Raw genomic sequence first — 56,432 nt, 5'->3', positions numbered from 1 at the left:
CGGCACGCACGGCGTGCACGGTCAGGTTCTGCGTGGTGACCCGGTCGTTGCCCATCCGGCCCGCCATACGCAGGCCCTTGAAGACGCGGCCGGGGGTGGCACAGCCACCGATGGAACCCGGCTTGCGGTGCACGGCCTGGGCACCGTGGCTCGCGCCCTGGCCCTTGAAGCCGTGGCGCTTCATGACGCCCGCGTAGCCCTTGCCCTTGCTGGTACCGGTCACGTCGACCTCGACGCCGGCGGCGAACACCTCGGCGGTGATCTCCTGGCCGACCTCGTAGGTCTCGGCGTCGGTGGTGCGCAGCTCGGCGAGGAACCGGCGCGGCGTCACGCCCGCCTTGTCGAAGTGGCCGGTGCGCGGCTTGTTCACCTTGCGCGGGTCGACCGCGCCGAACGCCAGCTGCACGGCCGTGTAGCCGTCCTTGTCCTGGGTCCGAACCTGGGTGACCACGTTCGGACCGGCCTTGACGACAGTGACCGGGACAATCCGGTTCTGCTCGTCGAAGACCTGGGTCATGCCGAGCTTGGTGCCCAGGATGCCCTTCATCTGCCTGTCAGACATGAGTCTCTTATCTCCGCCGCTCGCCCAACGCTTACTGGATGTTGACGTCGACGCTCGCCGGCAGGTCGATGCGCATGAGCGCGTCTACCGTCTTCGGCGTCGGGTCGAGGATGTCGATCAGACGCTTGTGCGTGCGCATCTCGAAGTGCTCGCGCGAGTCCTTGTACTTGTGCGGCGAGCGGATGACGCAGTAAACGTTCTTCTCGGTGGGCAGCGGCACCGGCCCGACAACCCGGGCACCGGTGCGCGTGACCGTTTCCACGATCTTGCGCGCCGAGGTGTCGATCGCCTCGTGGTCGTAGGCCTTGAGCCGGATGCGGATCTTCTGTCCCGCCATGGTGGCTGCTCGTTCCTTGTCGTCTCGTGCCGCTTCTCACAAACCCGGCTCGGTGTTGCCACCTCGGCCTGGGTTTCCGCAGTTCAACGGCCCTGTCCCCGGTCCACGCGGTCGGGCGTGTCGCGCCCGACGCACAGACGGATCCCGCGGGATCGTCGTCTTGCCTGGTCTTCCTCAACGTGAGGAGGCCATGAGCCGGCGCCGCTTTTGCAAGCACTGCCGTCTCACTGCCTTTGCCCGCTCGCCTCACCCGAAGGAGAGATGCTCCGCGGACCGTGGCCACTCGCACGGGGGCGGCCGGAACCTCGGTCGGATAGAACCCGATGAGGATCGGCCGCCCCAGGACGAGCAACCTGAATAGTGTCGCACACGTGATTTGACGCCCCTGACCCGGGGGTGTATCACCCCCGAGCGGGGCGTCGAATCACTTGTTGATCTTGGTAACCTGGCCCGCGCCGACGGTCCGGCCACCCTCGCGGATGGCGAAACGCAGACCCTCATCCATGGCGATCGGCTGGATCAGCACGACGCTGATGTCCGTGTTGTCGCCCGGCATGACCATCTCGGTGCCCTCGGGGAGGGTCACGACGCCGGTCACGTCCGTGGTACGGAAGTAGAACTGCGGGCGGTAGTTGTTGAAGAACGGCGTGTGACGACCACCCTCGTCCTTGGACAGGATGTAGACCCGGCCCTCGAACTCGGTGTGCGGGGTGGTGGTGCCCGGCTTCACGACGACCTGGCCGCGCTCGACGTCCTCGCGCTTGATACCGCGGACGAGGAGGCCGACGTTGTCGCCCGCCTGGCCCTGGTCCAGCAGCTTGCGGAACATCTCGACACCGGTGACGGTGGTCTTGGTCGACTTCTCGCGGATACCCACGATCTCGACCTCTTCGTTCACGTTGACCACGCCACGCTCGACGCGGCCGGTGACGACGGTGCCGCGACCGGTGATCGTGAAGACGTCCTCGATCGGCATGAGGAACGGCTTGTCGAGCTCACGCACCGGGTCCGGCACGTTGTCGTCGACCGCGGTCATCAGCTCGAGGACGGCCTCGCCCCACTTCTCGTCGCCCTCGAGCGCCTTGAGGCCCGAAACGCGCACGACCGGGGCGTCGTCGCCCGGGAACTCCTGCGAGGACAGCAGCTCGCGGACCTCCAGCTCGACGAGCTCGAGGATCTCCTCGTCGTCGACCATGTCGGCCTTGTTCAGCGCGACCACGATGTAGGGCACGCCGACCTGGCGGGCGAGCAGCACGTGCTCACGGGTCTGCGGCATCGGGCCGTCGGTCGCGGCGACCACCAGGATCGCGCCGTCCATCTGGGCGGCACCGGTGATCATGTTCTTGATGTAGTCCGCGTGACCGGGGGCGTCGACGTGCGCGTAGTGACGCTTCTCGGTCTGGTACTCGACGTGCGAGATGTTGATCGTGATGCCGCGCTGCTTCTCTTCGGGCGCGTTGTCGATCTGGTCGAACGCACGCGACTCGTTGAGATCCGGGTACTTGTCGTGCAGAACCTTGGTGATCGCCGCGGTCAGCGTGGTCTTGCCGTGGTCGACGTGACCGATGGTCCCGATGTTGACGTGCGGCTTGCTCCGCTCGAACTTCGCCTTCGCCACTGGAATGTCCTCCTGGACTGATTTCGCTTTGTGCTCGGGGGCCGGCGTGGCTGCCAGCCCTCGAATGTTCCTTCGTCGGTGCTGCGGACGTTCAGGAGAGTCCCTTAATGCCCGCGCGCGGTGGGGGAGTTACTCCCCCGTCGCCTTCGCGATGATTTCCTTCGCGACGTTCGCGGGAACCTCGGCGTAGGAGTCGAACACCATGGAGTAGTTCGCCCGGCCCTGGGTGCGGGACCGCAGGTCGCCGACGTAGCCGAACATCTCCGACAGCGGGACCAGTGCCTTCACGACACGGGTACCGGACCGCTCCTCCATGGCCTGGATCTGACCACGGCGGGAGTTGAGGTCACCGATGACATCGCCCATGTAGTCCTCGGGCGTGGTCACCTCGACCGCCATCATCGGCTCCAGGATCACCGGGCCGGCCTTCTTCGCGGCTTCCTTCATCGCCATGGAACCGGCGATCTTGAACGCCATCTCCGAAGAGTCGACCTCGTGGTACGCACCATCCAACAGGGTGAACTTCAACCCGACGAGCGGGTAGCCGGCCAGGACGCCGTACTGCATCGCGTCCTGCGCGCCCGCGTCGACCGACGGGATGTACTCCCGCGGCACGCGACCACCGGTCACCTTGTTGTCGAACTCGTAGAGCGCGCCGTCGGTGCGCTCGAGCGGCTCCAGCTTCACGATGACCTTCGCGAACTGGCCGGAACCACCGGTCTGCTTCTTGTGGACGTAGTCGAGCTTCTCGACCGTCTTCTTGATCGTCTCGCGGTAGGCGACCTGCGGCTTACCGATGTTCGCCTCGACCTTGTAGTCGGACTTCATCCGGTTCACCAGCACCTCGAGGTGCAGCTCGCCCATGCCCGCGATGATCGTCTGGCCGGTGTCCTCGTCCAGCTTGACCTGGAACGTCGGGTCCTCTTCGGCCAGCTTCTGGATCGCCAGGGACAGCTTCTCCTGGTCGGCCTTCGTCTTCGGCTCGATCGCGACCCGGATGACCGGCTCGGGGAACGTCATCGACTCCAGCACAATCGGGTTCTGCGGGTCCGCCAGGGTGTCACCCGTGGTGGTGTCCTTCAGCCCGATGACCGCGTAGATGTGGCCGACCTGGGCGTCGTCGACCGGGTTCTCCTTGTTGGAGTGCATCTGGAAGATCTTCCCGATGCGCTCCTTGCGCTCCTTGGTCGCGTTGATGACCTGCGCGCCGGCGGCGACCTTGCCCGAGTACACCCGGATGTAGGTCAGCTTGCCGAAGAACGGGTGCGCGGCGATCTTGAACGCGAGCGCGGCGAACGGCTCGTCCACCGAGGCCTTGCGGGACACGACGGTCTCGCCGTCGGACAGCAGGCCCTCGACGGCCGGGACGTCCAGCGGGGTCGGCAGGTAGTCGACGACCGCGTCGAGCATGGGCTGCACGCCCTTGTTCTTGAACGCGGAACCGGCCAGCACCGGGAAGGCCTCGCGGGTGATGGTGAGCTTGCGGATGCCGGACTTGATCTCGGCTTCCGTCAGCTCCTCACCCTCGAGGAACTTCTCCATCAGGGCGTCGTCGGTCTCGGCGACGGCCTCGACCAGCTTCTCCCGGTACTCGGCCGCCTTGTCGGCGAGCTCGGCCGGGATCTCCTCGACGGAGTAGTCCTCGCCCTTCTGGACCTCGCCACGCCAGGTCAGCGCCTTCATGCGGACCAGGTCGACGACGCCTTCGAAGTCGTTCTCGGCACCGATCGGCAGCTGGATGACCAGCGGCCGGACGCCGAGACGATCGCTGATCGTCTTGACCGTGTAGTAGAAGTCCGCGCCGAGCTTGTCCATCTTGTTGACGAAGCAGATGCGCGGGACGTCGTACTTGTCCGCCTGCCGCCAGACCTGCTCGGACTGCGGCTCGACGCCTTCCTTGCCGTCGAACACCGCGACCGCGCCGTCGAGCACCCGGAGGTTGCGCTCCACCTCGACGGTGAAGTCGACGTGGCCCGGGGTGTCGATGATGTTGATCTGGTGGTCGTCCCAGAAGGTGGTGGTCGCAGCCGAGGTGATGGTGATACCCCGCTTCTGCTCCTCCTCCATCCAGTCCATGGTGGCGGCGCCGTCGTGGACTTCACCGATCTTGTAGTTGACCCCGGTGTAGAACAGGATCCGCTCGGTGGTCGTCGTCTTGCCGGCGTCGATGTGGGCCATGATGCCGATGTTGCGGACCTTGTTCAGGTCGGTCAGCACGTCACGTGCCACGAGAGTGTTCCCCTGTTCTCAAGCTTGGGGCCCGGCATGGCTTGGTCGACAGCCGGGCGGTCATCACCAGCGGTAGTGCGCGAAGGCCCGGTTGGACTCGGCCATCTTGTGCGTGTCCTCGCGGCGCTTCACGCTGGCCCCGAGGCCGTTGGACGCGTCGAGGAGCTCGTTCTGCAGGCGCTCGATCATCGTCTTCTCGCGGCGGGCCTGCGAGAAGGAGACCAGCCAGCGCAGCGCCAGGGTGGTGGAGCGACCCGGCTTGACCTCGATCGGCACCTGGTAGGTGGCACCACCAACGCGGCGGCTCTTCACCTCGATGGTGGGCTTCACGTTGTCGAGGGCGCGCTTCAGCGTGACGACCGGGTCGGTGCCCGTCTTCTCGCGAGCGCCTTCGAGGGCGCCGTACACGATGCGCTCGGCCAGGGACCGTTTGCCGTCCTTCAGCACCTTGTTCACCAGCTGGGTGACCAGCGGGGAGGCGTAGACGGGGTCGGAGATCAGCGGCCGCTTCGGGGCCGGACCCTTGCGGGGCATTAGCTCTTCTCCTTCTTCGCGCCGTACCGGCTGCGCGCCTGCTTACGGTTCTTCACACCCTGGGTGTCGAGAGAACCGCGGATGATCTTGTAACGGACACCCGGAAGGTCCTTCACACGACCACCACGCACGAGCACCATCGAGTGCTCCTGCAGGTTGTGGCCCTCACCGGGGATGTAGGCGGTGACCTCGATGCCGCTGGTCAGCTTCACACGCGCGACCTTGCGCAGCGCCGAGTTCGGCTTCTTGGGGGTCGTGGTGTACACGCGAGTGCACACGCCACGCCGCTGCGGGCTCCCCTTGAGGGCCGCGGTCTTCTGCTTGGCAGCCTTGTCCTGGCGGCCCTTGCGGACCAGCTGCTGGATCGTGGGCAATGGACCAGCTTCCTGTCGTGATCTGCTTCTTCGTGTCTTCACCGGCCCCCGCGGTCGGGCGTGTCGGCCCGCGTCACGGTCTGACGACCGGTAACTTCCCGGAGGGATTTCCGTCGGAACTCCGACCTGCCGAAGCCGGTGACCAGGTGCCTGAGCACCCCGTCCATGCGCACGGCACGCGGAGCGGCCCGACGCATGCCGGGCACGGTCTCCAAAGATACCCGCCCGGATCCGGACGGAGCGCGGCGGGGGGTCTGTAGGTCGGCGAACCTGCAGCTTACCTCTCAACAGCGACGGAACGCCGGATGTTCCGGCCCGTGGGCCGGTTACCCCGGCCCACGGCCGTCCACACCTTGAAGGCACGGCGTGAACGACTCTTTCCCGGGTCCGGGCGAGGTGAGCGACTCGTTCACGAAGCTGCCGGCAGAGCCGCGCCCGGCCGGCACGGCTCCGTCAGGTCACGCCGGTGAACTCAGTCTTCGTCCGGCTTCGCGTGGTCCGGTTTTCCGGGGTTGGGGTCCCGGGACAGGTCGATGAGCGGGTGCACGCCAGCTCCCTCGGGGGCCGCGTGGCTCCCCGTCGACTTCGGTTCTTCGTCGGGCCGTCCGGCCCCTTCGGTGCTGGTCATCACACACTCCTAGCGCGTCGTCCCTAGCTTCCCCTGCGCCGAAACCTACCCATTACCCGGTCGGATGACGCGCAGCGGGACCGGAGCGACCGTTCCGTGTGTCACACTCTCGCCCATTGCTCACGCAGGGTGACGGGCTCAGCGGCGACGTGTCGCGAGGTGGGTCAAGGCCGCCGACAGCGCGAACACGAGGCCGAGGCCGACGACGTATGGCCCGGCGATGAGGGCGAGCCCGGCGCCGATGTTGGCGTCGGGCCGGTCGGACGTCGCCTGGTAGCCGAGCGAGCCCGCCGACAGCAGGACCGCGCCCGCCGTGATCAGCACGACGGCCACCACCGTGAGGCGCTTCGTGACGGGTGTCATGTCCCCATGGTGCCGGGCGCCGCCGGAACCCGCCGGACGACGTCCCCGGTCCGGGAGCGTGGAGTGGGGCGCCGACGCACCACGTCGCCGGGGCCCTCACCCGGCCGGAAGGCCACACCGAGAGACTCCGGGTCCCTCGGCGTGGCCTTCCCCGCACCTCCCCTACGACTGGTTGCGCAGCTTCGCGGCCAGCGCGTCGATCTCGGCATCCAAACCGGACTCCCGCTCGGCGCGGGCGGACCGGTCGGCCTCCTCGATGCTGCCGATCCGGGTCCGCAGGTTGTACTCGGTGCGCTGCAGCCAGACGTCGTTGTCCGCGCTGTCCTGCCGTTCCCGCAGCGTGACGTGCCGGTCGTGCAGCCGGCGCGCGACCTCGACCTGCCGGGAGACGAGCACGTCGTAGGCCGTCGACGAGCTCATCAGCTTGGTCAGCGCCGGGAGGCAGTCGATCGCGATCAGCAGCAGCCGCACCAGCCACTGCGCCGCGGAGACGAACCCGCTGCGCTCGGCGAGCCGCCCGAGCGCCTCGTCCTCGTCGAGGATGCCGATCGAGCCCTGGTTCTCGCGCTTCTCGGCGACCTTCGCGGTGATGGCCTCGCTGATCTGCCGTCCGGCGGTCTGCTTGGCGCCACCCAGCGCCCTGGTCAGCTCGTCGATCCGCGTGTTGGCCGCGGTCAGGTCGGCCTGCCGCCGTTCGAGCCGGTTGTCGTCGCGGAAGCGGTCGGCCACCTGCCGGTTCCGGTCGCATTCGGGACCGTCGCCCGCCACGCCCGTGAGCCCTTCACCCCGGGCGCCGCTGCACTCCGCGCGGGCCAGCTTCTCCAGCCCGTCCCACTGGGCGTAGAGGGCGTCGTACTCGGACTTCGCCGCGTCGCGGTTCTTGACGGCCTTGTCGAGTTCCTGCTGCGCTGCCTCCGGCGAGTCCTTGATGACCAGCTGGAAGTCCGCGCAATCGGGCGTCTTCAGCGCCGGTGCCCCTTCGGGGTTGCAATGCCGGTACTGGCTTTCGTAGCCCGACAGCTCGTTCTGCCTGCCGTCCAGGACCTCCTTGTGGATGGCGGGCTGGAAGACCCACAGCACCAGCGGCTCCGCGATCACCGCACCCATCAGCAGCGAGATCACCAGCCGGGGGACGATCACCTTCGCCTTGCCCGCGCCGAGCATGCCGTGCGTGCTGGCGATGAGCCAGCCGTCGAAGCTGATGATGACGTACGCCCAGAGCACGCCGGCCGGCAGCAGGAGCACCCAGGGCACCGTCGTCAGGGTGGTCAGCGCGACCAGCAGCGACACCCCGGCGAGCAGGCCGGTGTTGAAGATGATGGCACCGAGCCGCGTGTACCTCGGCCGTTCCTCCGGGACCCAGTCCAGGATCTCCTCGCGGACCCCGGCCAGGCCCCGCAGCCACCGGCCCGGCCCGCGGTGCGGGTCGACCGGCCGGTACGTGCCCAGGGGGACGTCCGGCGGCAGGGCGCCCCGGGTGGGCGCCTCGGTGTCAACTGACATCCTCTTCCCTCACCCCGGTGTCGTCGTCGGCTTCGGCCTGCGCCGCGGCCAGCTCCGGCTTGGCCCCTTGCTCGATCTCTTCCGGCGGCTCGGCCCCGGTGAGCTCGGCGATCAGCTGGTTCGCGTTCAGGTTCGTCATGTCGAGGTGGCCACGCTTGGCGAGCTCCCGGACCACTTCGAGCCTGATCTCCTTCGCGCGCCAGGTGTCGGCCCGCGCGCGACCGTGGTCCTCCCGCTCCCAGCGACGCTGTTCGTTGCCCCGCTCGGTTTCGAGGAGCCACTCTTCGTGCTCGCGGTCGAACTCGGCCTGCCGCTCCATGCGCTCGATCTCGGCGCGGTGGCGGTTTTCGGTCAGCAGCCGCTCGGCCAGTTCGGTCGCGTCGAGTGAACCCGTCACATAGGCGTTGGCCAGCGCGCTGTCCGGGTTGTCACGAATGATCGAGGCGAGCGCCGTGATCTCCTCGCGATCGTGCCCGCGCTGCTCCCGCTCGAAGTCGTTCCGCTCGCCCCGCAGCTTGAGCTCGTACCGCTGCCGTTCGGCCTCGACGACGCCGGTGTGGTGGGTGCGCTCCCGGTCCAGCCGCTGCTCGTGGATCAGTCGTTCGGTGCCGAGCAGCTGGTCGTTGTGCTGGCGGTCCTTCGTCAGCGAGTGGTCCAGGCGCTGCTGCGTCGTGTTCAGCTCGTGCTGGTATTCGATGCTGCGGCGGTTCCCCATGAGCTGCCGGACCTCGTCCGGCGTGAGCACTTCGACGCTGCGCAGTTCGACGGCGATCCCCGAGATCACCGGAGGCTTGAGGGTGGTGAAGGCCTTCACCTGGGCGTTGACGTCCCGGCGAACCTCGTTGACTTCGTCGAGCCGGTACTTCAGCCCGAGCTCGAAGATCCGGTGGTGGCTCTTGAGATAGGCCCGCAGGAGCGTCTGGGCGTCACCGCGGCCTTCGCGCACGACGCTGACGGCGTCGGTCACCGTGCAGACGAACGTGACGCGCATGGTGAAGTCTTCGGCTTCGACGCACGGGATGGCCAGCTCCACGAGCACTTCGGCGTCGCGGGTCAGGTCGACCAGGCTGACGTGCGTGGCGTTGACGACCTGCTCTTCGTCCAGCCGCCGCTGGGCGCTGTCGAGGACGTACTCACCGTCGACGCGGTAGACGAACACCTGGTGCGCGTTCGGCCGGGGCAGCTCGTCGTGCCGGCGGTATTCCTTGCGCCAGAAGAACTTCCCCCTGACCTGGGCGGGGTCCAGGGATCGCTGCTCGACGATCGGGTAGGGCTCGGTCATGGCAGTGCGGCAGCCTCTCGGTGCAGGTGGGCGATCGCGGCGAGCAGGTGCTCGACCAGCGGGGAACTGTCCTCGTGGGTGCGGGCTTCGAGCGCGGCGAAGTCCGCGCGGAGATGGTCGGCTTCCCCCGGCGACAACGCCGTCGAGATGGCCTCGCCCAGCGAGGTCGCGACGGCGACCGGGTCGTCGCAGAGGTGCTTGAGGTCGTCGAGGGCCGCCCGCAGCACGGTGAGAGCGCGTTTGCGGGTGGGCCGGTTGCGCAGCACCGCGGCCCACAGCCGGCCTTCGACCGGTGCGGCCCGCTCGCGCGCGTCGCAGAGGTAGGTGATCGCGGCGTGGCGGCCGGTGATCCGGTCACGCGCGGCGAGAACGCTGAGGATCGCGCGCGTCGTGACACGCGCGAGTTCCGGCGTCGCGCCGGGCTTGGCCAGCCGCCGAAGCTTCCCGTCCAGCAGCGTCAGCACGATCCCGGCGCCCTCGGTCCGCCGGGTGAGCGTGACGAACAGGCCGGCGAGCGCGACGTGCGCGTCGCCGGTCACCGTGTGGCTCTGGTGGATCAGCTGCCACAGGCGGTTGGCCGCCTCGTGCGGGTAGCGCGCGCCGAGTTCGCCGCTCAGCGCGACCGCCCCGGTCCACCGTTCGGCGGGGGTGCCGCGGCCCGCCCAGTTCGCGGCCAGCCGCAGGGCCTCCGGTGCCAGCGCTTCGTCGTAGCTCAGCAGCCACAGCACGTGCGTCGCGGTGGTCTGGCCGGGCCAGCCCTGCTGCCCGTCGGCCCACGGCGCCAGGATGTCGTCGACCTCGTCGAAGGCGTACCGCGCGAGCTCGGCAAGGCCGGCGGCGACCCGCAGACCTTCCTGCGGCATCACTTCGTCCAGCCACGCCGAGACGCCGTCCCAGAACGGCGCTTCCTCGCGGGCCCACAGCTCCGCGAGGACGAACCCGCGGTACCTCGGCTCCCTGAAGAGCGGGCAGTGCCGCGCGACGCCGTCCGAACCGACGCGCTCGATCTTGATCAGGCTGTCGTGAGCGTAGAGCTTGAGCCGGTGCTTGCGCAGCAGCTCGGGCTGCTGCCGTTCGACTGCTTCCGGCTCCCTCGTCACGACCGTCTCGGCGAGCTTGGTTTCCAGCCGGCCCAACGCGGACTCGAAGGTGCGCTGCCGCGCGCCGTCGAGGAAGGCCAGCGCGGTGACGGCCAGGTAGTCACGCTCGTCGCGCTCCTCGTCGAACCACGCCCGGACGCGGTCCTGCAGGGACGCGTCCAGCTTCGGCAGCGCCTCGTCCAGTGTCTTCCCCTCGTTGAGCGCGGCCGCCACCGCGACCAGGTCGCCGAGCCGCCCGCCGCCGGGACAGGCCTCGAAGAGCTGCTCGCTGATCCGTTCGGCGTCCTCGAGACCGGCGAGCCGGGCCAGCAGCACCTTCCGCAGGTCGGGCGGGACCCAGCTCACCTGGGCGACGGCGTCCACATCGGCCGGCTCGGCGGGAGTGGTCGTCGTGACGACGAGGTAGGCCCCCTGGTCGCGGACGCGGTCGCGGACCGTCCGCCACGTGAAGTCGACGTCCGCGGCTTTTCGCTCGGCGATGTGGTCGGCGATGACGTAGCCGTTCCCGGCCGCGTACTCGCGTTCGGCGAGGCTCTCGAGCCGGTTCATCGGGGACAGCACGTACAACGGGCCCTGGGTGACTTCGCGCAGCAGCGCGATCGCCCCGGTCCGCTTGCCGCTCCCCTGGCTCCCGTGCAGGCCGACGACGTGGTCCTTGCGCAGGGCGGCCAACGCCGTGTCGTAGCAGGCGGGCGTGACGTAGTGGCGCAGCTCGGCCACGACGTCGACGTCGTCGAGCTTCCCGACCGCCGCCTTGACCCGCTCCGGCCGCCGCGGGCCGATGCCGAACTGGGCGCCCTCGGCGTAGATCGGGCCGTTGAACTGGTTGACCGCGCCGGTGAGCTGTTCGGTGTAGTCGTCGCCGGGGGCCGGTTCCGGCACCTCGGCCGGCTTCTCCGCCGGTTCCTCCTCGCTCATCGGCCGTGCTGGATTCCGAAGACGGAGTTCGGCGCGTCGACGGTCCCGTTGATCACGGTCATCGCCTCGGCGCGGTAGTGGTGCCCGGCCGTGACAGCGGGCGGCCGGTCCGGGGGATCCGCGGCCGGCGGGGCGCCGTGGACGTCGTACCCCGGTACCCGCAGCCACGCCACGTCGGTGAATTCCTTCTGCCGCACCACGACTTCCCGGAATTCGGCGGGCTTCAGCGAGGTGTGCCGCTGGGCGACGACGTCGGTGTAGATCTGCCGCGACACGAGCACGGCCAGGTCGGCGTCCGGAAACGTGTGGAGGGCGCCGCGCAGTGGCGCGCTGTCGACGAGGCGGCTCACACCCACGACACCCTGCCCCGTCCAGCCATTCGCGCCGGGCATCGCGACCCCGTGGTGGATCGCGATCCGGACGCGCATCCGGGCGTCGGCCGCGAGGTCGTGGTTGTGGTCCGCGAGCGCCGCGACGAGCTCGCGGACGTAGTCGTCGGTGACGGCCGGTTCCGGAACCCCCGCCGGGAGGATCGCCAGTTCACCGTCGCCGGCGCCCTGCCGGTGCCAGGTCGTCCGGTCCAGGCCGCTGCGGGCGGCGGCCGTGTCGGCCACCGCGAGCAGGCCGGACTGGATGGAAGCGTGCTGCCGGTCGTCTCGGCCGCCATAGCCTTGTACATCCATGGAAACGAGCAGGTGGCGGGAAAAATCGCTGCCGCGAGCCAAGGTCATCGTCCTTTTCGGAGCCGGTAAGAGATGAGCGCCGAGTCTGCCTGCACTCCGTGACCGAGACTCCGGAAAATTCCGTGATCTGCACCGGTTTGTTAGCCAGGATCAGCGAACGTCGCTAGCCCGTTCGGGTCAAGAATGGTTACTGTCCGGTATCGGCACGCGATATAGTTCCTGTCCTTCAATTGACGGACTGCCAATTGAATCGCGTCCCGGCCCGCGCCGATGAGTTTGCCGAATTCCGGTTGGGAGAGCTGGATCCCCAGCCGCACCCCGGCCTCGCCGGGCGTGCCGTGGTCCACGGCGAGTTCGAGCAGGACCCGGGCGAGCCGCACCGCCGTGTCGTACCCGGCGAAGTCGAGACGGCGGCGGTTCGCCCAGTCGAGCCGGTCGGCGATCATGTGGCAGACCACCCGCCAGGCTTCTTCCCTGCGCTGCAGGAAGAGCCGGAAGTGCTCCAGCGCGATCCAGTGCACCGTCATCGCCCGGCACGTCGTGACCGTGGCCGAGCGCGGACCCTCGCGCAGCACGCCCATTTCGCCGACGAGGTCGCCGCTGATCCTGATGCCCAGCAGGCTCTCGGTGCCGTTCCGGGCCGCCGCGGTGACCTTGACGCACGCCAGCTGGGGCTGTTTTCCGTGTCCCAGGAGGAAAACGTGCTTGCTGGGCTCGCCTTGGTGCAGCAGAACGGTCCCAGCCGGACACGCTTTCGGGGTCCCCAGCCGCAGCAGCTCACCGGCCAGCGCAGCCGGCAACCGCGACATCACCGTGCCACCGGGCCATCCCGGGTCGTCCCCGCCCGTACCGTCGGCAGCCACGCCGCGCCCTCCTCCACGAGTTCCGGAACGGCCTCCCGATCCGGTTCCGAGCCCGCGAGCCCCCCTCGCGCACCCTAGACAAATACCCGTGATGACGGCGGTTTGTCGATGTCGGAAAAAGGGCGCGGCAAGCCATCGCAGGACGTACTCGCAGAGCTGACGGAATTCGTGGAAATCAGTGCGGAAACGCCGGTTTCCGAAGCAGTGCGACTCAGAGCTTCGCGCCGCAGTCCGAGCAGAACATCGCGCCCGGCTTGTTGCTTTCGCTCCCGCAGCCGCCGCAGCCGACCTTCAGCGCCAGCGACGTGCCACACGACGAGCAGAACTTGCCGCCGTCGGCCTTGAGGCCGCACCCCGGGCAAGTGACCTTGGCGCGGGTGTCGATGTCCAGGCCGGAAGTCCAGTCCTTCTCGCGGGCCTTGTCCCAGATCTGGTCGCGCTGGGCGGACGCCTGCGCGCGCGAGATCTCCTCCGCGACACTCGGCGAACACCGCAGGCACTGGCCGATCTCCTCGTTCCAGCACTGGTCCTGGCACATCCAGTCGCCGCAGCCGCGGCACTGGCGGAAGCTCGGGGTGATCGCCTCGACCGCCGCGGCCAGCGCGCGGTCCTTGGCCGGCGAGTTCGTCGCGCGGTCGTAGCGCCACTGGTCGGCCGAGTTGCTGAGATCTCGCAACGTCCCGCCGAAGAACGAGCCGACAGCGCGAAGCACGCTTCGCCCCGTCTCGACGTTGTCACGCTGGAAGGGGGACCGGTAGCCGTTGCCGCAGCGTTCGCACCGGAACTCGAACTGGTACCCCTGCGTGTTCGAGAGGTCCGAGAAGTTGTCCGTGAAAGGCACCGAGTCAGCCACGGCCCATCTTCACCAGCCTCCGGTGACGTCGGCGAGGAGAGATTTGCCGACAACGACCCCACTACTTTCCGTCGACCGGGAAAGATCACCGGCTGTCACGACTTGCGGGGAGCGAGCAACGCCAGCGGGAGCATGGCCAGTATCCCGCCGACGACCGCGACGAGCGCGTACCCGCCGCCGGCGAACAGCTGCCCCGAACCCAGCGCCGCCAGCGCGGAGGCCGACCAGACGACCGCGTCGGCGAAACCCTGCGCCCGGCGACGCGTCTCGGGCGCGAGGTCGCGGCTCAGCTGCGCGCTGCCGCCGACGAACACCAGGTTCCAGCCGTACCCGAGCAGGAACAACGCCACCGGCAGCCCGGAAGTGTGTGCCGTCGGCGCCGCGATCGCGGTCGCCGTCGCCAGCGCCAGCACGCCGAGGCCGGCGTTGACCGTCACGCGCGGGCCCCACCGGTCGGCGATCCGCCCGCTGAGCGGCGCCAGCGCGAACATGCCGATCATGTGCGCGCTCAGCACCCAGCCGACGACTTCGAGGCCGTGGCCGTGGCTCTGTAGCTGCAACGGCGTCATGGTCATCACCGCGACCATCGTGAGCTGCGCGGCGACCATCGCGACCAGCGGGCGCGCGACGGCGGCCGAGCGCACCGGCCCGCGCGCGACGACCACCGGTTCTGGTGGCGGCGGGACATCGCGCGGCAGGAGCGCCGCCGCCAGCGCCGCACCCGCCGTGGCCAGCACCGCCACCGCGACCGGCCCCGACAGCGACGGCCAGCCGAAGCCGGTCACGACGTGCGCCGCGGGCGCCATGAGCGCCGGACCGGCGAGCGCGCCGACCGTCCCGGCCCAGACGACCGTCGCCAGCGCGCGGCCCCGGCGTTCCGCCGGGTACAGGTCGGCGGCGAGGTAGCGGGACAGCTGCGCGCCGCCGTTGCCCACGCCGACCAGCAGGATGCCCAGCAGCAACGGCAGCACCGACGTCGCCAGCGCGGCGGCGAACGCGGTCAGCGCGCCGAGCACCGCGACGCCGTAGCCGGACACCAGGACACGGCGGCGGCCGAGCCCCGGCAGCAGCAGCCCGGCGCCGAGCGCGCCGGCCGCGGTGCCGAGCACGCTCGCGACGCTCGGCAGCCCGCTCCAGCCCGGCCCGCTGCCCGCCGCGACGATCAGCGTCGCCGCCGTGCTCAGGCCGACCGTGGCCGTGTTGAGCAACGCGACGCCGGCGAACAGCGCCCCCATCGACCGGGTCCGCCCGGTGGTCGTCAAAGTCCCCATGACCAGGAACTTTAGGGATTTCCGGCCGCGCGCCGAAGGGACGATCAACGGGATTTCGGTCGCTCGGGGCGCGGTTCGGAAGGAAGATGGGGGCCATGACCTTTCGTTCGGAAAAGCCGCTGGACGACGTCGACTGGCGGCTGCTCGACCTGCTGCAGACCGACGGGAGGCTGTCGTTCAAGGAGCTCGGCAGGCGGATCAACCTGTCGGCGCCGGCGGTGGCCGAGCGGGTGCGGCGGCTCGAGGAGGCCGGGGTGATCACCGGCTACCGCGCCCAGGTCGACGCGCGGCGCGCGGGCCAGCCGCTGCAGGCGTTCGTCGAGATGCGGTGCGCGCTGAGCAACTGCCTGCTGAAGACGTCGAAGTCCGAGGACTACCCGGAGGTCGTCGAGATCCACCGGCTCAGCGGCGACCACTGCACGATGCTGAAGATCCGCGCAGCGTCACTCGAGCACTTCGAGGGCCTGCTGGAGCGCCTGGGCAAGCACGGCGAGCTGCGGTCGTCGGTGGTGCTGTCGACACAGTTCGAAGGGCGGCCGGTGCAGCCGCCGGCGGACGACTTCCTCCGGGCATCGACTCCGGAAGGCTGGTCGTGACCCGAAGAGCGGCTGAGTTCCGGGCGCTCAGCTGCTAGACGAGAGGGATGCCGATCTTCACTCGGAGGGTGCGCGCGCTCGCCGTCACCCTCACCGCCATGGCCACCCTCGCCGTCCCCACCCCGGCGCAGGCCACCACGCCTGTCGCACCCACCGGGTTCGTCGCGCTCTCCGACGTGGCGCCGTCGATCCTGCAGGACATGCGCTACGCCACGCGGCACAACTTCGTCGGGCGGCGCGTCGACGGGTACCTGGCGCCCCTCTGCATCCTGACCCGGCAGGCCGCCGAAGGCCTGCGAAAAGCCGAGGAACAGCTGAAGAAGCAGGGCTACACCCTCAAGGTGTACGACTGCTACCGCCCGCAGCGCGCCGTCGACCACTTCGTGCGGTGGGCGAAGGACCTGGCCGACGAGAAGATGAAGGCCGAGTTCTACCCGAACGTCGCCAAGGACCGGCTCTTCGCCGAGGGGTACATCGCCGAGAAGTCCGGGCACAGCCGCGGCAGCACCATGGACCTCACCCTCGTCAAGCTCCCGCCGCGGCCCCAGCGGCCCTACCGGCCAGGGGAGCCGCTCAAGCCCTGCTTCGCGCCGCAGGACCAGCGATTCCCCGACAACACGGCCGACATGGGCACCGGCTACGACTGCTTCGACCCGCTCGCCCACACCGACAACCCGGCGATCACCGGCCTCCCGCACGAGAACCGCCTGCTGCTCAAGAACACCATGGCCGCCGCGGGCTTCCGCAACCTGCCCGAGGAGTGGTGGCACTTCACGCTGAACGGCGAGCCGTTCCCGGACACCTACTTCGACTTCCCGGTGTCCCGCGGAAGCCTGCACTGACGCGAAAAGCGCCCCCGGTCCGCTGTGGACCGGGGGCGCTTCGCTTTCCAGCGTCAGATCGTGCGCCGGCGACGACGGGCGCCGAACACCAGGCCGCCGCCAAGGGCGAGGGCGAGCAACGCGAGCGCGCCGAGCCCAACCGCGTCGACGCCGGTGCTGGCCAGCCCGGAGCCGCCGCTCTGGCCACCGCCGGTCCCGCCCGGTGCGCCGGTCGTCGAGGTCGGGGCACCGGCGGTGCAGTCCGCCGGGTTGGCCGGCACCGCGGGCAGCGGCGCATCACCCTGCTCCGCTTCGACCTGGAGCTTGACCGGGCGGTCCGCCGGGCCGCGGACGAAGATCGACCAGGGGTTCTCGTCCTTGATCTTCCACCCCGCCGGCGGCAGGAAGAACAGCCGGTACTCAGGCCCGGGCACCACGCCGTGGAACTCGAAGTGGCCCTTCGCATCGGTCGTCTGTTCGGCCGTGACCGGGCAGTGCCGGTCGGACACCAGCACGACCTTGACGCCGGCGACCGGCTGCTTGATCTCGCCACGGTCGTCGTAGACGGCCACGTCGCCGACCACGGTCGCCTTGACCCCGGGCACCGCCGCCTGGGCGCTCGCGTTCGGGTGCTCCTCGATGCCGACCTCGCGGTAGCCGAAGTCGCAGTCCGCCGTGACGACGCCGCTGTTCCGAGCCGCGTCCGGCACCCGCTCGGTGACGTCGAAGGTCCGCGTCTGTCCGGGAGCGATCGTCACGCCGTCGGCAAAGGTGTCGAGATCTCCCCACCCGGGGCCGCCCTTCAGCGCGAAGTCGGAGCCGAAGCGGTCGCACGAGGCCACGATGCCGGTGAGCGGGATCGAGCCGGAGTTGGACAGCGTCACGGTGAGGTGCGCGAGGTCGCCGGGCTGGTAGCTCTCCTGGGTGAACACCATCGACGCCTTCAGCGCGCCGTGCAGCGGCGGCACGGCCCGGATGAGCAGGTCCTTCGAGCCCGTTCCGACGTGGACGTTCTGGAACGGGATCAGCCAGTCGCCGGCCGGCACGCCACCGAGGTTGTACGTGGCCGACGGGACCTTGCCGAAGTCGATCTTCCCCTCGGGGCCGCTCGTGGCCGCGTACTGGTTCGAGCCGTACGGGTACCGCAGCGTGACCGGGATGCCGGTCAGCTGCTCGCCGTCGTCGAAGACGCCGTTGCCGTTCCGGTCGCCGTACACCGTGCCCCGGGCGGGCAGCAGCGTCTGCTCGACCTTCGCCGTGGCGCCGAAGTAGGCGACCCGGCCGCCGTCGCTGTCGAAGACCTGCCCCTCGAGGACCACCTCCGTCTGGGTGATGTCCCGGATCTTCCCCGTCTTCTTCAGCTCGAAGCTCTCCCCCGGTTGGAGGTCCACACCCGACTGCTGCACGAGCTTGCCCCAGCCGTTGTCGTCGAAGAAGACGAGCAGGTCGGTCGGCTTGCTCATGCTCTGGGCGATGTGGATGCCCTTGGCAGGGACCGTTCCGGTGTTGGTCAGCGTGAAGGTGAAGGGGATGTCCTCGTCGGACTGGTACACCGTTTTGCCGAGGGCAGCCGTGGCAGTGACCTGCGCTTGGTCGTCCGGCGCGGCCTGCGGCTGCGCCGCCGCGGGCTTGTTCTCCGGCTCGGTGGAGCTCGGTGCGGAACTCGGCTCCGGAACCGGGGCCTTCGAAGTGGACGGCGCTTCGGATGTGGCCGGTGCGGTGGCGGTCGGTGTCGGCTCGTCCGCGGCCGCCGGGCCGGCGAACACGCTGGTCAGCACGGCCGCGGCCGTGAGCGTGGCGAAACCGCGCGCGAGCGATCTCGCACTCTTGGATATGTTCACGAACAGTCACCCCTGATTACCCGTTGAACGCGCAAAGCCCCCGAGCCGCGTGAACCGGCTCACTCTAGCGGGATCGAAGTGGGGTGAATACCCGTTTGGGTGACAGTTGCGAAACCCGAAAGGCCCCCGCCGGAAACCGGCGAGGGCCTTTCGTCGAATCAGCTTCAGCGGAAGTCGCGGCCGAAGTCGTAGTCGTCCAGCGGAACCGCGGCACCGGTGCCCGTACCGAACACGTCCGGGGTGTAGTAGCCGTCGTCGTAGGACGGGATCGCGTACGCCGCGACCCGGGCCTCCTCGGTCGGCTGCACCTGGATGTTGCGGTACTTGTTGATGCCGGTACCGGCCGGGATCAGCTTACCGATGATCACGTTCTCCTTGAGGCCGACGAGCCGGTCCGAGCGGCCGTTGATGGCCGCGTCGGTCAGGACTCGCGTGGTCTCCTGGAACGAGGCCGCCGACAGCCACGAGTCCGTGGTGAGCGACGCCTTCGTGATCCCCATCAGCACCGGACGACCCGAAGCCGGCTCGCCGCCTTCGGAGACCGTCGAACGGTTCTTCGCCTCGAACTTGGTCCGCTCGGGCAGTTCGCCCGGCAGGAAGTCCGTGCCACCGGAGTCGATGACCGTCACCCGGCGCAGCATCTGCCGGACGATGACCTCGATGTGCTTGTCGTGGATCGACACACCCTGCGCGCGGTACACCTTCTGGACCTCGTCGGTGAGGTGCATCTGCGCCTCACGCGGGCCCATGACCCGCAGGACCTCGTGCGGATCCGGCGTGCCCTCGAGCAGCTGCTGACCGACGTGGACGTGGTCACCGTCGCCCAGCGGGCCGTTCGGGGTGTTCGCGAGCCGCTGACGCTTGGACAGCTTGTCGAAGACGATCTCTTCGCCGCCGTCGTCCGGGATCAGCGTGATCTTCCAGAACCGCTCGCTCTCCTCGATGCGCACCCGGCCATCGACGTCGGCGATCGGCGCCTTGCCCTTCGGGACCCGGGCCTCGAACAGCTCCTGGACACGGGGCAGACCGGTCGTGATGTCGTCACCGGCGACACCACCCTGGTGGAACGTACGCATCGTCAGCTGCGTACCTGGCTCACCGATCGACTGGGCCGCGACGATACCCACGGCCTCGCCGACGTCGACGAGCTGACCGGTCGCCATCGAGCGGCCGTAGCAGGTCGCGCAGATGCCGACGGCCGACTCGCAGGTCAGCACCGAGCGGACCTTGACCTTCGAGATGCCGCTGGAGATCAGCTTGTCGAGGGCCGGGTCGCCGATGTCGTCGCCGGCGTTCAGCACGACGTTGCCCTTGGCGTCCACCGCGTCCGTCGCGAGGTTCCGCGCGTACACGCTGGTCTCGACGTGCTGGTCGCGCAGCACCTTGCCGTCGCCGATGTCCTCGCCGATCGGCATCATGATGCCGCGGGTGGTGCCGCAGTCGACCTCGCGGACGATGACGTCCTGCGAGACGTCCACCAGACGCCGGGTCAGGTAACCCGAGTCGGCGGTCCGCAGCGCCGTGTCCGCCAGGCCCTTCCGGGCACCGTGCGTCGCGATGAAGTACTCCGCCACCGACAGGCCCTCACGGAAGTTGGCCTTGATCGGACGCGGGATGTACTCACCCTTCGGGTTCGACACCAGGCCACGCATACCGGCCAGCGACCGGACCTGCGTCATGTTGCCCGCCGCGCCCGACTTCACGATCATCGCGATCGGGTTGTCGTCCGGCAGCGCCGTCTCCATGATCTTGTGGACCTCTTCGGTGGCCTGCGTCCACACCTTGACGAGCTCGTTGTTGCGCTCGGTGTGCGACAGCTGACCACGCTGGTAGCGCTTCTCCACCTGGGAGGCCTTGCCCTCGTACTCGTCGAGGATGGCCTTCTTGCCCACCGGGGTGAGCACGTCCGAGATGGCGACGGTGACGCCCGACCGGGTCGCCCAGTAGAAACCGGCGTCCTTCAGCCGGTCCAGGGTCTGCGCGACCTGGGTCATCGAGTATCGCTCGGCGAGGTCGTTCACGATCGCGGCCTGACGCTTCTTCGGCATCGGCTCGTTGATGAACGGGTAGTCCGCCGGCAGCAGCTCGTTGAACAGCACGCGGCCCAGGGTCGTCTCGGCCAGCCACGCCTTGCCGGGCTCCCAGCCCTTCTCCGCGAGCCTCGCCTCGTCGGCCTTGGCCGGCTGACGGTCGGTGATGCGGATCTTGACCGGCGCGTGCAGGCTCAGCGCCTTGCGGTCGTACGCCATGATGGCCTCGGCCGGCGACGAGTACGCGTTGCCCGCGCCCTCGGCCGTCTCGGTGAGGCGGGTCAGGTGGAACAGACCCGTCACCATGTCCAGTCGCGGCATGGCGAGCGGACGGCCCGACGCCGGCGACAGGATGTTGTTCGCCGACAGCATCAGGATCCGGGCCTCGGCCTGCGCCTCGGCCGACAGCGGCAGGTGCACCGCCATCTGGTCACCGTCGAAGTCCGCGTTGAACGCTTCGCAGACCAGCGGGTGCAGCTGGATGGCCTTGCCCTCGACCAGCTGCGGCTCGAAGGCCTGGATGCCGAGGCGGTGCAGGGTCGGCGCGCGGTTCAGCATCACCGGGTGGCCGGTGATGACCTCTTCCAGCACGTCCCACACCTGCGGCCGCGAGCGCTCCACCATCCGCTTGGCGGACTTGATGTTCTGCGCGTGGTTCAGGTCGACCAGCCGCTTCATGACGAACGGCTTGAACAGCTCGAGCGCCATGTCCTTCGGCAGACCGCACTGGTGCAGCTTCAGCTGCGGGCCGACGATGATGACCGAACGGCCCGAGTAGTCGACGCGCTTGCCGAGCAGGTTCTGGCGGAACCGGCCCTGCTTGCCCTTGAGCAGGTCGGACAGCGACTTCAGCGGCCGGTTGCCCGGGCCGGTGACCGGACGCCCGCGGCGGCCGTTGTCGAACAGCGCGTCGACGGCCTCCTGCAGCATCCGCTTCTCGTTGTTGACGATGATCTCGGGCGCGCCGAGGTCGATCAGCCGCTTGAGGCGGTTGTTCCGGTTGATCACGCGGCGGTAGAGGTCGTTCAGGTCCGACGTCGCGAACCGGCCACCGTCGAGCTGCACCATCGGGCGCAGGTCCGGCGGGATGACCGGGACGGCGTCGAGCACCATGCCGCGCGGGTCGTTGCCGGTGGCCTGGAACGCCGCGACGACCTTGAGCCGCTTCAGCGCGCGGAGCTTCTTCTGCCCCTTGCCGTTGCGGATCGTGTCGCGCAGGTTGTCGGCCTCGGCGCTGACGTCGAACTCGGTGGCCAGCTTCTGGATGGCCTCCGCGCCCATGCCGCCGGTGAAGTACTCGCCGTAGCGGTCGACGAGCTCGCGGTAGAGCAGCTCGTCGGCGATCAGCTGGCGGGTGTCGAGCTTCGTGAAGGTCGTCCAGACCTCCTCGAGCCGGTCCAGCTCGCGACCGGCGCGGTCACGCAGCTGACGCATCTCGCGCTCGCCGCCCTCCTTGACCTTGCGGCGGACGTCGGACTTCGCGCCCTCCGCCTCCAGCTCGGCCAGGTCGGCTTCCAGCTTCTGCGCGCGGGCCTCGATGTCGGCGTCACGCTTCGTCTCGAGGTTCTTGCGCTCGACGCCGATCTCGTTCTCGAGGGTCGGCAGGTCGTTGTGGCGCAGCTCCGTGTTCACGCCGGTGATGACGTAAGCAGCGAAGTAGATGATCTTCTCGAGGTCCTTCGGCGCCAGGTCGAGCAGGTAGCCCAGGCGGGACGGAACACCCTTGAAGTACCAGATGTGGGTGACCGGCGCGGCCAGCTCGATGTGGCCCATCCGCTCACGGCGCACCTTGGCGCGAGTGACCTCGACGCCGCAGCGCTCACAGATGATGCCCTTGAACCGGACCCGCTTGTACTTGCCGCAGTAGCACTCCCAGTCCCGGGTCGGGCCGAAGATCTTCTCGCAGAAGAGGCCGTCCTTCTCGGGCTTGAGCGTGCGGTAGTTGATGGTCTCCGGCTTCTTCACTTCACCGAAGGACCACTGACGGATGTCGTCAGCGGTGGCAAGGCCGATCCGGAGCTCATCGAAGAAATTGACGTCCAGCACGTCTTTGCATCCCCTTGGGGTTGATTCGACTAGAGGGGTTGGCGGGCGAGCCGGGACCCGCGGGAGGTAGGTCCCGGCTCAGCTCGCGATCAGTGCACGACGTCGTCCACCGAGGGCGACTCGTTGCGGGACAGGTTGATGCCGAGGTTGGCCGCGGCGCGCTCGAGGTCCTCGTCGTCGGAGTCGCGCATCTCGATCGCCGCACCGTCGCTGGAGAGCACCTCGACGTTCAGGCACAGCGACTGGAGCTCCTTGAGGAGCACCTTGAACGACTCCGGGATGCCCGGCTCGGGGATGTTCTCCCCCTTGACGATGGCCTCGTACACCTTGACGCGGCCGACCACATCGTCCGACTTGATCGTCAGCAGCTCCTGCAGCGTGTAGGCAGCGCCGTACGCCTGCATCGCCCAGCACTCCATCTCACCGAAGCGCTGGCCACCGAACTGCGCCTTACCACCCAGCGGCTGCTGCGTGATCATCGAGTACGGACCGGTGGAGCGGGCGTGGATCTTGTCGTCGACCAGGTGGTGCAGCTTCAGGATGTACATGTAGCCGACCGCGACCGGGTATGGGTACGGCTCGCCGGAACGGCCGTCCAGCAGGGTCGCCTTGCCGTTCTCCTTGACCATGCGCTCACCGTCACGGTTCGGCTTGGTCGCGCTGAGCAGCCCGGTGAGCTCCTCTTCCTTCGCGCCGTCGAACACCGGGGTCGCGGTGTTCGTGCCGGGCGCGACGTCGTAGAGCTCCTCGTTGAGGTTCTTCGCCCAGTCGGGGTTGCCCTCGATCGTCCAGCCCTGCGAAGCCAGCCAGCCCAGGTGCAGCTCGAGGATCTGGCCGATGTTCATCCGTCGCGGGACACCGTGGGTGTTCAGGATGATGTCGACGGGCGTGCCGTCCTCCATGAACGGCATGTCCTCGACCGGAAGGATCTTGCCGATGACACCCTTGTTCCCGTGCCGGCCGGCGAGCTTGTCGCCCGGCTGGATCTTGCGCTTCTGGGCCACGTAGACGCGGACCAGCTCGTTGACGCCCGGGGGCAGCTCGTCGTCGTCCTCGCGGGAGAACACCCGGATGCCGATGACCTTGCCGGTCTCGCCGTGCGGCACCTTCAGCGAGGTGTCGCGGACCTCGCGGGCCTTCTCGCCGAAGATCGCGCGGAGCAGACGCTCTTCCGGGGTCAGCTCGGTCTCGCCCTTCGGCGTGACCTTGCCGACCAGGATGTCGCCGTCGCGGACCTCGGCGCCGATGCGGATGATGCCGCGCTCGTCGAGGTCGGCGAGCACCTCCTCGGAGACGTTCGGGATGTCCCGGGTGATCTCCTCGGCGCCCAGCTTGGTGTCGCGGGCGTCGATCTCGTGCTCCTCGATGTGGATCGACGTCAGCACGTCGTCCTGCACCAGGCGCTCGGAGAGGATGATCGCGTCCTCGTAGTTGTGGCCCTCCCACGGCATGACCGCGACGAGCAGGTTCTTGCCGAGCGCGACCTCACCGTTCTCGGTGGACGGGCCGTCGGCGATGACCTGGCCGGCCTCGACCCGGTCGCCCTCGTTGACGATCGGGCGGTGGTTGAAGCAGGTGCCGTGGTTCGAGCGGCGGAACTTGTAGAGGCTGTAGCTCTTCCGCGTCCCGTCGTCGTGCATGACCGTGATCAGGTCGGCGGAGAGCTCCTCCACCACACCCGACTGCTCGGCGACCAGCATGTCACCGGAGTCGATCGCGGCCCGCAGCTCCACGCCGGTGCCGACGTACGGCGCCGTGCTGCGCAGCAGCGGCACCGCCTGGCGCTGCATGTTGGCGCCCATCAGCGCGCGGTTCGCGTCGTCGTGCTCGAGGAACGGGATCATCGCCGTGGCGATCGAAACCATCTGCCGCGGCGAGACGTCCATGTAGTCGATGTCGAGCGGGTCGATCAGCTCGACCTCGCCGCCCTTGCGCCGCGCCATGACCCGGTCTTCGACGAAGGTGCCGTCGTCGGAGATCGGGGCGTTCGCCTGCGCCTTGACGAACCGGTCCTCTTCGTCCGCCGTCAGGTAGTCGACCTGGTCGGTGACCCGGCCTTCGACGACCTTGCGGTACGGCGTCTCGATGAAGCCGAACGGGTTGACCCGCGCGTACGAGCACAGCGAGCCGATCAGGCCGATGTTCGGGCCTTCCGGCGTCTCGATCGGGCACATCCGGCCGTAGTGCGACGGGTGGACGTCGCGGACCTCCATGCCGGCGCGCTCACGGGACAGACCACCCGGGCCGAGCGCGTTCAGGCGGCGCTTGTGGGTCAGGCCGTCGATCGGGTTGGTCTGCTGCATGAACTGCGAGAGCTGCGAGGTGCCGAAGAACTCCTTGATCGCCGCGCCGATCGGGCGGATGTTGATCAGGGTCTGCGGCGTGATCGCCTCGACGTCCTGCGTCGTCATGCGCTCGCGGACGACGCGCTCGGTGCGGGACAGGCCGACCCGGATCTGGTTCTGGATCAGCTCGCCGACGGTACGGATCCGACGGTTGCCGAAGTGGTCGATGTCGTCGGTCTCGACCGGGATCTCGGTGTTGTTCGCCGCGGTCATCTTGTCCTCGCCGGCGTGCAGCCGGACCAGGTACTCGATGATGGTGACGATGTCCTCTTCGGTCAGCGTCCCGTTTTCGATCGGCGTCGACAGACCGAGCTTCTTGTTGACCTTGTACCGGCCGACCTTGGCCAGGTCGTAGCGCTTCGCCTTGAAGAACAGGTTCTCCAGCAGGGTCTGCGCGCTCTCCTTCGTGGGCGGTTCGCCCGGGCGGAGCTTGCGGTAGATGTCGAGCAGCGCCTCGTCGGTGCCCGCGGTGTGGTCCTTCTCGAGGGTGGCGAGCAGCGTCTCCGAGAAGGAGAAGCGCTCGCGGATCGCCTCGGTGGTCCAGCCAAGCGCCTTCAGCAGCACGGTGACCGGCTGGCGGCGCTTGCGGTCGATGCGGACGCCGACGGTGTCGCGCTTGTCGACGTCGAACTCCAGCCAGGCACCCCGGCTCGGGATGACCCGGACGCTGAAGACGTCCTTGTCGCTCGTCTTGTCGATTTCCTTGGAGTAGTAGACGCCCGGCGAGCGGACCAGCTGCGACACCACGACACGCTCGGTGCCGTTGATGACGAAGGTGCCCTTGTCGGTCATCACGGGGAAGTCGCCGAGGAAGACCGTCTGGCTCTTGATCTCACCCGTGTTGTTGTTGACGAACTCCGCCGTGACGAACAGCGGGGCCGCGTACGTCATGTCCTTGTCCTTGCACTCCTCGATCGAGGCCTTGACCTCGTCGAAGCGCGGGGCGGAGAAGGACAGGGACATCGAACCGGAGAAGTCTTCGATCGGGGAGATCTCGTTGAGAACCTCTTCGAGGCCGCCGACCGGGTTCTCTTCACCTTCCTCGACACGACGCTGGAACCACGCTTCGTCACCGGTGAACCACTGGAACGACTGGATCTGGACATCGAGCAGGTTGGGGGTCTTGAGGGGCTCGCGAATCTTTGCGAAGGAGACCCGCTTGGGCGCGCCGGGGATTCCCGTGGCCTCCGAGCGAGATACAGCCGAGGTGGTCGCAGCAGTGGCCTGGTTCGCGGGAGAGACTGCCAAGATGCGTCCTTCCGGGGACAATGAGCGGTGACAGCCGCCATACCAACAGTGATCGGTGACTGTCAAGGGTGCCGTGTGCCCACTATCCTAACTACCTGCGCAGGGCAGCCTGAAAGAGGGCAGCGCAAAGAGACAGTCTAGCCCGAACGCTGCGGCTTGTCCAGGGGGCGCTCCCGACGGGGCCCAGCCTGCATCGCAACGTCTTCAGGTATGCCTCCAAGCGACCCGGTCATCCCTCCCGCAAGGGCTTCCGGTTTCGCCGTTGGGAGTAAGCGTGACCCCACCGACGCCTCCAGTCAAGATGCCACACGGGGGTCCCGCCGGTTGGCGCAGCGTGGAAGAGGTGCAGCGGAGCGTGAGCGGCCGAATATCATTCCAGTTACCCGCCGGTAGCGCCACCTCGTATGCTCTCACCTGGGGTTTCCTCGCTCTCGGGCAGTATGTCGAAGCCCACCGGCCGGAAGCGGTACCGGAGGAATGATCTATCGCCGGACCCCTGGATCCGGCCGGAGGAGAGGACGGAGAGGGGTTGACGGGAGTCGCGCCGGAGTCCGTCGTGGACTGTCGCGGCGACCGGGCACCGACGAGCCGCTCGCATCGTCGCTGCCGGTCTCTTGCGCGCCCCTCCTGCCGCGCCTGGCCGCCGCCGCACCGCGGTCGGCCGCCGGGGGATACCGCGCCGAAGAACCCTCAGCCCTCCGGCGTCAGATCGACGGGCTGACCGGTGCGCGCCGACTCGTAAGCGGCCTGGATGATCCGGCTCGCCCGCAACTCGGCCTGACCGTCCGGGCCGGCCCCTTCACCCGTCTCCACCGAGCCGAGAAAGTCCTTGAGCATCAACGAAAACAGGTCGGCCCCGCCGGTTTCCGACGCTCACCGCCGATGGCGGCGTCGATCCGCCGAGCAGCCGCGGAGAGGCGTCGTCCTCCACGCTCGCTTTGTCGCCCAACGAGGCGACCGTCCCGCTCGGGCACCGCACGGTGACGACGGCCGCGCTCTCGAGATCGGACTGTCCACCGAGGACATCGTTCGTCTGCGCGTACACCTGCCGCACGGGCTCTCCGTGGAGCACAGGAGCTGAGCCTTCAGCCCAGCTCCTGCTTCAGCTCCTCCAGTTTGGCGAGCAGTGCGTCGTCGGAGCCGCCGATGGTGATCACGAACCGGCCATCCTCGGAGAGATGGCTGAGCCAGCGCCCCTGGTCGGTGTCGACGAAGGTGATCGGTTCGCTCCGGCGATGGCCTCGGTGGTCCCGGACGCCGGCGAAGACCTGCCCTCCGGCGTACCGGGGTTGCGCGAAGATCGCCGCGACGCGGGCGGCCTGACCGTGGGGTTCTTCGCGGGTCAGGTCCGCGACCGGCACCGAGTACGAGACGGACCGGGCGGGCGGATGCTCGGGCAGCTCGCGGACGACCATCCTGGCCAGGGCCTCGAGGCGGGCGGGCCGCAGCAGGATCCGGCCGTCCCTGGGCAGATAGCACGCGAACGCCCCCGCCCGCCGCCCGGCGGCGGCGTGCAGCCGGTAGGTCAGCTCTTCGGTTTGCGCGTAAGCCGACACCTCGGCCGGAGCGCGGCAGAGGAGCCGCAAGCTGTGTTCGAGGTCCTCGCCGGGCTCGTCACGGTCGAGGAAACCCTCCGCGGCCAGCTCTTCGCGCGCGGCTTCGGCCCGGGCGGATTCCGCGTCCGGACTGCGCCACACCGGCTCGGGAGCGAGCACGGGCGGGAGCGTGAGCCCCAGCCGTTCCGCCGCCCAATGCACGCTCGCCGCGTTCAGGACGGTTTCGTGCCGGACGGCCATCAGGCGCCGATGGTCGGCGGAACCGGCTTCATGCCGTCCGGGAACCCGCCGAACAGCTCGTCGGAATCGGGTTCCTGGAGGATGTCGAGCCGCTTGTGCTCCTTGTCCTCCTCTTTCTGGCCGCCGCGGCCCATGGGGCCCCCGATGCCGCCGGCGCCGGGTTTCCCGGAGGCGCCGACCGCGCCCGGCCGCGCGACCCCGGGTTCGCCGAACCGCCCGGTGCCGCTCCGGCCGCCAGGCCCGCTTCCGGTCCCCCCGCGCTCGCTTCCCGTTCCGGCACCGCTGCGCCCACCGCCGGGCTCGCTTCCGGACCCACCGCGCCCGCTTCCGGGTGTCCCGATCCGAGCGGTTTCCCCCGGGCCGTTGATCACCGGTACGCCCGGGCCGAGCCGGGCGTTGATGTCACCGGATCCACCGTCCCGGCCGAAGCCGGGGTTGATCGGTCCGGGCCGGGTCGTGCCGTCGCCGGGGCCTGTGTGTGCGACCGGGGTGAGCCCGGACGTCCGGGTCGTGTCGTCCTGGCCGGTGGTGGTGCCGGGGTGCTGCTGGGTGGTGGGGGTGTCGGTGCTCGGAGGCTGCTGCTGAGAAGTGACCTGGCCGGGAACGTCGGTGCCGCGGTGCTCGCCCTGCGTGGTGCGGTCGGTGCCCGTCCGGTGGTCGTCGCGCCCGGCGGGCGGCGTGACGGCCGGTGGCTTCTCGGCGTGTTCGATGTCGGCACCACCCGACGGCAGGGTGAGATCGCCGTAGTCCTGGGGCAGACCGGCGGCGTTGTCGGTGCTCTGGCCGTTGTAGGTGCCGTAGTGCTGGACGACTTCCTGCGCCTTGGCGTTCCACCCGGCGATCTCTTCGTCCTTGTGGGTGAGCACCGGCAGGTTGCGGCTGAGGAAGTCCTCGTGGGGCTGGGGGCCGGGCCCGTCGCCGACCTTGTTCCGCAGGTCGGCGTAGTCGGCACCCTGGGTCATCAGCGAGTTTTGGGCCGCGCCGAGGTGGACGGCACTGACCGCGGAGGCGGCGAGCAGTGGCCCCGCACCGGCCTGAGCTTGGGCGGCGGCATCACCGGACCAGGCCTCGGCCATGGCGGACTGAAGGCGAGTCATCATGTCCCGCGCCTCGACATGCTTGGCCGCCATTTGCTGAGCCAGCTCACTGGAGGCGAAAAGACTTTCGGGTCCATCGCCGGACTTGAGGAAGTCGACGATCTGCTGAGCGGTGTATTCAGCCATCAGGATCCTTTCATGGTGGAGACGGCCAGCTCCGCAGCCTTCTGCACCACCGGACACGGATCTGCGTAGTCCCTCGAGTTCCGCGAAATCGTCACCTGGACGCTGTAGAGCCGATCATCACTCACGGCGACTTCTGCAGAGCATTTGCCTTGCGGCTGCGCATCGAGCAGGTCGGTCAGCACACCCGGATACCCCGATATATCGGCGACCGGCCGGAAAAACGGAAGTCCTCCCTGTTCATGTTTCTTGTACAAGCTGGCCAGGTTGCCGCTGATCAACAGCCGCGTACCGACGGTGACACCGCCCTCGTCAAGGCCGTTCCATGTACAGCTTGGACCAAGGGCATCTCCGGGCATCGAGTTCGGCTGACGGGTAACTCCGAAATCGGCGAGCTGGCCTGGTGTCAGTGCCGCACACGGCTCCTTCTCAAACCGCGAGACATCCAATGGCCGCGAAACTTGGGGTACGGCTCCACCACTTGGCCCCGATGGCGACGCGCTGGTCACCGGCGCCGGTTTACCGGCGACGCTGGTCGAGCATCCCACCAACAAGACGGCAAGACTGAAAACCGGTAGCACTTTCGCCCGCATCAAAGATCCATCCCCATGGTGGTGAACATGTCGCTGGCTGAGCCGTCGCCGTGCTGGTACTTCGCGATCATCTTCGTTAGTGAATCCACGTAGGCGGCCGCGTAGTTGTACTGATCTTCGATACTCCGCGCGTAGCGTTCAGCGTGGGCCAGCGCCGCTCGGTTCTGTGTAGTGCTCGACTCATCCGCTGCTGGGGGAAGGACGTAGCCCAGATCTGTTGCACGCTGACGGATCCAGTCCAGGGTGTCGCGGAGGTCCTTCCACTCGGGCAGGAGCGCCAACATCTGCTCCACGTCCAGCTTGAACCCACCGGAGCCGCCACCTGCGCCCGCCTGGCTCAGGCGCTCCTGGAGAACACGCATCTCCGTCGCGTGGATGCCCTTGAACGACGGGTCGTCCGCCGGGACTCGATACCCGGCCGCACCCGTCACCTCTCGCACGAAATCAGGCATTCAGACTTCCTCCCCGAAGTCCCGTGAGCGCCCGTACACACTCCGTCAACCGAACAAGCTATCAGACGACGGGGAGTGATTCAGCCGTTCCACCCAGTTCAGCGAGTCACCCGGACGGAGGTCAGAATCCGGTCGCGGGCATCGTCCGGAAGGGTGCCGACCAGGAACACCACGGCGACGCCGTCCGGGTCGTGGACCGGGTATCCGCGCAGGTCGAGGACCACGGGAGCGGCCGCCAGGTCGGCCGGGATACAGGACTGCTCGGCGATGAAGATCGTCGCGCCGCGACCGGCCGTCGTCCCGGCGCGGATGTCGTGTGGGAGCCCTCCGACTGCCATCGCCCGCAGGCCGAACAGCCGGTTCAGCAAGCCTTCACGCAGCACCTTCGTCAAAGCACCGTCGACGTCCTGAGTACCGGAGACCAAGCCCCTCCCCAGCAGCGCGACAGGCCGTTCAACGTTCACGCAGCGGCTCGGCCCGAAGCTCTCCAGCTCGAAGTTCGCCGGACCGAGCGGCAGGGCGTCGGCACTGCGGGTCCAGCCCGGGCCCGCGTCGTAAGTCACCAGCGGGTCGGCGCCGCACGCCGACGCCAAGAACGCGCTAGCGCAGATCAGCCAAGAATGCCGACCACGCCGCCGCCTCGAACAATTGTGTCCCGCCCTCGCGGTCCTTCGTGTCACGGACGTACACCGCCCGCGACACAGCCACCTCGACACAGTTGCCGCTCGCGTTGCCGCTGTAGCTGCTCGTCCGCCACCGCAGCTTCACGTCGAGCATGCCTGCCTCGCTTCAGCCGGTCACCCATCCTGGGCCACCAGCCTAGCGAGGAACGCACGAGCTTCGTCGCCGTCCAGAGCTGCCCGACGCAGGCGTTCGAAGGCTGTCGCATACTCCTGGATCAGCAGTCCGTCTTCCGGATAGATGCCACCGGCGAAGTCCTCGATATAGACGAGGGAACCGCGCTCGGGAAGTTTGAGGATCGAAAAAGCGGTCTGCGGATTGAAAGCCTCATCGTTCTTCGGCACGAACGGCAGCACCTGAAGCCGGACATTCTCGCGCTCCGACACCTGGATCAAGTGCTCCAGCTGAGCCCGCATGATCCCGGCACTCCCGATGCGCCGACGCAGGCAAGCCTCGTCGATGATCACGTCCAGCTCCAGCGGACTCGGCTCCTCTCGGAACAGCTTGTCCTGGCGGCGCATCCGGATGTCGAGCTTGACGTCGATCTCGTGGCTGCCCGGGTACGGCGCCCCAGCCGCCAACAACGTCCGCGCGTATTCGCGGGTCTGGAGCAGCCCGTTGATCACGGCGTTGTCGAACGCGACGATCTCCCGGGCCTCGGCCTCCAAAGCGACATAGCGCCGAGCCGTTGCCGGGACAGCTTCCTGATACAACGCTCGACGCCCACGCCGCTTCGGCCAGGGAATCGCGGCCAGTCGCAACGCTTCCGCCGCCGACGTGTCGTCCGCGCCGTAGAAGTCCAGCAGCGCGGCCACTTCGCGCACCGGGATGCCCTGCTTGCCGTTCTCGACCATGCTCATCTTCGCCGGCGAGCAGTTCAGGTGCTTGCACGCCTGGGCCGCGGTGCGTTCGGCGTCCTGTCGAAGTTCGCGCAGGAGAAGGCCGAGCTGGATGCGGGCGACGACCGGATCGTCGGCGAGGAAAAGAGCCATGTTCGCTGGATCGGCTGTCACAAAGCCGGAACAGAGACCTCGATTGTGCAGTTCTCCAAAGCGAAGTTCGGCCGTAACTTCTGCCCCATGACGTTCGACTGGCGGCCGGGCCGCCTCCATCCCGAGCGGGTCCACTTGTTCGCGGCCGACGGCCGTGCCCGGTGCGGCGCACAGGTCGCGGCGCCCTTCGTCCGGTGCGCCGTGTACGTCCTGCTCGCCGAAGGCGTCGGCGCCCCCGCGTGGATTCCGATCCGCATCGTGCACGACCGCGAGGACGAACCCGCCCCGCCGCACCTGGGCGCCCTCGGCTCACCGGATCTCGACGTCGACCACCTCGCGCACCGCGCGGCCGATGCCCTCGCCCCGCTGGGCGTCCTGCTCACCGACGTCCACCTCGAGCTGGCGCACGCGCTGAGGAGCATCCCCGAGCCGAGCAGGTCGCGCCGCGCGGGGCTGGTCCGTCACCAGCTCCGCGAAGCGTTGGTCGCGCTCGAAGTCACCGCCGCCGCGTACGCCCAGGCCGAGGAGACGCTGCGTGCGAGCTGACCTACTTGGACGGAGAAGGCGAAGCGGGTGCCTGCGACGCCGCCGGGACCTTCGGGGCGTTGTAGGTGTCCATGTCGGTGATCTTCCACTTGTCGCCCTGGAGCTGGGCGTTCAGGTGGAGCTGGGCCGTGCCCGCCGTCGTCTTCTTCGTGTCCGTGCGGGTCGACGTCTGGTCGACGAAGACCATCACCTTGGCCAGGTCGCCGTTGAGCATGATCACCGCGGCCCGGGTGACCTTGCACGTCACGATCATCTTCTGCGCCGGCGCGAGCCGCTTGACCTCGCCCATCAGCGAGTTGTACTTGTTCTTGACGTCGTCGTTGGCGAGCAGGTCGTTCGCCGCGTCCTCGGTCTTCTTGATGTTGTTGAAGTCGTAGGAGAACAACGCCTCGGCCGCCTTCGAGACGGCGTCCTTGACCTGGGCCGTCTTCGCGACGTCCAGCAGCGCGGTGTTGCTCGTCGCCGAGGAGACCTTGACCTCTTCGGACTTGAACCAGAACGCCAGCCCGCCCAGGACCAGCGCGACGAGCACCAGCGCCCCCGCCATCAGGTAGGGCTTCGAGACCCGGGACGCCGTGGGCCGCGCGGGCTCTTCTTCGGCGGCCTCGGCTTCGGCCTCGGCGACGTCGGTCGGCTTCGCGATGCCGGTGTCCCGCTTCTTCCGCCTCGGCGCCGGCCGCGCCGGAGCCTCCTCCGGCGCCTCTTCCGGAGCTTCCTCGGTGAGCGCGTCGACCCGCGGTTCCTCTTCGGTGCCGACCGCCGCGAACACCGCCGTGTCCTCCGCCGGCGAGACCGGCGGTTCCGGCGAGACCGGCGAGACCGGCGGTTCCGTGTCGATCCGCCCGCTGCTCGGCTCGAACGACTCGGCCGGACGCGGGGCCGGGCGCGGCGCGGGCCGCGGGCGCGGCTTGCGCGGTTCGGCGGGAGCGGACGGCACCGCGGGCAGCTGGCCGGTCCGCTCGGCGGCGGACTCGTCCACCGAGGGCTTGCGCAGGCCGGCCACGCGGGGCCGGCGCGACGGCGGAGTGGGCGGCTGGCGGCGGGAGGGGGGCACTACGGGCTCCTTCTGGGTGACGCTACTGGCCGGCCGCGACGAGCGGGACACTGTCGATGCCGGACAGCTTCCATGCATCGCCCACGCGGGTCATCGACACCTCGAGGCGCAGCGGCTTCGCGCTGCTCTTGTCCCCCTGGGTGACGGTCGTGGCGATGGCGGCGAGGAAGCTGGCCTTGCCTTCGTGGTCGTCCAGCTCCTCGACCGCGATGTCCTGGACGTCCGTGGTGACCTTCGTCTTGGCGTCGGCGAGCGCCTTGCGGAACGTCGGCGCCGACTGGTCGATCTGCTGCGACATCTTGTCGTCCGACACGGACTTCTGCCGGGCGAAGAAGCCGTCGAGGTCGGTGTAGTCGACCTCGGTGTAGGCCTTCAGCGCGTTGGTGCCCGCCTTGACCACGGCCTCGCGCGACGCGGCCAGGTCGGCGTTGTCGTCGGAAGCGGCCGCCCACCACTGGACCCCGAAGATCGCCGCGGCGATCAGCGCGGCCAGCGCCAGCGCGGCGGCGCCGAGCACCAGGATCCGTGAGGACGACTCCTTCGACGGCGTCCCGGAAGACTCCTCCACCGCCGTGGCGGCCGGCTCGTCCGAACTCATGACACTCCAGGGTAGGTAACGGTCATCAAATCCTCGTCAGGCCAGGCCGAGCAGCGAACCCAGGCTGTTCAGGCTGACGCCGGGGCTGCCGACGATGCCCGGCACCCCCCGGGTGTCGCGCTCCTCCGCGAGCTCCTCCGCCGGCCGGTTCGAGTTGGCCGCGACGTCACTGTCGCTCGGGGCGACCGGCACACCGCCGTACGGCGCGTTCTGCGCGCCGCGGACGTTGATCGGGCTGCCCTTCGGTTCGGCACAGTACGCGTCCTCCTTCGCCGGCCTCGGCGAAGTCTCGGCTCCGGTCCGGAACTGCGAGTACGGAATGTAGCCCTTCGTGCAGGACGGCGGGTTGAACAGGTTGAGCACGAAGCCGAGGTGCGCGGTGCCGTCCCCCGGCGCGACGCTGCTCGCCGCGCCGGCCAGCGCCGGGTAAGTGACCAGGCCCTGCTCGATCCCGTCGAGCCGGGTCACGGTCAGGTTGGCCGTGGTGAGCAGGTTCGCCGTCAGCGCGCCGAGGCCCGGGCCGGATTCGGCCAGCACCTGGCTGATCTGCGACGCCACCTGCGGCGTGATGCCGATCAGCTTCCGCAGGTCGCCGTCGGAGTTCTTCAGCGTGCCGGTGAGCTCGTTGAGGCTCTTGCTGAACGACGCGAAGTTCTTCGCCTCGTCGTTCTGCGTGTCCAGCACCTTGCCGCCGGCGTCCAGGAGCTGGATCGTCTGCGGCAGGTACTCCTGCGCGGTCTGGGTGAAGCTGCGCGCCGTGTCGAGCAGCTTCTGCAGGTCGCCGCCGGTGCCGCGGAACGCGTCGTAGGACTCGTCGACGACCGTGCGCAGCGAATCGACCGGCACGGACGCGGCGAGCGAGTCGAGGTCGCCGATCAGCCGGTCGGTGCTGACCGGGGTGGTCGTCTTCGCCGCCGGGATGACCGAGCCGGCCCGCAGGTACGGGCCCTGGTCGGCCTTCGGCTTGAGGTCGACGTACTGCTCGCCGACCGCGGACCGGTTGGCGACGACGGCGTCGAGGTCCGCGGGCACCTGAGGCGCCGACGGGTCGATGTTCAGGTCGGCCTCGAGCCCGGTCTGGGTGAGCCGCATTTCGCCGACCCGGCCGATGTTGTAGCCGCGGTAGGTGACTTCGGCGTTGGTGAAGATGCCGCCCGATTCGTTGAGCTGGAGCTTCACCGTGTAGCCGTCGTTGCCGAACACGCTGCCGAGCCCGGCGAACCGGATCAGCGCGTACACGATCGCGACGACGGAAATGACCACGAAGGCGATCAGCTGGATCTTCGTCTTGCGCAGCAGCATCAGCCCGCACCTCCGCCCACTAGCCCGAAGAGATTGCCGAGCCCCGGCTGCTGCGTCTGCCCGGACTGCTGCCCGCCCGCGCCGGGGATCGGCAGCGGCGGGTTGCCCGGCGCGCCTTCGGTCCCGCCGGTCAGGCCCTGGAGCGGAACCACCCCGGACAGGGGGTTCTGCCTGCTGTTGCCGAGGTTCTCGACGACGCTCTTCAGGTTCAGGTCCACCTTCGCGAACAGGTTGAAGTAGTCGCCCTTGACGTCGTTGACGGCTTGGTCGCTGAACGGGAACGTCAGCAGGATCTGCAGGGCCTTCGGCAGGTCGTTGCCCGCCTCGCCGAGCTTCTGCAACGTCGGGGTCAGCGCCTTCAGGTCGGCGACGAGGTCCTTCTGGGACCGGTTCACCGTGTCGGTGGCGACGCCGGAGAGGTTGTCCAGCGCCTGGAGCATGGTGACCAGCTGGCCGCGCTGCTGTTCGAGCACGCCGAGCCCGGGTCCGAGGTTGTCGACCGCGCCGACCAGCTTGTCCTTCTGGTCCTTGAGCGTGGAGGACAGCCGGTTCAGCCCGTCGATCGCCCGGGTGATGTTCTGCGACTGCCGGTCCAGGTTGGTCACCAGCTGGTTCGCGTTGTCCAGCAGCGCCTTGATGTCCGGCTCGCGGCCGGACGTGGCGTTGTTGAGCTCCTTGGTGATGGTGTTGAGCTGGTCGACGCCACCGCCGTTGAGCAGCAGCGACAGCGCGCCGAGCAGCTCTTCGACTTCCACGCTGCGGTTGGTGCGGGCCAGCGGGATGGTCGCGTTGTCGGCGAGCTTGCCCTGCGCCTGGTCCTCGCCGGGTGAAGCCAGCTCGACGTACTTCTCGCCGAGCAGGCTGGACTGCTTCACGTTGGCCAGCGCGTTGGCCGGCAGCTTGACGTCGCCGTTGACCCGCAGCGTGACCAGCGCGTGCCAGCCGTCCTTGGTCAGCCCGACGTTCTCCACCCGGCCGATCGGCACCTCGTTGACCTTCACACCGGCCTGCGGGGTCAGGTCGAGCACGTCCCGGAACTCGACGTTCACCGTGTACGGGTGGTCGCCGAGGTCGGCGCCCCCGGGCAGCGGCAGGTCGTAGATGCCGTTGAACGCGCAGCCGGACAGCGTCAGCGCGGACACGGTGGCCAGTGCCGTCAGGCCCCCACTTGTCAGTAGCTTCTTCACTGCCCACCTCCCGAACCGTAGAGCTGCCCGGCGATGGGCAGCGGCAGCGGCGGCAGCTTGCCCGCCTGCAGCGCCTGGACGGTCTGCGCCGCGGACGGCAGCGGGATCAGCCCGTCGACCACGCCGGCGATGCCCTCGCAGATGTTGCCGAGCGCGTCGAGCCCCTTCGGCGTCTGCTTGAGCAGCCGGCAGATCATCACCAGCGGCGGCTGGGTCAGCTCGTTGAGGTTCGGCCGGGCGTCGAGCGTGCCGGACGAGCCGTTGTAGGTGTTGACCAGGTTGCTCAGGCCGACCGGGGCGACGTCGAGGATCTCGGCGAGCGAGCTGCGCTGGTCGACGAGCACCTTCGTGATCCCGGCCAGCTTGTCCACATTGGACTTGATCCGGTCGTGGTTCTGGTCGATGAACGCCTGCACCGCGGTGAGCGTGGTGGCGAGCTGTTGCACGGTCGCCGCCAGGTTGTCCTTTTCGGACGCCAGGTAGCCGCTGACGTCGGCGAGCCTGGTCTCGAAGGTGCGGACCTGCTTGTCGGAGTCGGCCAGCGTCTGCGAGAACTTGCCGAGGTTCTCGACGGTGGAGAACAGGTCGTCCTTGTTGCCGGACAGGGTCCCGGCCGCCTGGCCGAGCTTGGTGATCGTGTCGTGCAGGGCCTGGCCGTTGCCGTCGACGTTGGCCGCCGCGGTGTTCAGCAGGTTCGCCAGCGACCCGTTCTTGTTGGCGCCGTTCGGACCGAGGGTCTCGCTGACCCTGGCCAGGCTGGCCGCCAGCTGGTCGACCTCGAGCGGCACCTCGGTGCGGTCGAGGCCGATCACCGCGCCGTCGGAGATCCGTGGGCCGCCGGTGTAGGCGGGGGCGAGCTGGACGTAGCGGTCCGACACCAGCGACGGCGCCACGATGAGCGCCTTCGCGTCCGCCGGGACGGCGACCGAGCGGTCGTACTCGAACTCGACCTTCACCTGGTTGCCCATGGGCTGGATCTTGGTGACCGTGCCCATGTCGACGCCGAGCATCCGCACGCTGTTGCCCTCGTACAGGCCGACGGCGCCGGCGAAGTACGCGGTCAGGTGGTTGCGGCCGGCGTCCTTGAGGGTCCACCAGATCCCGCCGGCGACGACGAGCGCGAGCACGATCGCGATGGCGAAACCCCTGGTCAGGGCCTGACCGAAGCGGGTGTCACTCATTTCGTGTAGCACCCCTCTTCGTTGATCGGGCCGAACGACGGTAACACCAGGCCACAGATGTAGTTGTCGAACCAGCGCCCGTTGCCGATGGTGTTGGTGAAGACCCGGATGAACGGCGCGAACTTCGCGATTCCCTCGGCCAGGGAGTCCTGGTTGCGCTGGAGCATCGACGTCAGCTGGTCGAGCTGGGTCAGCACCGGGTCGAGCTGCTTCGAGTTGTCGTCGATCAGGCCCTGCAGCTGCGTCGCCAGCTCACGGGAGCCGTTCAGCAGGGACGTGATCGCGTCTTCGCGCTTCGCCAGCTCGGCGAGCAGGTCGTTGCCGTCGTTCAGCAGCTTCTGCACCTCGGCGTCGCGGTCGACCAGGGTCTGCGACACCTCGCGGGTGTTGGCCAGCAGGTTCGACAGCTGCTGGTCGCGCGAGGCGATCGTGCCGGACAGCTTCGACAGCCCCGACAGCGCGCCCTTCACGTCCTGCGGCGTGTTGGCGAAGGTCTGCGAGATGGTGTCGAAGCTCTGCGCCAGCTGCTTGGTGTCGATGTCGTCCACGGTCTGCGACAGCCCGCGGAACGCGTCGAGCACGTCGTAGGGGGCCATCGTGCGGGCCCGCGGGATCCCGGTGCCCGGGTTCAGCGCGCCCTCGCCCTGCGGGTCCAGCGACAGGTACTTCTGCCCGAGCAGCGTCTTGATCTTGATCGCGGCGCTGGTCCGGTCGCCCAGCCAGGCGTCCTTGACCTTGAACGACACCTTCACCGACGCGCCGTCGAGCTCGATGTCGCTGACCTTGCCGACCTTGACGCCGGCGATCCGGACGTCGTTGTCCTTCTGCAGCCCGGACGCCTCGCTGAACTCGGCGCTGTAGGTGGTGCCGCCGCCGATCACCGGCAGGTCGTCGGAGTTGAGCGCGGCGGTGAAGCCGAGCGCCAGCACGGCGATCCCGACCAGCGCGATCGGCACCGGATTGCGGTTCTGGAAGGACTTCATCCCTTGCACCTCTCCCGGTTGGCCGGGAGCAGCGGAATCGGCACGTCGTTGATCAGTGGTGGCAAGCTGACGCTCCCGGAGAACTCACAGGCGTAGAAGTTGAACCAGGAGCCGTAGTCCGCGGTGCGGGTCAGCGTGCTCACCTTGGTCGGCAGGAACTGGATGAAGTGCTCCAGCTCCGGCTCGTTCTTGTTGAGCTGCTGGGTGAGGGTGCCGAGCGCGCCGATGTCGTTCTTCAGCGGCTCGCGCACCTCGCCCAGCAGCCCGGACGTCGTCTCGGCCAGGGTGCCCAGGCTCTCGATCGCGTCCCCGATCGGCTTGCGGTCCGCGGCCAGCCCGGACACCAGCTGCTGCAGCTTCACGATCAGGTCGTTGAGCTGCGGGGTGTGCGCGTTGACCGTGTCGAGCACGGAGTTGAGGTTGTCGATGACCTCGCCGATCACCTGGTCCTTGCCGGCGATGGTGGTGGCCAGCGACGCCGTGTGCGAGAGCAGGCTCTCGATGGTGCCGCCTTCGCCCTGCAAGACCTGGATGACCTCGTAGGACAGCTTGTTGACGTCGTCCGGGTTGAGCGCGGTGAACAGCGGCTTGAAGCCGTTGAACAGCTCGGTCAGGTCGAGCGCCGGGGTGGTGTGGTCCAGCGGGATGGTGCCGCCGGGGCTGAGCGTCTTGCCGGAGGTGTCGTCGCCCTCGCCGAGCGAGACGTAGCGCTGGCCGACCAGGTTGCGGAACTTGATCTGCGCGGTCACCCCGGCCGGCAGCGTCCGCCCGGAGTCGACCTCGAACTCGACCTCGGCCTGCCGCTTGTCGACGATCTTGACGTCCTTGACCTGCCCGACCCGGACGCCGGCGATGCGGACGTCGTCGTTGGGCAGCAGCAGTGTCGCGTCGGTGAAGCGCGCCTTGTAGGCGTTGGTGCTGGTGGTGTTGATGTTGGCGATGCTGATCCCGAGGATCGTCGTGAACAGCACGGTGACGACCACGAAGGCGATCAGCTTGATCAGCGGCGCGAGCAGACCCCTCACTTGACCGTCACCTCCGCCCCGCGGTACAGCGGACCGACGAGCAGCGAGCTCCAGCCCGGGACGTCCGCGGCGTTCATGCCGAGCTGCGGGCCGAGCAGGTCGGCCAGGAAGCCCTGCTCCGCCGTCGAGTACGCCAGATCACCGCCGCTGCCGCCGTTGCCGCCGGCCTTGAACTTGGCCGGGTTGAGCCCTTCGCCGGCCGACTTCGGCGCGGTCTGGTGCTTCGTCCCGTCCTGGAACGCGCCGTCCGGTGGCTCCGGCGGGAACGGGTTCGGCAGGGTCTTCATGTCGTAGCAGCGCGGGCCGCGCTTGTCGTCGAACCGCGGTTCTTCCTTGCCCGCCTGGTACGGCCCGCGCGGCACGATGATCTCGATCGTCGCGTGCAGGCCGGGCTTGTCGGTGCCCTTGCCGAGGGCCTGGTCGATCAGCGGCACGTTCTTCGCCATCTGGGAGATCACGCAGGGGTACTCCGGCGCGTACTTCGCCAGCAGCTCGGCCGTGGGCCGGGCGGTGTCGACGAGGGAGATGATGTTTTCCTTGTTGTTCCGCAGGAACGTCTGCAGGTCCACCGAGGCCTGGGTCAGGCTGCCGTAGAGGCTCGACAGGTTCTGCTGCTGGTCGACGACGGTGCGGGTCGTCGTGCTCAGGTTGTCCAGGCTCTGCACCAGATCCGGCGCCGAGTCCTTCAGGTGGTCGGAGAACTCCGCGAGCGCCTTCAGGTTGTGCTGCAGCTCCGGCTCGTGCGGGTTCAGCTCGCCGATGTAGGTGCCCAGCTGCGTCAACGTGTCGCCGAGCTGGTCGCCGCGGCCCGACAGCGCCGTCGAGATCGCGGTGAGCGTCGCCGACAGCTTCTGCGGCTGCACCGCCTGCAACACCGGCATCAGGTGCGAAAACGCCTGCTCCAGCTCGACCGCGCCCGACGTGCGGTCCTGCGGGATGACGTCGCCGTTGGCCAAAGTCTTCGCCGACGGCTTCTCCGGGATCTCCAGCGAAACGAACCGCTCGCCGAAGAGCGTCTTCGGCAGGAACCGCGCCGAGACGTTCTCCGGGATGAGCTTCGCGGACTCCGGCTGCAGCGCGAGCGTCAGCTCCGCGCCGTGGTCGGTGGCGCTGATGTCGGCGACCGAGCCGACGATCAGCCCCCGCACCTTGACGTCGGACTGCTTGATCAGCTGGTTGCCGATCTTGTCGGCCTCCAGCTTCACCGTGACGACGGGCGTGAAGGCCTTGTCGTAGAGCGCGATGGACAGCGCCACCCCGCCGACCATCACGGCGATGAGCAGCAGGCCGAGCAGCCTGCGACGGAGCGTCCTCATCCCGCGATCCTTACCGTGACGTCGGTTCCCCAGATGGCGAACCCGATGAAGAAGTTCATGATCGACACCGTGACGATGGACAGGCGCACGGCCTTGCCGACCGCGACGCCGACGCCGGCCGGGCCGCCGGTCGCCCGGTACCCGAAGTAGCAGTGCGACAGGATGATCAAGACACTGAACAACAGCACCTTGATGAACGAATAAAGCACGTCCTGCGGTGGCAGGAACAAGTCGAAGTAATGGTCGTAGGTGCCGGCCGACTGGTTGTAGATGTAGACGACGACCAGTCGTGACGCGAGGTACGAGCTCAGCAGGCCGATGATGTAGAGCGGGATGACCGCGACGAACCCGGCGATGATCCGCGTCGTCACCAGGTACGGCAGGCTCGGGACGCCCATCACCTCGAGCGCGTCGATCTCCTCGGAGATCCGCATCGCGCCGAGCTGCGCGGTGAACCCGGCGCCGACGGTGGCGCTCAAGGCGAGCCCGGCGACCAGCGGAGCGATCTCGCGCGTGTTGAAGAACGCCGTCAGGAAGCCGGTGAACGCCGACGTCCCGATCGAGTTCAGCGCCGAGTAGCCCTGGAGGCCGACGAGGACACCGGTGAACAGAGTCAGGCCGACCATCACGCCGACCGTGCCGCCGATGACCGCCAGCGAGCCGGAGCCGAAGCTCACCTCGGCGAGCAGCCGCAGCACCTCTTTGGTGTAGCGGCGCAGCGTCCGCGGCGTCCACAGCAATGCCCGGCCGTAGAACGACATCTGGTCGCCCAGCGTGTCCAGCGTCTGCAGGGGTCGATTGGCGACGCGTTTAGCGCCCTGGAGGAACGTCATGGCGCTAGTCCAGCTTTCCGGGCACGATCTGCAGGTAGATCAGGGTGATCACGAAGTTCACGACGAACAGCAGCAGGAACGTGATGACCACCGACTGGTTCACCGCGTCTCCGACCCCCTTGGGGCCGCCCGAGGGGTTCAGCCCCCGGTAGGACGCGACGACGGCGGCGATGAACCCGAAGATCAGCGCCTTGAGCTCGCCGACCCACAGGTCGGGCAGCTGCGCGAGCGCGGAGAAGCTCGCCAGGTAGGCACCCGGCGTCCCGCCCTGCAGCACGACGTTGAAGAAGTAGCCGCCCAGCACGCCGATCACGCTGACCATGCCGTTGAGCAGCAGCGCGACCAGCATCATCGCGAGGGTGCGCGGCACGATCAGCCGCTGCACCGCGGAGACGCCGAGCACCTCCATCGCGGCGATCTCCTCGCGGATGGTCCGCGCGCCGATGTCGGCGCAGACGGCGGAGCCGCCCGCGCCCGCCACCAGCAGCGCGGTGACCAGCGGGCTGGCCTGCTGCACGGTGGCGAGCACGGAGCCCGCGCCGGTGTAGGACTGCGCGCCCAGCTGGCGGGCGAGCGAGCCGAACTGCAGCGAGATGACCGCGCCGAAGGGAATGGCCACCAGGGCCGTCGGCAGGATGGTCACGCTCGCGATGAACCACGACTGCTGGATGAACTCCCGCAGCTGGAACGGACGCTGGAAAATGCCACGAACGATGTCGAGGCCGAGGGCGAACAGGTTCCCGGTTTCGCGGAGCATGCCGATTCCGGGGATCTTCGCCTGTGAAGCGGGAGAGCTCACCGGCCACCTGGCCCGTTGTCTCGTGGTGGCACCCGGTGCGTGCCGGGTCTCGGCGGCTGGCCGCCGCCCGGGATGCGCGCCACCTGGTCGGCCGGAAGCTGGCCGTGGTGCTGGTTCGGGACGCCGTCGGACTGCGGGCGCGCCCCGACCTGCTGCGGCTGCCCGCGGTGCGGCCGCACACCGTAGTGGCGCTGCTCCTCCGGGCTCAGCGACTCGATGATGCTCTCCTGCGCGGCCGGCGGCAGGCGGTGCATGATCTCCATGACGCGGTCCTTGCGGCGGACCGCGCCCATCCGGGTCGGCACGCCCGGCGTCGGCTGCATCTGCGGCGGCACACCGGAAACGTCCTCGACGCCGCCCGCGTGGTGACCCGCTTCGAACATCGCCTGCTCGGCGGCCATCTGGGCGGAGTCCTTCTCCTCGGACATGCCGATCGGGCCCTGCATCTTGCCGTTGAGGAACTGCTTGACGACCGGCTCCTCGCTGGTCAGCAGCACCTCGCGCGGGCCGAACATGACCAGTTCCTTGCGGAAGAGCATGCCCAGGTTGTCCGGCACGGTCCGCGCCAGGTTGATGTTGTGCGTGACGATCAGGAACGTCGCGTCGATCTGCGCGTTGACGTCCAGGAACAGCTGCGAGATGTAGGTGGTGCGGACCGGGTCGAGACCCGAGTCCGGCTCGTCGACCAGAATGATCTCCGGGTCCAGCACCAGGGCGCGGGCGAGGCCGGCACGCTTGCGCATCCCGCCGGAGATCTCCCCGGGCAGCTTCTTGTCGGCGCCGTTCAACCCGGTCATGTCGAGCTTTTCGAGCACGATCCGGCGGATCTCCGTCTCGGACTTCTTCGTGTGCTCGCGCAGCGGGAAGGCGACGTTGTCGTAGAGGTTCATCGAGCCGAACAGCGCGCCGTCCTGGAACAGGACACCGAACAGCTTCCGGATCTCGTACAGCTTGTGCTCGGAGCAGGTGACGATGTCCACCCCGTTGATCATGCAGCGGCCGCGGTCGGGCTTGAGCAGCCCGATCATCGACTTCAGGAAGACCGACTTACCGGTCCCCGACGGCCCGAGCATCGCCGACACCTCGCCCGGAGGGAGCGTCAACGTGACGTCCCGCCAGATGGCCTGCTTACCGAAGGACTTGGTCAGACCTTCGATGACCACCTCGGCACCCATCGCACCTCCAGGAGCTGTTCCGCGTCTTTGCGCTCGCTGCCACACCTGCCACCCCACGTCGGCGGCGAGTGCGGGCTCGAGGGCCGCATGTACCCGCGTCAACCAGGTGCAACGAGCTGAGTGCGAACAGGTTACTCACCAGTTTTCTTTTCTGGCCAGCCCCGGCCTCATCGTCATCCCGCCGTGATCGGCAACTGGCAGCACGGTAGTCGACGAAATGCGTGGTCGCAGAGCCGGCGAACCCCGGACTGACGATTTAGGGACCCGGGGGCAATCCGGACAGCGCTCCTAGGGGATGGTCGAAGGCGCAGGTCAGCGAGCCTCCGTAGCCGGTTTGCCCGGGAGTCGCGGCGGAGCCCGTCAGTGCGACAAGACGCAGTACCCCGGCAAAACGGGAAGGGGCGGGCATCCAGGTGGATGCCCGCCCCTTCGCGAGGTGGTGCGTAGGCGCTTGCGCGCCCGAGATCACTTGATGGAGATCTTGGCGCCCGCGGCCTCGAGCTTCTCCTTGGCGGCCTCGGCGGCCTCCTTGTCGACCTTCTCCAGGAGGGCCTTGGGAGCGGCCTCGACCAGCTCCTTGGCCTCCTTCAGGCCCAGGCCCGAGACGACCTCACGGACGACCTTGATGACCTGGATCTTCTTGTCGCCGGCGCCCTCGAGGACGACGTCGAACTCGTCCTGCTCCTCGACCGGGGCGGCAGCGGCGGCGGCGGGGCCGGCGGCGACGGCGACCGGCGCGGCGGCGGTCACGTCGAAGACCTCTTCGAACTCCTTCACGAACTCGGACAGCTCGAGGAGGGTGAGCTCCTTGAAGGCGTCGATCAGCTCGGCGGTGCTCAGCTTCGCCATGATGGCTTCCTCTCAGAAAAACGAACTAGACGTTCGGGGTGGGGTGGTTCAGCTCTCGGCGGGTGCTTCGGCTGCTTCGGTACCGGCGGCGTTGCGCTGCTTCTCCTCCAGCGCGGCAGCCAGGCGGGCGACCTGGGACGCCGGCGCCTGGAACAGCGCGGCGGCCTGGGACAGCTTCGCCTTGAACGCGCCCGCCGCCTTGGCGAGCAGGACCTCACGGCTGTCGAGATCGGCGATCCGGTTGATCTCGTCCACGGACAGCGCACGGCCGTCCATGTAGCCGCCCTTGATCACAAGCGCGTTGTTGTCCTTCGCGAAGTCGCGAAGCGCCTTGGCGGCGTCGACCGCTTCACCCTCGACGAAGGCGATGGCGGTCGCGCCGACGAACAGGTCCTCGAGCCCCTGGACGCCAGCGTCCTCAGCGGCACGCTTGACGAGGGTGTTCTTCGCGACCCGGTACTTGGCACTGGTGCCGAGAGCGCGGCGCAGCTTGGACAGCTGGGACACGGAGAGGCCGGTGTACTGAGTAACGACAGTGGCCGAGCTGTTGCGGAAGCTCTCCGCGATCTCGGCGACGGCCGCCACCTTGTCGGGCTTCGCCATGGTCGCCTCCTCTCTTGGCTAGTGTTTCCACTGGCCCGAAGAGCCCCCGAAACGACGAAACGCCCTCGCGCAGACAGGCGCGGGGCGTCATCCGGCGCGTCTTCACGCGGCCGGGCCTCGTTCCTCCTGCGCGGGCCGCCCGGCGAAATGCGGGACCTTCGTTCCTCGTGCCCGTGGGAGCACTCGGAAAACCAGCGGTCTTCGGTAGAACCGACGTGAACTATACCGTGTCGTCCGGGGAGGGTTTACTCGCCCCCTGCCGCGTTGACCTGCGTTTAGGGCGGCTAGGGGTTCCACACGGCGGCCAGGGGGGCATCATGGTCACGTGGCGGAGCAGCGTGACGACGGAAAGCCGGGCTCGGACATCGAACCGGCGGGCCAGAACGCGCCCGCCCCTACGCCGCCGGTCGATCCGGCGGAACTGGAGCAGTTCCGCCAGTTCCAGCAGTTCCAGGACTACCTGAGGTTCACCCAGACCCAGCAGGGCAACCAGCCGGCCCCGCGACCGGACGCGGGCGTGGTCCAGGCACCCGCCCCGCTCCCCCAGCCCAGCTCCGGCGGAAGCCAGCCACCGATGATCCCACCGGGCTACCAGCTGGTCCCGGCCGAACGCCGCCGGGCGCCGCGCTGGCTGAGCTGGCTGGGAAAGAAGGTGATCGCCTGGGTGCTGGCGATCATCATCCTGGGCGTGGCGGGAACGTGGCTGTACAACCACTTCTTCCCCAACGACTCCGGCAAGACGTCTGCCCAGCTGGCCGAGGAGGGCGGCGGGACCTACCACACGAACCACATCCTCTCGACCAGCCCGTACGAGGCGGTCCGCCAGGTCTACGACGCCGTCGCCCAGAACCTCGTCCCGCAGGGGTGCGGGCGGATGCGCGAAGACGTGCAGCAGAAGTTCGCCCAGGACCTGGGCTACGCGGACTGCCAGGTCGCGGTCCACGAGCTGAGCCGGCAGGTCAAGAACAAGAACGACTACGCCGAGTCGATGCCGTCGTACGTCTCGGAGCCCTTCCCGGGCGACAGCTTCACGATCAGCTCGTGCAAGTTCGGCATCCGCGGGGGCCCCGCCCTCGGCGCGTTCACGGTGCAGAAGGTCGACAAGAGCCAATGGCTCATCACGGCGCACACGAACGAGCCGGCGCCGTGCCCGGCGCCGACACCCACGACTCGCTGAACTCCTCAGCGGTGGCGTGGGGCGGAAAGGAACGCGACCAGCGCTTCCGAGAACGCCGGTGACATCACCGCCGTCATGTGGTCGCCCGGGATGCGGACCAGGCGGGCTCCCGCGATGGCCGCCGCCAGCCTTTCCGGTTCCGCCGCCAGGAGGTCCTGGTCGCCAGCCAGAACCAGCGTCGGGACGCCGATCGAGGAGAGGTCCAAGCTTCCCTCGCGGGAGGCCAGTGCCACCGCCGCCAGTGCGCGGCGGTCGCCGCCGACCGCGTCGGCCAGGAGGCGGAACGGGACGCCCGATGGCGGGACCGTCGACGGGTCCTCCGCCAGCAGGGCCGAAGCGATGTCGGCCGGCTTGACGACCCGGAGGTCGACGCCGCCGAAGTCGACGATGCCCGAGCCGACCCCGCCCGTCGCCAGGCAGCGGATGCGCTTGTCCGCGGCCGTCGCCGCCAGGGCGATGATCGCGCCCATCGAGTAGCCGACCAGCGAGACCTCGTCCAGGCCCAGCTCGTCCAGCAGCGCCGAGACGTCCCGCACCATGCTGTCCTCGGTGTAGCGGGCCTCGTCGTACGGCTTCTCCGAGCGGCCGTGGCCGCGCGCGTCCAGCGAGATCACCGTCAAGCCCGCTTCGCGCAGCGCCGCCACCACGCCGGTGGAGATCCAGTTCGCGTTCGTGTCGGCCGCGAAGCCGTGCTGCAGCAGCACCGGTCGGTGGGCGCCGTCGCCCTCCCACACGGTGTAGTTCAACCGGAGCCCGTCGAACGACGCGAAAGTCGGCATGACGTCCATCAGACACGAAGAAAGGGCGCCCCCGCAGCAAGCGGGGACGCCCTTTTCTGGTGATGTCCGACTCAGACGCCGGCATCCTCCGAGAGGAGGTTGCGGGTCCGCAGCGGGTCGACCGGGATGCCCGGGCCCATCGTGGTGGTGAAGGTGACCTTCTTCAGGTACCGGCCCTTCGCCGACGACGGCTTGGCGCGAAGGATCTCGTCCAGCGCGGCGGCGTAGTTCTCGACCAGCTTCTCCGTGTCGAAGGAAGCCTTGCCGATCACCAGGTGCAGGTTGGCCTGCTTGTCGACGCGGAAGTTGATCTTACCGCCCTTGATGTCCTGAACCGCCTTCGTGACCGCGGGGGTCACGGTGCCGGTCTTCGGGTTCGGCATCAGGCCACGCGGGCCGAGGATGCGGGCGATGCGGCCCACCTTGGCCATCTGGTCCGGCGTCGCGATCGCGGCGTCGAAGTCGAGCCAGCCACCCTGGATGCGCTCGATCAGCTCGTCGGTGCCGACCGCGTCCGCGCCGGCGGCTTCGGCCTCGGCGGCCTTGTCGCCGACGGCGAAGACGATGACGCGGGCGGTCTTACCGGTGCCGTGCGGCAGGTTCACGGTGCCGCGGACCATCTGGTCAGCCTTGCGGGGGTCCACACCGAGACGCATCGCGACCTCGACGGTCGCGTCCATCTTGGTCTTGGAGGTCTCCTTCGCCAGCTTCGCAGCCTCGAGCGGCGCGTAGAAACGCGACTTGTCGATCAGCTCCGCAGCCTGGCGGTACGCCTTGCTGTGCTTGGTCATACTTCTGTCCTTAACTTCGAAAGTGGATCAGTGTGGTGCGAGCCAGCACTTGGCTCTCCCACAGGTCAAGCTGCTGACGTCAGGCGTCGACGACCGTGATGCCCATGGAGCGGGCGGTGCCGGCGATGATCTTCGCGGCCTGGTCGATGTCGTGCGCGTTGAGGTCGGTCTCCTTGGTCTTGGCGATCTCGCGGACCTGGTCCCAGGTGACCTTGGCGACCTTGGTCTTGTGCGGCTCGCCGGAGCCCTTCTCCACGCCCGCGGCCTTGAGGAGCAGCTTGGCGGCCGGCGGCGTCTTCAGCTTGAAGTCGAACGACCGGTCTTCGTACACGGAGATCTCGACCGGGACGACGTCCCCACGCTGCGACTCGGTCGCGGCGTTGTAGGCCTTGCAGAACTCCATGATGTTGACGCCGTGCTGACCCAGGGCCGGGCCGACCGGCGGAGCGGGGTTGGCCGCGCCCGCCTTGATCTGCAGCTTGATGATCGCCGCAAGCTTCTTCTTCTTGGGTGGCATTTCTTTTCCTGTCCTGTACTACGTTCCCCGCGTACCTGCCGTGGACGTGGGGACTGCGACCGCGCCGCGGCCGTCAGATCTTGGAGACCTGGTTGAACGACAGCTCGACCGGGGTCTCCCGGCCGAAGATCGACACCAGGACCTTCAGCTTCTGCCCGTCGACGTTGACCTCGGAGATCGTCGCCGGCAGCGTGGCGAACGGACCGTCCATGACCGTGACCGACTCGCCGATCTCGAAGTCCACCTCGACCGCCGGTCCGCCCAGCGGCGCCGCGGTCGCGGTGGAGTCGCCCTTGCCCGCCTTCGCGGGGGCTTCCTTCTCGACCCGAGGCGCGAGGAACTTCAGCACCTCGTCCACGGTCAGCGGCGACGGCCGCGAGGTGGCGCCGACGAACCCGGTGACGCCCGGCGTGTTGCGCACCGCGCTCCACGAGGCGTCGTTCAGGTCCATCCGGACCAGGATGTAGCCGGGCAGCACCTTGCGCTGCACCTGCTTGCGCTGGCCGTTCTTGATCTCGGTGACCTCTTCGGTCGGAACCTCGATCTGGAAGATGTAGTCCTCGACGTCCAGGGTCTGGGTCCGGGTCTCGAGGTTGGTCTTCACCTTGTTCTCGTACCCGGCGTACGAGTGCACGACGTACCACTCGCCGGGCGCGGCGAGGAGTTCGGTGCGCAGCTTGGCGACCGGGTCCTCGTCGTCCGCGGCGGGCTCGGCGTCGACGGCCGTGTCCTCTTCGGAAGCGGCTTCCGCCACGTCCTCGCTGCTTTCGGCGTCGCCTTCAGTGTCTTCTTCGGAAGCGGCTTCGTCGACCTCGTCGGACACCTCGACGGGCTCGAGGTGCGCGGACTCCTCGTCACCGAGTGCCGCGTGCACCTGCTCGTCGGAAAGCTCGGTCAGGTCGTGACCGGCTGATGTGCCGTTGTCGGAGGTCACGTTCCGTCCTCTCAGTTGATCATTGCCGGGGTCAGGCCGGGACCTGAGCCCCATCGGCGCGCGCCGAGGCGCGTCAGCCGAAGATCTTGCCGATGCCCCACTTGAATGCCAGGTCGAGCACGCTCACCAGGGCCACCATGAACACCACGAAGACCAGCACGACCGCGGTGTAGGTGACCATCTGCTTGCGGTTGGGCCAGATGACCTTGCGCAGCTCCGCCCACACCTCGCGGATGAAGCGCACCAGCCGCGCGAACACGGAGGCCTTCTTCGGCTTCTGGTCCCGCTTCGGGGTCGGAGCGCCCTTCGCGTCGGAGGCCGCCTTCTCGCCCGACTTCCCGGCCGGCCGGGACTTGTCGTCCGCACGTGCCGCGGACTTCCCCGCCGGGCGAGCGGTCGCACGGCGCTCGCGCCTGGCAGCGGCTGTGACGGGACGGGACGGGCTCTCGGGCTTCTGCCCGGTGCCGTCCTGCTCCTGCTCGCCGCCGCTGGCGTCGCTGTCGCTCACGACCACTCCTCTGCTCCACCAGTTCCGTTACGCAGGGGTGACAGGACTTGAACCTGCAACCTGCGGTTTTGGAGACCGCTGCTCTGCCAATTGAGCTACACCCCTGTGGGGTTCCGATCGCTCGGAGCCCCGGAGGACGCATTCCATCATCCCCACCATCCAGGCGGGGATCACCGTAGTGCGTTCCAAGTCCCGAAGTCTACGGCAAGCCTCGCCGGAGTCCGCAACCGCGCCCCCCGATCGACCGCCGCACCCCGGCCGGCCTGCGGAAAACTCCCCGCCGACCACCTGATCATGCCACGATGTCCGCCATGACGAGCATCCCGGAGGGCTGTGACAACCGGGGCTTCGCCCCGGGCCGGGGGCGTCGCCACCCGGACCCCCGAAAAGCGGGGGTCTCGGCCGTTCCGCCACCTCCGTCCGTCGTGGACCGGTGAGCGGGATGCGGCTCGGGCTCGCGCTCCCCCAGTACGGCAACCTCGCCGCACCTGCCGCCGTCGCGCGCTTCGCGACCGCGGCGGAGGAGCTCGGCTTCGGGTCGCTGTGGGTGGGCGACCGGATCCTGACGCCGCTCGCGCCGTCCGACCGCTACCCGGGCGGCGGGACGCTGGAGCACCCGTACCCGAAAGAGTTCGAGACCTTCGCCGACCCGTTCACGACGCTGGCGACCGCGGCCGCCGTGACCCGCACGGTCCGCCTGGGGACGAGCGCGCTGACCGGCCCGGTCTACTCCCCGGTGCTGCTCGCGCGGGCGCTGACCTCACTCGATCTCGCCAGCTCGGGACGGCTGGACGTCGGGCTCGGGCTGGGCTGGCTGCGCGAGGAGTACTTCGCCACGGGGGTGCCGTGGGCGGACCGCGGCCCGCGGCTCGAAGAGCTGCTCGACGCGCTCGAGGCGCTGTGGACCGGCGATCCGGCGGAGCACGAAGGTCCGCAGTGGCGGATCGCGCCGTCGAGAGTCGGCCTGCGCCCAGCCCAAGAGCCGCGGCCACCGGTGCTGCTCGGCGGGTTCTCGCCGCCGGCACTGGCCCGCGTGGGGCGCCGCGCGGACGGGTGGCTGGCGGGCTGGATGCCGAAGCAGTACCTGAACGGCCTCTGGTCGGTCGCGCTGGAAGCGGCCGAGCAGGCCGGCCGCGATCCGGGCGCGCTGCGCCGGGTGCTGCGGATCAACCCGCGGGCGGGCACCGGCGTCGACACGCTCGCCGACGTCCCGCCGTGCCTGGACGTGGCCCGCGAAGAGGGCATCTCCGAGGTGCTGATCGACCTGCACTACGTCGCCAGGGACGTCGACCACGCCCTTGAGCTGGCCGCCGAGCTGATCACGCGGACGGATCACCCGGATTGACTAGGTCGGCGCCCGCCGAAGCCCGGTAGAAACGAACAAGTGGCGAAGAAAAGCGGTGGGGGCGGCTGTCTCGTCGTCGTACTCGTGGCCGGCCTCTTGGCTTTCGGGTACTACAAGTGGCAGCACGGCTCTTCGTCGGCGCCGCCGGGCGGCGCGAGCACCGGGGGCGGTTCCGGGCGTTACGTCGCGCTCGGCGATTCGTACACGTCGTCGCCGCGGACGGGGCGGCAGGCCGGCGCGCCCGCCGGCTGCGAGCGGTCGGACAACAACTATCCCCACCTCGTGTCGGCGAAGCTGAAGCCGGCCGAGTTCGCGGACGTCAGCTGCAGCGGCGCGACCACCGCAAACCTGACCGCCGCGCAGAAGACCGCCAATGGCACGAACCCGCCTCAGCTCGACGCCGTGACCGCGAAGACGACGCTGGTGACGCTCGGCATCGGCGGCAACGACATCGGGTTCGTCACGCTGGGCTCGTCCTGCGCGACGGCGCACCCGTCCGCGTCGCCGTGCAAGGACCGGCTGACCGCCGGCGGGCACGACCAGCTCGCCGAGCGGATCGACGCGGCCGCGCCGAAGGTCGGCGCGGTGCTGGACCGGATCCACAAGCAGGCGCCGGAGGCGAGGGTGATCGTCGTCGGTTACCCGACGGTGCTCCCCGACGGCACCGGCTGCTGGCCCGCCCTGCCCGTCGGCGCGGGCGACGTCGCCTACTTCCGCGAGGCGCTGGGCAAGCTGAACAAGATGCTCGAGGACCAGGCGGACGCCCACCGCGCCGGCTACGTGGACACGGCGACGCCGGGCAAGGGCCACGACGTCTGCACCGCGTCCGACACGCGCTGGGTGGAGGGCGTGCTGCCCGCCTCGCGAGCCGCGCCGCTCCACCCGAACGCCCGCGGTGAGCAGGGCATGGCCGACGCCGTGGTGGCCGTGCTGAAGCTGCCCTGAAGCCTAGAGCCGGACCAGCGCCTGCGGCTTGCCGAGCACCGTCCTGCCGTCGAACTTCACCACGAGGTCGACGCGGGCGACGCCGTCGTCCTTGACGTCGGCGACCTTGCCGGTGACCTCGATGAGCGCGCCCTCGGGCGTGTTCGGCACGACGACCGGGCGGGTGAAGCGGGCGCTGAAGTCGACCAGCCGGCCCGGATCGCCGAGCCAGTCGGTGACGACCCGGCCGGCCACGGCCATGGTGAGCATGCCGTGCGCGATGACGTCCGGCAGGCCGACGTCCTTCGCGAACGCCTCGTTCCAGTGGATGGGGTTGAAGTCCAGCGCCGCCCCGGCGTAGCGCACCAGCTGCTCGCGGGTGACGCGGATCTCGAGGGCGGGCAGCTCGTCGCCGGCGTTCACGCGTTCTCCCCTCGGACCACCAGCTGGGCGCGGGTGGTGCAGACCTTCTGGCCGGCGGCGTCGGTGATGTCCGCGCGCAGGTTGATGAAGTCGTTGCCGGCGCGGGCCATGATGGTGTCGATGTGGGTGGTCACCTGCAGCACGTCACCGGCGAACACCGGGCGCGTGTAGGTGAAGCCCTGGTCGCCGTGCACCATCCGCGAGTAGTCGAGGCCGAGCTCGGGATCGGTGACGATCGCGTTGATCGCGGCGAGGTTGATGATGGTGAGGAAGGTCGGCGGGGCGATCACGTCCGGGTGGCCGGCTTCGCGGGCCGCCTCCCGGTCGCGGTAGACCGGGTTGGCGTCGCCGATCGCGTCGGCGAACTCCCGGATCTTCTCCCGGCTCACTTCGTAGCTGGTCTGCGGCGGATAGCTCCGCCCGGTGAACGACTGGTCCAAGGGCACGGCGTCGAGGCTACCAACAGCAAGAAGCCGCCCTGGTGATCCAGGGCGGCTTCTCGAAGCTGGTGAACGCGCTACGTCGTCAGCGGGTTTCCTTGTGCGTCCGGTGCGTACCGCAGTTCGGGCAGAACTTCTTCATCTCCAGGCGATCCGGGTTGTTACGCCGGTTCTTCTTGGTGATGTAGTTGCGGTGCTTGCACTCTTCGCACGCCAGCGTGATCTTGGGTCGCACGTCGGTGGCAGCCACAGCGTTTCCTTCTCTCTCAGGTCCCGGGGGCCAGCCCCGTCGTTACCGCGTAGCGGTGGCCGGACTTGAACCGGCGACACAGCGATTATGAGCCGCTTGCTCTGCCAACTGAGCTACACCGCCCTTACATGGCCCAAGCCGCGACACGCAGGCGTGACGCGGCTGAGGTCAAGAGCCCCTTTACGGAATCGAACCGTAGACCTTCTCCTTACCATGGAGACGCTCTGCCGACTGAGCTAAAGGGGCCTGGCCTCTCGCGAGGACTTGGAAAGATTACCAAGTCCCGTCACCCAGCCGTGCAACCGGGGTCGCCAAACCGAAAAACCTCAGGTCAGCAGGGTCAAGACGGTCTCGGAGTGCCGCCCCGGCGAGCGCGCGGTGCGGGCCTGCAGCCACGCCTCCAGGCGATCCTCCGGCAGCGGACGCGAGATCAGGTAGCCCTGGGCGACGTCACAGCCCATCGCTTCGAGCTGGTCGCGCGCGACGTCCTCCTCGACCCCCTCGGCGACCACCGTCAGGCCGAGCGAGTGCCCGAGCTCGACGATCGAGCGCACCACCGCGAGGTCGCCGAGGTCGGTGCCCATGCCGAGGACGAAGCTCTTGTCGATCTTGACCTGGTCGACCGGCAGCTGCCGCAGGTAGGCCAGCGACGAGTACCCGGTGCCGAAGTCGTCGACCGCGAGGACGATGCCCAGCGAATGCAGCTCGCGCAGGATCGGCAGCGCCTTCTGCGGGTCGGACATGACGCCGGACTCGGTCAGCTCGAACGTCAGCAGCTCGGGCGGGATGCCGAAGCGCTCCAGCTCGCGGGCGACCTTGTTCGGGAAGTCCTCGTCGGCGAGGTTCCGCACCGACAGGTTGACCGCCACCGAGATCCGCAGGCCCTCGTCGAGCCACTTGCGGCAGCGCTTCAGTGCCTCGCCGAGCACGAACGACGTCAGGACGCCGATCAGGCCGGCCGCTTCGATGGCCGGGACGAACTCGTCCGGGCCGAGCCTGCCGAACTCCGGGTGCACCCAGCGGACCAGCGCCTCGACGCCCTGCACCTGCCGGTTCGGCAGGGTGATCTTCGGCTGGTAGTGGACGCTGACCTGACCGTCCTCAAGGGACTGCCGGAACTGCGTGACCATCTGGAAGCGGCGCAGGAAGATCTGGCCCATGCTCGACACGTAGCCGCGGACCTCTTCGCCGCCCTTCGTGGCGCGGACGGCGACGTCGGCGCGCTGCAGCAGGCCTTCGATGTCGACGACGTCGCCGGGTTCCTCCGCGGACGTCGTCGCGTAGCCGATCATCGCGTTCGCCTCGACCGACAGCCGGTCCACCGGGTACGGCGCGGAAAGCTCCTCGCGCAGCCGTTCCGCCGAGCGGTGGGCGTCCTCCGGCGGGCAGCCGACGAGCAGCGCCGCGAAGGACGCGCCTTCGAGGCGGGCGAGCGGGACGTCGGGGCCGAGCGCGTCGCGGATGCGGCGGCCGGCGGCGATGACCATCCGGTCGGCCCACGCGTAGCCGAGCGCGTCGCTGACCGTGGAGAAGACGTCGAGGTCGATCCGCAGCACCACGGCGTTGGCGAACTCCCGCAACGGTTCCTTCGCCACCTGCCGGAAGCCCTGCCGGTTGAGGTGCCCGGTCAGCGGGTCGTGGTAGGCGTCGTGGCGCAGCGTCGCGAGCAGGCGCCGGTTGTCCAGCGACGTCGCGAGGTGGCTGGCCATCGTGCCGAGCAGCTGGACGTCGTACTTGCCGAAACCGCGCCAGCGGGAGAGCCGGTCGTGCGCCTCGACGACGCCGAGCAGCTGGTTCGCGCTGCGCAGCGGGACGACGAGCGCCTCCTGCGCGCCGCGGTCGAGCAGCGCCGCGCGGACGTCGGGGTTGGCCTCGGTGATCCGGAAGTGCCGGACGTGCGCGCCGGGCAGCCGCAGCAGCGGATCGTCGTTGGCGGGGTCGGCGGGCGGCAGGTCGTCGCCCGCGACGACGACCCGCATCGTGTCCTTCGATTCCAGCCGCAGCCGCAGGACGACCCGGCCCGCCGCGAGCTGGTCCTTGATGCGCTCGGCGATCGTGGCCCATTCGCGGACGTCGACGCCGCCGACGAGCTCGTCGGCCCGGCTGGCCGGGCGCGCCGCGGCCTGCTGCCCCGACCGCGCCACCATCAGGCTGACGTCGGAGAGCGCCTCCATGTCCCGCTGCTCGCGCAGCAGGTCGGAGTAGGCCCAGTACAGCGCGGTGAGGCCGACGAAGACGGCGACCACCAGCGGCCACGCCTTGGGCGTGTTGAAGATGACGAGGTAGCCGGAGAGGCCGACGGACGCGTTGACGAAGCCGACGACCAGGATCCGGCCGGTGAGCCGGACGGCGGTGCTGACCCGCATCCGGCGCCGCAGCACGCGGACCGCGGCCAGCGCGAGCAGCGTGCTCACCAGCGGCGCGGTCAGGGTGCCGGCGAGGGCGGCGACCCACGGGATCCGGTCGTCCACACCCGCGTTGACGGTGTACTTGACCAGGCCGGCGACCGCGAACGCGCCGGTGATCTCGAGCAGGAACGCGCCCGCGTTGTAGAGCACGCGGCCGGCGACCTTCCGCGCGAGCAGCGTGCCGATGCCGGCGACCAGGTGCGCGGCCAGCACGACCTCGAACGGCGCGACGAAGAACCCGATGACGAGCGGGATCTCGGTGAAGGAGATGGTCCACGAGATGCCGCTGCGGACATCGACGTTGATGCCGAGCTGCTCGGCGAGCAGGAAGGCGACCGCGAGCACCGGCCCGATCCACAGGAGCCTGCTGTCCCAGTGGAACGGCAGCCACGAAGCGACGGCGAACGCGGCGACGAGCCCGAGGCTCAGCACCGCGAAGGTGTAGGCGCGGAACCGGCGCTCATCGGTGCGGGCTTCGGCGGAGGCGGCGGGCTGGGGTGGTGTTCCGGAAGCGGCTCCCGGCCCGGGCTGCGCCTGCGCGACGGCGTCGCCGTGGGCGTTGCTGTCCGGCATCCGACCTTCCCTCCCGGCTTGCCCACCGGTCGCTGATCCGTGACTTCGGGTGTGGACAGGCGCCATACCGTACCCCGGAGGGCGTACCCGTGTCCCTTTCGAGACAGTAGGAGATCACCGCAGGGTTAACAAT

54 protein-coding genes and 3 tRNA genes (1 of these 57 cut by a window edge) are annotated in these 56,432 nt (G+C 68.8%); 6 read left to right on the top strand and 51 right to left on the bottom strand.

Annotated elements, in window-relative coordinates:
- The 15 genes from rplC to AB0M82_RS07385 all read right to left on the bottom strand — a co-directional run.
- Positions 1-562, bottom strand: partial view of a 50S ribosomal protein L3 gene (gene rplC / locus AB0M82_RS07455; protein ID WP_363999184.1) — the 5' portion only. Its footprint begins 95 nt before the window's first position; 562 of the gene's 657 nt are visible here — the first part of the coding sequence; its start codon is at positions 560-562; the stop codon falls past the left edge of the window.
- A 31-nt stretch (positions 563-593) separates the two neighbouring features.
- Entirely contained in the window at positions 594-899 is a 306-nt protein-coding gene (gene rpsJ / locus AB0M82_RS07450) for a 30S ribosomal protein S10 (protein WP_003102098.1), read from the bottom strand.
- A 424-nt stretch (positions 900-1,323) separates the two neighbouring features.
- Complete coding sequence (gene tuf / locus AB0M82_RS07445; RefSeq protein WP_364718482.1) at positions 1,324-2,517, bottom strand: elongation factor Tu; 1,194 nt, start codon at positions 2,515-2,517, stop codon at positions 1,324-1,326.
- 129 nt (positions 2,518-2,646) lie between these two features.
- On the bottom strand, positions 2,647-4,746 hold the full coding sequence (fusA, locus tag AB0M82_RS07440; protein ID WP_364718480.1) for an elongation factor G: 2,100 nt from the start codon (positions 4,744-4,746) through the stop codon (positions 2,647-2,649).
- A gap of 63 nt (positions 4,747-4,809) precedes the next feature.
- Positions 4,810-5,280, bottom strand: coding sequence for a 30S ribosomal protein S7 (gene rpsG, locus AB0M82_RS07435; protein ID WP_003102106.1), 471 nt, complete (start codon positions 5,278-5,280; stop codon positions 4,810-4,812).
- The gene (gene rpsL / locus AB0M82_RS07430) at positions 5,280-5,654 is read right to left on the bottom strand and encodes a 30S ribosomal protein S12 (protein WP_003102113.1); all 375 of its coding nucleotides are present in this window, start codon (positions 5,652-5,654) and stop codon (positions 5,280-5,282) included. The genes rpsG and rpsL overlap by 1 nt, the downstream gene beginning before the upstream one ends.
- A 472-nt stretch (positions 5,655-6,126) precedes the next feature.
- The gene (locus AB0M82_RS07425) at positions 6,127-6,282 is read right to left on the bottom strand and encodes a hypothetical protein (protein ID WP_086857727.1); all 156 of its coding nucleotides are present in this window, start codon (positions 6,280-6,282) and stop codon (positions 6,127-6,129) included.
- Positions 6,283-6,420: 138 nt separating this feature from the next.
- Positions 6,421-6,645, bottom strand: coding sequence for a hypothetical protein (locus AB0M82_RS07420; RefSeq protein ID WP_364718477.1), 225 nt, complete (start codon positions 6,643-6,645; stop codon positions 6,421-6,423).
- A 162-nt stretch (positions 6,646-6,807) separates the two neighbouring features.
- Positions 6,808-8,148 carry a DUF4407 domain-containing protein gene (locus AB0M82_RS07415; RefSeq protein ID WP_364718475.1) on the bottom strand — a complete coding sequence of 447 codons (1,341 nt, stop codon included), beginning with the start codon at positions 8,146-8,148 and terminating at the stop codon, positions 6,808-6,810.
- On the bottom strand, positions 8,138-9,430 hold the full coding sequence (locus AB0M82_RS07410) for a hypothetical protein (protein WP_364718473.1): 1,293 nt from the start codon (positions 9,428-9,430) through the stop codon (positions 8,138-8,140). Before AB0M82_RS07410 ends, AB0M82_RS07415 begins: the two co-directional genes overlap by 11 nt.
- Positions 9,427-11,448, bottom strand: coding sequence for a hypothetical protein (locus AB0M82_RS07405; RefSeq protein ID WP_364718471.1), 2,022 nt, complete (start codon positions 11,446-11,448; stop codon positions 9,427-9,429). The genes AB0M82_RS07410 and AB0M82_RS07405 overlap by 4 nt, the downstream gene beginning before the upstream one ends.
- Entirely contained in the window at positions 11,445-12,131 is a 687-nt protein-coding gene (locus AB0M82_RS07400; protein ID WP_364718469.1) for a hypothetical protein, read from the bottom strand. The genes AB0M82_RS07405 and AB0M82_RS07400 overlap by 4 nt, the downstream gene beginning before the upstream one ends.
- Positions 12,132-12,271: 140 nt before the next feature.
- A complete protein-coding gene (locus AB0M82_RS07395; protein WP_364718467.1) occupies positions 12,272-12,994 on the bottom strand; it encodes a Crp/Fnr family transcriptional regulator in 723 nt (240 codons plus the stop codon).
- Between the two features lie 211 nt (positions 12,995-13,205).
- Entirely contained in the window at positions 13,206-13,835 is a 630-nt protein-coding gene (locus AB0M82_RS07390) for a zinc ribbon domain-containing protein (RefSeq protein ID WP_364718465.1), read from the bottom strand.
- Positions 13,836-13,942: 107 nt separating this feature from the next.
- Positions 13,943-15,118 carry an MFS transporter gene (locus tag AB0M82_RS07385; protein WP_364718463.1) on the bottom strand — a complete coding sequence of 392 codons (1,176 nt, stop codon included), beginning with the start codon at positions 15,116-15,118 and terminating at the stop codon, positions 13,943-13,945.
- A gap of 95 nt (positions 15,119-15,213) precedes the next feature.
- Here AB0M82_RS07385 and AB0M82_RS07380 point away from each other — a divergent pair, with 95 nt between their 5' ends.
- Both AB0M82_RS07380 and AB0M82_RS07375 read left to right on the top strand, forming a co-directional pair.
- A complete protein-coding gene (locus AB0M82_RS07380) occupies positions 15,214-15,714 on the top strand; it encodes an Lrp/AsnC family transcriptional regulator (protein WP_364718461.1) in 501 nt (166 codons plus the stop codon).
- Positions 15,715-15,761: 47 nt separating this feature from the next.
- On the top strand, positions 15,762-16,556 hold the full coding sequence (locus AB0M82_RS07375; protein WP_364718459.1) for a M15 family metallopeptidase: 795 nt from the start codon (positions 15,762-15,764) through the stop codon (positions 16,554-16,556).
- Between the two features lie 53 nt (positions 16,557-16,609).
- Here AB0M82_RS07375 and AB0M82_RS07370 read toward each other — a convergent pair whose 3' ends face one another.
- From AB0M82_RS07370 to AB0M82_RS07320, 11 genes are all read right to left on the bottom strand, one after another.
- Positions 16,610-18,376 (bottom strand): hypothetical protein, encoded by a 1,767-nt coding sequence (locus AB0M82_RS07370; RefSeq protein WP_364718457.1) that lies wholly within the window; start codon positions 18,374-18,376, stop codon positions 16,610-16,612.
- A 164-nt stretch (positions 18,377-18,540) separates the two neighbouring features.
- Complete coding sequence (locus tag AB0M82_RS07365; RefSeq protein ID WP_364718455.1) at positions 18,541-22,452, bottom strand: DNA-directed RNA polymerase subunit beta'; 3,912 nt, start codon at positions 22,450-22,452, stop codon at positions 18,541-18,543.
- 89 nt (positions 22,453-22,541) lie between these two features.
- Positions 22,542-26,045, bottom strand: a complete 3,504-nt coding sequence (locus AB0M82_RS07360; protein WP_364718453.1) for a DNA-directed RNA polymerase subunit beta — start codon at positions 26,043-26,045, stop codon at positions 22,542-22,544.
- A 690-nt stretch (positions 26,046-26,735) separates the two neighbouring features.
- The gene (locus AB0M82_RS07355) at positions 26,736-26,882 is read right to left on the bottom strand and encodes a hypothetical protein (protein WP_364718528.1); all 147 of its coding nucleotides are present in this window, start codon (positions 26,880-26,882) and stop codon (positions 26,736-26,738) included.
- Positions 26,883-27,130: 248 nt separating this feature from the next.
- The gene (locus tag AB0M82_RS07350; RefSeq protein WP_364718451.1) at positions 27,131-27,841 is read right to left on the bottom strand and encodes an ESX secretion-associated protein EspG; all 711 of its coding nucleotides are present in this window, start codon (positions 27,839-27,841) and stop codon (positions 27,131-27,133) included.
- Positions 27,841-29,064: a hypothetical protein gene (locus tag AB0M82_RS07345; protein WP_364718449.1), complete on the bottom strand. Its 1,224-nt coding sequence runs from the start codon at positions 29,062-29,064 to the stop codon at positions 27,841-27,843. Before AB0M82_RS07345 ends, AB0M82_RS07350 begins: the two co-directional genes overlap by 1 nt.
- Positions 29,064-29,654 (bottom strand): DUF3558 domain-containing protein, encoded by a 591-nt coding sequence (locus AB0M82_RS07340; RefSeq protein ID WP_364718447.1) that lies wholly within the window; start codon positions 29,652-29,654, stop codon positions 29,064-29,066. The genes AB0M82_RS07345 and AB0M82_RS07340 overlap by 1 nt, the downstream gene beginning before the upstream one ends.
- Positions 29,654-30,106 carry a hypothetical protein gene (locus AB0M82_RS07335; RefSeq protein WP_364718445.1) on the bottom strand — a complete coding sequence of 151 codons (453 nt, stop codon included), beginning with the start codon at positions 30,104-30,106 and terminating at the stop codon, positions 29,654-29,656. The genes AB0M82_RS07340 and AB0M82_RS07335 overlap by 1 nt, the downstream gene beginning before the upstream one ends.
- Before the next feature lie 98 nt (positions 30,107-30,204).
- Positions 30,205-30,669: a hypothetical protein gene (locus tag AB0M82_RS07330; RefSeq protein WP_364718443.1), complete on the bottom strand. Its 465-nt coding sequence runs from the start codon at positions 30,667-30,669 to the stop codon at positions 30,205-30,207.
- A 37-nt stretch (positions 30,670-30,706) separates the two neighbouring features.
- On the bottom strand, positions 30,707-30,883 hold the full coding sequence (locus AB0M82_RS07325) for a DUF397 domain-containing protein (RefSeq protein ID WP_364718441.1): 177 nt from the start codon (positions 30,881-30,883) through the stop codon (positions 30,707-30,709).
- 20 nt (positions 30,884-30,903) lie between these two features.
- Entirely contained in the window at positions 30,904-31,779 is an 876-nt protein-coding gene (locus tag AB0M82_RS07320; RefSeq protein WP_364718439.1) for a helix-turn-helix transcriptional regulator, read from the bottom strand.
- An 87-nt stretch (positions 31,780-31,866) separates the two neighbouring features.
- Between AB0M82_RS07320 and AB0M82_RS07315 the strand changes: the two genes are divergently transcribed.
- Positions 31,867-32,325 carry a hypothetical protein gene (locus tag AB0M82_RS07315; RefSeq protein WP_364718437.1) on the top strand — a complete coding sequence of 153 codons (459 nt, stop codon included), beginning with the start codon at positions 31,867-31,869 and terminating at the stop codon, positions 32,323-32,325.
- A 1-nt stretch (position 32,326) separates the two neighbouring features.
- Here AB0M82_RS07315 and AB0M82_RS07310 read toward each other — a convergent pair whose 3' ends face one another.
- The 13 genes from AB0M82_RS07310 to rplJ all read right to left on the bottom strand — a co-directional run bounded on the left by AB0M82_RS07310 (position 32,327) and on the right by rplJ (position 45,230).
- Positions 32,327-33,328 carry a hypothetical protein gene (locus tag AB0M82_RS07310; protein WP_364718526.1) on the bottom strand — a complete coding sequence of 334 codons (1,002 nt, stop codon included), beginning with the start codon at positions 33,326-33,328 and terminating at the stop codon, positions 32,327-32,329.
- A gap of 73 nt (positions 33,329-33,401) precedes the next feature.
- Positions 33,402-33,977 (bottom strand): hypothetical protein, encoded by a 576-nt coding sequence (locus AB0M82_RS07305; protein ID WP_364718435.1) that lies wholly within the window; start codon positions 33,975-33,977, stop codon positions 33,402-33,404.
- A 36-nt stretch (positions 33,978-34,013) separates the two neighbouring features.
- Positions 34,014-35,279 carry an MlaD family protein gene (locus AB0M82_RS07300; protein ID WP_364718433.1) on the bottom strand — a complete coding sequence of 422 codons (1,266 nt, stop codon included), beginning with the start codon at positions 35,277-35,279 and terminating at the stop codon, positions 34,014-34,016.
- The gene (locus AB0M82_RS07295; protein ID WP_364718431.1) at positions 35,279-36,466 is read right to left on the bottom strand and encodes an MCE family protein; all 1,188 of its coding nucleotides are present in this window, start codon (positions 36,464-36,466) and stop codon (positions 35,279-35,281) included. Before AB0M82_RS07295 ends, AB0M82_RS07300 begins: the two co-directional genes overlap by 1 nt.
- Positions 36,463-37,647, bottom strand: coding sequence for an MCE family protein (locus AB0M82_RS07290; protein ID WP_364718429.1), 1,185 nt, complete (start codon positions 37,645-37,647; stop codon positions 36,463-36,465). Before AB0M82_RS07290 ends, AB0M82_RS07295 begins: the two co-directional genes overlap by 4 nt.
- Positions 37,644-38,630 carry an MCE family protein gene (locus AB0M82_RS07285; RefSeq protein WP_364718427.1) on the bottom strand — a complete coding sequence of 329 codons (987 nt, stop codon included), beginning with the start codon at positions 38,628-38,630 and terminating at the stop codon, positions 37,644-37,646. Before AB0M82_RS07285 ends, AB0M82_RS07290 begins: the two co-directional genes overlap by 4 nt.
- Entirely contained in the window at positions 38,627-39,655 is a 1,029-nt protein-coding gene (locus tag AB0M82_RS07280) for an MCE family protein (RefSeq protein ID WP_364718425.1), read from the bottom strand. Before AB0M82_RS07280 ends, AB0M82_RS07285 begins: the two co-directional genes overlap by 4 nt.
- A complete protein-coding gene (locus tag AB0M82_RS07275; RefSeq protein WP_364718423.1) occupies positions 39,652-40,971 on the bottom strand; it encodes an MCE family protein in 1,320 nt (439 codons plus the stop codon). The genes AB0M82_RS07280 and AB0M82_RS07275 overlap by 4 nt, the downstream gene beginning before the upstream one ends.
- Positions 40,968-41,804 carry an ABC transporter permease gene (locus AB0M82_RS07270; RefSeq protein WP_364718421.1) on the bottom strand — a complete coding sequence of 279 codons (837 nt, stop codon included), beginning with the start codon at positions 41,802-41,804 and terminating at the stop codon, positions 40,968-40,970. Before AB0M82_RS07270 ends, AB0M82_RS07275 begins: the two co-directional genes overlap by 4 nt.
- A 4-nt stretch (positions 41,805-41,808) precedes the next feature.
- Complete coding sequence (locus tag AB0M82_RS07265; RefSeq protein WP_364718524.1) at positions 41,809-42,561, bottom strand: ABC transporter permease; 753 nt, start codon at positions 42,559-42,561, stop codon at positions 41,809-41,811.
- 38 nt (positions 42,562-42,599) lie between these two features.
- Positions 42,600-43,778 (bottom strand): ABC transporter ATP-binding protein, encoded by a 1,179-nt coding sequence (locus tag AB0M82_RS07260; protein ID WP_364718419.1) that lies wholly within the window; start codon positions 43,776-43,778, stop codon positions 42,600-42,602.
- 465 nt (positions 43,779-44,243) lie between these two features.
- The gene (rplL, locus tag AB0M82_RS07255; protein ID WP_013222530.1) at positions 44,244-44,627 is read right to left on the bottom strand and encodes a 50S ribosomal protein L7/L12; all 384 of its coding nucleotides are present in this window, start codon (positions 44,625-44,627) and stop codon (positions 44,244-44,246) included.
- Between the two features lie 48 nt (positions 44,628-44,675).
- On the bottom strand, positions 44,676-45,230 hold the full coding sequence (rplJ, locus tag AB0M82_RS07250) for a 50S ribosomal protein L10 (protein WP_364718417.1): 555 nt from the start codon (positions 45,228-45,230) through the stop codon (positions 44,676-44,678).
- 325 nt (positions 45,231-45,555) lie between these two features.
- On the opposite strand from rplJ, the gene AB0M82_RS07245 reads away from it, so the two are divergent.
- A complete protein-coding gene (locus AB0M82_RS07245) occupies positions 45,556-46,407 on the top strand; it encodes a hypothetical protein (protein WP_364718415.1) in 852 nt (283 codons plus the stop codon).
- A 5-nt stretch (positions 46,408-46,412) separates the two neighbouring features.
- On the opposite strand, the gene AB0M82_RS07240 is transcribed toward AB0M82_RS07245, so the two are convergent.
- The 6 genes from AB0M82_RS07240 to AB0M82_RS07215 form a co-directional block, all read right to left on the bottom strand.
- Positions 46,413-47,186 (bottom strand): alpha/beta fold hydrolase, encoded by a 774-nt coding sequence (locus AB0M82_RS07240; protein ID WP_364718413.1) that lies wholly within the window; start codon positions 47,184-47,186, stop codon positions 46,413-46,415.
- 71 nt (positions 47,187-47,257) lie between these two features.
- A complete protein-coding gene (rplA, locus tag AB0M82_RS07235; RefSeq protein WP_364718411.1) occupies positions 47,258-47,977 on the bottom strand; it encodes a 50S ribosomal protein L1 in 720 nt (239 codons plus the stop codon).
- Between the two features lie 79 nt (positions 47,978-48,056).
- Entirely contained in the window at positions 48,057-48,494 is a 438-nt protein-coding gene (rplK, locus tag AB0M82_RS07230) for a 50S ribosomal protein L11 (protein ID WP_043781763.1), read from the bottom strand.
- A 73-nt stretch (positions 48,495-48,567) separates the two neighbouring features.
- Positions 48,568-49,428, bottom strand: coding sequence for a transcription termination/antitermination protein NusG (gene nusG, locus AB0M82_RS07225; RefSeq protein WP_364718409.1), 861 nt, complete (start codon positions 49,426-49,428; stop codon positions 48,568-48,570).
- Positions 49,429-49,501: 73 nt separating this feature from the next.
- On the bottom strand, positions 49,502-49,942 hold the full coding sequence (gene secE / locus AB0M82_RS07220) for a preprotein translocase subunit SecE (protein ID WP_364718407.1): 441 nt from the start codon (positions 49,940-49,942) through the stop codon (positions 49,502-49,504).
- Positions 49,943-49,968: 26 nt separating this feature from the next.
- A tRNA-Trp gene (locus AB0M82_RS07215) sits at positions 49,969-50,041 on the bottom strand.
- A 337-nt stretch (positions 50,042-50,378) separates the two neighbouring features.
- Here AB0M82_RS07215 and AB0M82_RS07210 point away from each other — a divergent pair.
- Both AB0M82_RS07210 and AB0M82_RS07205 read left to right on the top strand, forming a co-directional pair.
- Positions 50,379-51,281, top strand: a complete 903-nt coding sequence (locus AB0M82_RS07210; protein WP_364718522.1) for a TIGR03619 family F420-dependent LLM class oxidoreductase — start codon at positions 50,379-50,381, stop codon at positions 51,279-51,281.
- 39 nt (positions 51,282-51,320) lie between these two features.
- Positions 51,321-52,226 (top strand): SGNH/GDSL hydrolase family protein, encoded by a 906-nt coding sequence (locus tag AB0M82_RS07205; RefSeq protein ID WP_364718405.1) that lies wholly within the window; start codon positions 51,321-51,323, stop codon positions 52,224-52,226.
- A 3-nt stretch (positions 52,227-52,229) separates the two neighbouring features.
- Here AB0M82_RS07205 and AB0M82_RS07200 read toward each other — a convergent pair whose 3' ends face one another.
- The 6 genes from AB0M82_RS07200 to AB0M82_RS07175 form a co-directional block, all read right to left on the bottom strand.
- A complete protein-coding gene (locus AB0M82_RS07200; RefSeq protein WP_364718403.1) occupies positions 52,230-52,628 on the bottom strand; it encodes a MaoC family dehydratase in 399 nt (132 codons plus the stop codon).
- Positions 52,625-53,074 (bottom strand): MaoC family dehydratase N-terminal domain-containing protein, encoded by a 450-nt coding sequence (locus tag AB0M82_RS07195; RefSeq protein WP_364718402.1) that lies wholly within the window; start codon positions 53,072-53,074, stop codon positions 52,625-52,627. Before AB0M82_RS07195 ends, AB0M82_RS07200 begins: the two co-directional genes overlap by 4 nt.
- 79 nt (positions 53,075-53,153) lie before the next feature.
- Positions 53,154-53,318: a 50S ribosomal protein L33 gene (gene rpmG, locus AB0M82_RS07190; protein WP_005152047.1), complete on the bottom strand. Its 165-nt coding sequence runs from the start codon at positions 53,316-53,318 to the stop codon at positions 53,154-53,156.
- A 50-nt stretch (positions 53,319-53,368) separates the two neighbouring features.
- A tRNA-Met gene (locus AB0M82_RS07185) sits at positions 53,369-53,441 on the bottom strand.
- Between the two features lie 50 nt (positions 53,442-53,491).
- A tRNA-Thr gene (locus AB0M82_RS07180) sits at positions 53,492-53,564 on the bottom strand.
- Between the two features lie 80 nt (positions 53,565-53,644).
- A complete protein-coding gene (locus tag AB0M82_RS07175; protein WP_364718400.1) occupies positions 53,645-56,299 on the bottom strand; it encodes an EAL domain-containing protein in 2,655 nt (884 codons plus the stop codon).
- Positions 56,300-56,432 lie beyond the last annotated feature (133 nt).

This window comes from Amycolatopsis sp. NPDC051128 (genome assembly GCF_040682715.1).
Classification (GTDB): domain Bacteria; phylum Actinomycetota; class Actinomycetes; order Mycobacteriales; family Pseudonocardiaceae; genus Amycolatopsis.
This window is presented reverse-complemented; position numbering and strand designations above follow the sequence as displayed.

Coding starts and splice junctions, on each gene's coding strand:
- rpsJ (WP_003102098.1), bottom strand. CDS start 899: ATGGCGGGACAGAAGATCCGCATCCGGCTCAAGGCCTACGACCACGAG.
- rpsG (WP_003102106.1), bottom strand. CDS start 5,280: ATGCCCCGCAAGGGTCCGGCCCCGAAGCGGCCGCTGATCTCCGACCCC.
- AB0M82_RS07425 (WP_086857727.1), bottom strand. CDS start 6,282: ATGACCAGCACCGAAGGGGCCGGACGGCCCGACGAAGAACCGAAGTCG.
- AB0M82_RS07420 (WP_364718477.1), bottom strand. CDS start 6,645: ATGACACCCGTCACGAAGCGCCTCACGGTGGTGGCCGTCGTGCTGATC.
- AB0M82_RS07415 (WP_364718475.1), bottom strand. CDS start 8,148: ATGTCAGTTGACACCGAGGCGCCCACCCGGGGCGCCCTGCCGCCGGAC.
- AB0M82_RS07410 (WP_364718473.1), bottom strand. CDS start 9,430: ATGACCGAGCCCTACCCGATCGTCGAGCAGCGATCCCTGGACCCCGCC.
- AB0M82_RS07405 (WP_364718471.1), bottom strand. CDS start 11,448: ATGAGCGAGGAGGAACCGGCGGAGAAGCCGGCCGAGGTGCCGGAACCG.
- AB0M82_RS07400 (WP_364718469.1), bottom strand. CDS start 12,131: ATGGATGTACAAGGCTATGGCGGCCGAGACGACCGGCAGCACGCTTCC.
- AB0M82_RS07385 (WP_364718463.1), bottom strand. CDS start 15,118: ATGGGGACTTTGACGACCACCGGGCGGACCCGGTCGATGGGGGCGCTG.
- AB0M82_RS07380 (WP_364718461.1), top strand. CDS start 15,214: ATGACCTTTCGTTCGGAAAAGCCGCTGGACGACGTCGACTGGCGGCTG.
- AB0M82_RS07375 (WP_364718459.1), top strand. CDS start 15,762: ATGCCGATCTTCACTCGGAGGGTGCGCGCGCTCGCCGTCACCCTCACC.
- AB0M82_RS07355 (WP_364718528.1), bottom strand. CDS start 26,882: ATGCTCAAGGACTTTCTCGGCTCGGTGGAGACGGGTGAAGGGGCCGGC.
- AB0M82_RS07350 (WP_364718451.1), bottom strand. CDS start 27,841: ATGGCCGTCCGGCACGAAACCGTCCTGAACGCGGCGAGCGTGCATTGG.
- AB0M82_RS07345 (WP_364718449.1), bottom strand. CDS start 29,064: ATGGCTGAATACACCGCTCAGCAGATCGTCGACTTCCTCAAGTCCGGC.
- AB0M82_RS07340 (WP_364718447.1), bottom strand. CDS start 29,654: ATGCGGGCGAAAGTGCTACCGGTTTTCAGTCTTGCCGTCTTGTTGGTG.
- AB0M82_RS07335 (WP_364718445.1), bottom strand. CDS start 30,106: ATGCCTGATTTCGTGCGAGAGGTGACGGGTGCGGCCGGGTATCGAGTC.
- AB0M82_RS07325 (WP_364718441.1), bottom strand. CDS start 30,883: ATGCTCGACGTGAAGCTGCGGTGGCGGACGAGCAGCTACAGCGGCAAC.
- AB0M82_RS07320 (WP_364718439.1), bottom strand. CDS start 31,779: ATGGCTCTTTTCCTCGCCGACGATCCGGTCGTCGCCCGCATCCAGCTC.
- AB0M82_RS07315 (WP_364718437.1), top strand. CDS start 31,867: ATGACGTTCGACTGGCGGCCGGGCCGCCTCCATCCCGAGCGGGTCCAC.
- AB0M82_RS07305 (WP_364718435.1), bottom strand. CDS start 33,977: ATGAGTTCGGACGAGCCGGCCGCCACGGCGGTGGAGGAGTCTTCCGGG.
- AB0M82_RS07300 (WP_364718433.1), bottom strand. CDS start 35,279: ATGCTGCTGCGCAAGACGAAGATCCAGCTGATCGCCTTCGTGGTCATT.
- AB0M82_RS07290 (WP_364718429.1), bottom strand. CDS start 37,647: ATGAGTGACACCCGCTTCGGTCAGGCCCTGACCAGGGGTTTCGCCATC.
- AB0M82_RS07285 (WP_364718427.1), bottom strand. CDS start 38,630: ATGAAGTCCTTCCAGAACCGCAATCCGGTGCCGATCGCGCTGGTCGGG.
- AB0M82_RS07275 (WP_364718423.1), bottom strand. CDS start 40,971: ATGAGGACGCTCCGTCGCAGGCTGCTCGGCCTGCTGCTCATCGCCGTG.
- AB0M82_RS07270 (WP_364718421.1), bottom strand. CDS start 41,804: ATGACGTTCCTCCAGGGCGCTAAACGCGTCGCCAATCGACCCCTGCAG.
- AB0M82_RS07265 (WP_364718524.1), bottom strand. CDS start 42,561: ATGCTCCGCGAAACCGGGAACCTGTTCGCCCTCGGCCTCGACATCGTT.
- AB0M82_RS07260 (WP_364718419.1), bottom strand. CDS start 43,778: ATGGGTGCCGAGGTGGTCATCGAAGGTCTGACCAAGTCCTTCGGTAAG.
- rplL (WP_013222530.1), bottom strand. CDS start 44,627: ATGGCGAAGCTGAGCACCGCCGAGCTGATCGACGCCTTCAAGGAGCTC.
- rplJ (WP_364718417.1), bottom strand. CDS start 45,230: ATGGCGAAGCCCGACAAGGTGGCGGCCGTCGCCGAGATCGCGGAGAGC.
- AB0M82_RS07240 (WP_364718413.1), bottom strand. CDS start 47,186: ATGCCGACTTTCGCGTCGTTCGACGGGCTCCGGTTGAACTACACCGTG.
- rplA (WP_364718411.1), bottom strand. CDS start 47,977: ATGACCAAGCACAGCAAGGCGTACCGCCAGGCTGCGGAGCTGATCGAC.
- rplK (WP_043781763.1), bottom strand. CDS start 48,494: ATGCCACCCAAGAAGAAGAAGCTTGCGGCGATCATCAAGCTGCAGATC.
- AB0M82_RS07210 (WP_364718522.1), top strand. CDS start 50,379: ATGCGGCTCGGGCTCGCGCTCCCCCAGTACGGCAACCTCGCCGCACCT.
- AB0M82_RS07175 (WP_364718400.1), bottom strand. CDS start 56,299: ATGCCGGACAGCAACGCCCACGGCGACGCCGTCGCGCAGGCGCAGCCC.